Consider the following 57,671-nt stretch of genomic DNA (forward strand, 5'->3'; position numbering starts at 1 on the left):
CTCAAAAGCTATCACTTTATGTCACCGCTGCGCGGGTGATTCTAGACTAGCGTTCCTTTGCGTCTCTGCGTGAGAACACTAGTTCTGAACGGCCGCTTTTTTCTTTCCGGGTTTGACTGAGGGCGGTGCGCGGTGCTTGATCCGAGTATGCCAGAATCCGCGACCGCCTCTACGTTTGCTCTTTCGCCTCGAACCAAGGTCCTTCGTCTTGAAAATGGACTGGAGGTGCTCGTGTTACCCGACCACCGCTCGCCGGTGGTGAGTGTGCAGGGCTGGGTGAAAGTGGGCAGCATCCACGAGTCCGAGTTTCTCGGTGGTGGGATCTCGCATTTGATCGAGCACTTGGTCTTCAAGGGAACGACGAACTTCGGTGGACAAGAAATTGCCAAGTGCGTGCAGGAGAATGGCGGGCAGCTCAATGCCTACACCTCGTTCGACCGCACGGTCTACTGGGTGGACGCGCCATCTGATGGGGCTGAGCGCGCATTGGATGTGGTAACGGATCTGATCTTTCGTCCCAAGTTTCCGGAGAATGAGTTTGAGAAGGAGAAAGAAGTGATCCGGCGCGAGATCGCGATGGGCGAAGATGATCCGGACCGCGTGTTGAGTCAGGCGCTTTTCCGCGAGGCATTCACGCAACATCCGACGCGGCATCCGGTGATCGGTTATCTCGATGCCTTCAACCAACTGACACTCGATAACGTGTGGGCGTTCTATCGTCGCCACTACGTGCCGAACAATGTGTTCCTCGTGATCGTGGGCGACATCACCGCCGAGCAGGCCGAGGCGTGGGTGCGTGAGAAAGTGGGGGACGTGCCCCGTGGGATGCGTGAGCCGGTGATGGTGCCGAGCGAGCCGCGCCAGCTTTCCGCACGCAATGCGCGGATTGGTTTTGATTCGGAGGTGACCAGGGTGGATCTCGCCTGGCGGATTCCGTCGATGACACACCCGGACATGCCGGTGTTCGACGTGTTGGCGAAGATTTTGGGCCGTGGCCGCAGTTCGCGTCTGTACCGGGAGATCCGCGAAAAGCGCAAGCTGGCGCACAGCGTCGGGGCTTGGAGTTACACTCCGGCACACGAGGGGCTTTTCGTGCTGAATGCCGACACCACACCGGACAACCGCGATGCCTTGGTTTACGCGTTGCGCGATGAGGTTGAGAAGGTCGTGCGCGATGGCGTGACCTCTGATGAGTTGGAAAAGGCGCGCCGCTCGGTGCAGGCCGGGCTTTACGGTGGCTTGGTCACGACCAATGGATTGGCGTCGCAGATTGGGTCGAGCTGGATGCTGACCGGCGGCGTCGATTTGGCCAGTAGTTATCTTGAGGCAATTGAGAAAGTCGACAGCGAGGCGATTCAGCGGGTGGCGGCGAAGTGGTTGGTGCCATCGTCGGAATGTTTGGTCACCGTAGAGCCGGAGTCTGCAGTTGCCGAGTCGACCGAAGCGGCTGCGGCGATCGGTGAACGTTCGGCGTCGCTGATGCCGGCTGTGAATGATTCCTCGGTGGCCAATGGGTTGAATGTGTTGGTTGGTGCGGATCACACGGTGCCGCTGGTTTCGCTACAGGCTGCGTTCATCGCTGGGAGTCAGGCGGATCCTGCGGGCAAGTCCGGGCTTTGCCGATTGGTGGCCTCGTCGCTGCTCAAGGGGACAGCGACCCGCACCGGTGAGCAACTCGTGGCCGAGATCGAAGGACTCGGAGGCTCGATCACCAGTGGTGCGGGGAACAACACGATCAGTGTGGGAGCGATGGTTATGCGCGACGACCTGCCATTGGCTCTCGAGCTGCTTGGCGATGTGCTTACGCATTCGACCTTCCCTGAGGAGATGGTCGCAAACGAGCGCACGGCTCAGTTACAAATGATCAAGGAAGCTGCGGACCATCCGGTCCGTGTCGCGATGCGTGAGGCGCGTGCCGCGCTCTATGGCGGGTCGTCGTTGGCGCACTCGGCGCTCGGAACAGAGGCGGAGGTGGCAACGCTGGGCCGCGACGATGTGGCCGGCTTTGCCTCCAATGTGCTGACCGCATCCAATGGCGTGCTCGCTGTGTTTGGCGATGCCGACGCAAGCGAGGTGCAACGCCATGCCGATGGCTTCATCGGTGGACTGGTAGCGGGGAATGGTCGGGCGAGCGACGTGCTTGCCGCGACAGTTGCTCCGGCGACCACCGCTCAGAGGATCGAGCTCCAGGAGAGCACGCAGCAAGGCGTGGTGGTGATTGCATTCCCCGGGCCGGGAGTGGGCCATCCGGATTATCTGCCGATGCAGCTGCTCAACCAGGCGACCAGTGACATGGCGTCGAGACTTTTCCTGCGGATTCGCGAAGAACAAGGGCTGGCGTACTACGTGAGCAGCACAACATTCCTCGGTATTGGCGGGGGCATGTTCAGTTTCTATCTGGGCACCGATCCGGCAAAGCTGGCGCATGCGGAATCGGAGCTGCGCGAGGAAATCAAGCGCTTGGTAGAGGTTGGGCTCGATGAGGATGAGTTTGACCGCGCTCGCGCGAGCTTCCGTGGGGACCTGATCATGGGTGCCCAAAGCCCGGCATCACTCGGAACCAAGGCATGTGTCGATCAGTTGCTCGGCCTCGGCTGGAATGCGGTCGATCACGAACTCGAGCGCCTGAAAACGATTACCCTTGGCGATGTCCGCGCCGCCGCCGCCCGCTGGCTCCACGGCGAGGGCGTGACGGTGACCGTGCAGCCGTGATTTGAGGATTCTCTCAGACGATGAGCATTCGATATTTGATAACCTGCGTATTCTGCCTGCTGTGCGGACGTGTTTTTGGATGGCCGGTCATTGAGCCTGTCGATCATGCTGGGCAGCTAGAGTCGGCTGATTTTGTGGGAGTCGTGGAGGTCGCTGAGATCAACGAGACGGGCAAGAAGATTCTGCTGTGCCAAGATTCGGTGGCGTTTCGTGAGCTTCGCCTTTCGCTCAGAGTCCTCTCCTGCTTCAAGGGGCAGGGGGCGGAGATGCTTACTTGTAGTATTCTCCGAGAGCCTACCAGGGAGGAACTAATCGCCGACGGGGTGTCTGAAGAGAACTTGAGACTCGTGCTGTTGAATATGGCAGTTGACGAGGAGCTGCATTTACTGCCCGCTCGAGCACAGCGGAGGGATCAGCTTTTGGTCTATCTCGCATCTACTGAGGATGGGTTTGTGCCTCTCACTGGATACCTGGAGTCGAGTCGCTCCCTGTTCGTCATTGAGCCTTCCAGCCGGGCGGTCAAGGGGCGGGCTGCGTTAGGTAACGCAGAGCAGCCCAGCGGCATCCTTGATCCCAAGGTGTATGAAAAGCCCAAAGCTGAGTTAAATGGCACCACGGGTAGTGATTGACATAGCCCTGGAACAATGGAAATAGCGCTCAATCGAGGGTGCTAGGATAGCCCTAACTATTGAAGAGTGCCGATAATCCATATTTCAGCACCCCTTAAGGAGGCGCTGTGGTGTGATTACGGGGCGGTGATTAGATCGAGGTTTTATGGATCGTTGTGGCGATAATGTGGGGCTTTGATGAGGGGCAACGTGTTTGCGACGAGGTAAGGATTCGATTGGCTTGGTAGTCAGACGGCGCTACTCGTTCATTGGAAACTGCCCGCAGGGGTTAATGCAAGGGCATCCCCAGGTGAAGGAAATCTCGGGCAATCTCACACTGGGGAACGGTCACGTCTATGAATGACAGGCAGGCAAGGTGCGGGCGGTGTTGTGGGCGTGCTCGATCCTCCGGATCTTGCGTCGGATGGCTGAGGCGTAGGCTCGGACACCCATCCCTGACGCTCGGAAACAGCGGCTGTGGAAAAGCCATACGACGGAGGAAATGCCGATGAACAAGGAGCGGCAGAACCATTCGGTTAGCTTGCGGTTGATCGGACTCAGTCGGCTGTGGTGGATCTGTAAGCGCTCGAGTTGGAAGTCGATATGGTGCGCCTCGTCGCGCAGGATGTGGTGGCAGATGTTAGTGAGCACCGGACAATGCCCGGCATCGGCGAGCGCCTTGTAGTAAATTTGAGCGATGCTCTCGACCATCAGCACCGAGGTGGTCCAGAGCTCCATGTTGCCGAGGGCGTAGCGCACGCGCCGGAAGAGAAAGTCGCCGAAATCAAAACGGCGACGAGCAACGCCTGCCAAGTCCAGATAGCGACCTAGCATTTCGCCGTGACTTTGTTCCTCCTCGATAAAGAGCGCCACAGCTTCTTGATAGGAGAGGTCGGGGCCGTGTTGTTTGAGGAATCGCTCTGTGGCGCGGGTGAGGTGTGCACCATCAGAGGTTTCGCCGAGCTGCCATGCTTGTAACGAGCGCAGGACCAGGGCGTCGTTGGGGCGTGTTGGGTGCAGGGCGGCACCTAGATGCCACGGGATGAGTCTGGCTTTGGCTCGGCTCTTGGAGAAGTGATCCAGCCAACGATAGCCGTTGGTGACGATGGGGTGTGATTGACCGTTCATGAGCGCAGCATCGATGGTCAATGTGAACGGAGTGTGATGGCTGCGTGAAATGGGTGTGGGATTTGCAGCGAGAATGGTTCACGCAGAGACGCGAAGACGCGAAGACGCGGAGGGAGGTGCGCGGAGGGTGTTGAAGAACGTTCGCTTTGTGCCTGTTTTGGGATGGCGTGATTTGGGAACCACAGAGGACTCAGAGAGCACAGAGGGGGGGCACGAAGGGCGCGAAGATCACGAAGGTTTTTGAGGGAACATTGCGTCGTGGAGTGACGGTGTCCTCACCGTCGGGTGGTTGCATGTTGAGCTTAGTCGCTGCGCTCCGATCAGGCAGGATGTCGACAGGAATGTCGACCCACCTGCGTGTGTGCGGTGGCCGGATGGGAAACCGGCGGTCCGATACGGGGCTCAGCTACCGAATCAAAACAATCCTCTGCGTCTTCGCGTCTCTGCGTGAGATCCAACGCGGCTCTCGCTACGCGTCCAGTCGCAGCGCGACCTTGTCGGCGTAGCGGGCTTAGCTTAGTCGCTGCGCTCCGATCAGGCAGGATGTCGACAGGAATGTCGCCCCATCAGCGTGTGTACGGTGGCCGGATGGGAAACCGGCGATCCAATACGAGGCTCAGCTACCGAATCAAAACAACCCTCTGCGTCTCTGCGTGAGATTCAACGCGCGCTCTCGCTAGGCGTCCAGTCGCAGTGCGGCTTTTTCGGCGGCGGTGAGTTCGGACTCGTCCTTGGTCTCGTCGATTGGCTTTTTCTCCTCATGGGTGAGGCGCATGCCGACCGGTTTCGAGACACCGAATTCTTCCATCGTCACGCCGTACATCACATCGGCGCGGCCCATGGTGCGCTTCGAGTGGGTGACGATGATGAACTGCGACTGGTCAATGAAGCGGTCGAGCACTTTCAAGAAGCGGCCGATGTTCGATTCGTCGAGCGGCGCGTCGAGTTCGTCGAGCACACAGAACGGGCTCGGCTTGACCATGTAGATCGAGAACAGCAACGCCACGGCGGTCATCGAGCGCTCACCACCGGAGAGCAAGGTGATGCTTTGGAGCTTTTTGCCTGGCGGCTTGGCGATCACTTCGATGCCCGACTCCAGCGGGTCTTCATCGTCCATCATGATCAGGTTGGCCTGACCACGCTCGCCGAAGAGCTCCTTGAACATCGACTGGAAGTTGTTGCGCACGATCTCGAAAGTCTCGGAGAAGCGTTTGCGGGTTTCCTGGTTGATGTGCTCGATGATGTCTTGCAGCTCCGACTTCGCTCTGACCAAGTCGTTTTGCTGTTGGTCGAGGAAATTGTAGCGCTCTTCGGCCTCCTCGAACTCATGGATGGCGTCGAGATTGACCGGCCCCATCGACTCGAGCCTCCGGCGCATTTCACCGACCGTGGTCTCGACAAACTGCCAATCGATATCGGTGTCGGCAAAGCTCGGCGCAGAGCTTGCTTCGGTCGTCTCGGTATCGGCTTCGGTTGAGAACGCGTCGTCCTCCGGCTGCGACGCCCCGCCGCGCTTGAGGCGTTTCTTTGACTGGTCGATCGATGCCTTGAGGGCAGGGAGGTCTTGTTCGAACTCAGCCAAGTCGACGCCGTGGCGTTCCTGGCAGGTGTTGATGATGTTTTCCAAGCGCAGTTCGACCTGGGTGGACTTGACCTCCTCGCGGCCGCGTTGGTCGCTGATGGCTGACAACCGCTTACGGGCTTGCTGCAGCGTGGCTTCGTGTTCGCGCACGAGGTTCTGCTGCCGCTGGCGTTCTTCGTTGTCGGCTTCGAGCTCGGACTCGAGTAGTTCGATTCCGGCGGTAGCGTCCTCGATGATTTGCTCCAGGTTTCGATTTTGCTGTTCCGCCTCGCTGATCTTGGCGCGGTAACCATCCGACTCCTGATTGCGGCGGGTGGTGATCTCGTTCAACTCGGCGAGCCGTGCGGCCATCGGCGTGCGTTGTTCTTCGAGCGCTTGGAGCGAGCGTTCCTCCACGGCCAGGGCGGTACGGCGTTCGCTCAACTCATCAGCCGCCTGGTTTTCGCGTTCGCTGAAGTCACCGAGTTGTTGTTCCAACCCATCAATCAGCCCCATAGCGTCGTCCATGGTGATGCGGGCGGCTGCGAGTTCTTCCTCCATCGCTTCGATGTCGTTCAGCGATTGCGTGTCACGCTGGCTGATGGCATCGGCGTCGCGCTCGAGGTTTTCGATCCGGTTGGCGATCTGCTCGACCTCGCGGGAGACGAGGGAACGTTGACCCTCCAGCGTCGAGCGCTCGACGCGCGTGGTCTGAACCGCTTCGCGCAGCTGGGCCAACTGATCGTTCAATTGCTCGATCTCCGCGGTAAGTTCCTCCTCGCTGGCAACCGCTTCGTCATGGGCTTTGCTGAGGCTGGCGGTTTGGGCTTCGAGCTCGCGGATCTCATTCTGGCGCGCAAGCACCGAGGAGCCACCGTCATCGCTATCGACACCTCCGTGGACAATCCCTTCCGGGGTGAGCAACTCGCCCTCGATGGTGGTGAATGTAAGCTGTGGGTGGTTCGGGCGCAGCTTCCACGCGGTGTCGAGGTCCGGCACGATGAGCACGTCGCGCAACAACGCAGCGAACACAGGCAGCACCTTGGCGTTGGCCTGGATGCGCTCGTGCGCCCAGGCAACCGCTCCGGCCGGCAGCTCGGGAGATGCATTCTCGCCCGCGGGCTGGACAACGTCTTCGGCTAGAATGGCGGCCTGGCCGAGCTTCTTCTCGCGCAGCACCTCGACGATGCGGTGGGCGAGTGTGGAGTCGGCGACCAAGATGGTTTGCAGGCGCGGCCCGAGCACGGCCTCAATTGCGCGCACATCTTCGTTGCCGACCTGCAGGAACGATCCGAGTACGCCGCGCACGCCATTTTTGAAAAAGTCTGGATCATCGAGCCCGGTGATCACGGCCTGGGTCCCCCGTTCCAGTCCTTCGCCGTTTTGCGCGAGTTTGCGCAGGACATTGAGCCGGCTGTCGGCGGCGGTCAGTTCTCGGTGGAGTTGTTGCGATTGGTTGCGGCTGGCGGTGAGGTCGCTCTGGGCAGTGCGCTGGCGTTGTTCCGCTTCGGCGAGTTCGGCGTTCTGCTGGGTGGCGGTTTCCGTGAGTTCGGCCAAGCGAACATCGAGCTGCTCAGCTTCGCCTCGGCGTTCGGATTCGCTCTCGCGCAGCGTGCGGAGTTCCGTCTGCATCGCCTCCGCACGGGCGCGGTCGCTTTCTGCCTGGCTGCGGATGTTTTCAATCTGCGCCTGCAGCGTAACCGTGCGCGACTCCGCTTGGTTGCAGGCTGCACGGTGGGTGGCGAGTTGGCTGGCCAGTTCGCCGCGCTGGTCGCGGAACTCAGCCACATGGCGCTCTGCTTCGGCGACGAGTTCGCGTTGTTCTTCAATCCGCGATTGGATTGAGAGCACGGCTTCTTCCGCCTGCGCGAGATCTTCCTTTTGTTGGTCGATCTTCGAAGCCGTGGCGGCGACGTCGGCCTCGTTGCGGGCAATGTGGTCGGCGAGCTCGCGGCAGCGCTCCAGGTTGTAGGAAATGCGGGAGCGCGCTGAGTCGATGCGGTTGTGGCGCTCGTTGAGTTGGGCGCGGTTCTCGCTGACGCGTGCTTCCACTTCGACCATTTGCTCGCGCAGAACCTCGAGCTCGAGTTCACGACTGGTGAGCGTGGTCTCCAGCTCGGCGAACTCATCCTGCAACGAGTCGATCGACCGGGTCAGATCGTGCTTCTGTACGCTCAGTTCGGTGAACTGCTTGAACGAAAGGTGGGTGTCCAGCACGCGCACGTCCTCGAGCAGCGCCCGGTAACGCCGTGCCTTGGCGGCTTGACGTTGCAGCGAGTTCATCTGGCGCTTCACCTCGGCGATGATGTCGGTGATGCGCAGCAGGTTGGCTTCGGTGTACTCAAGCTTGCGCAGGGTCTCGCGCTTCTGCTTTTTGAACTTGGTGATGCCTGCAGCCTCTTCGAACACAGCACGCCGGTCTTCCGGCTTCGACGAGAGCAACATGTCGATCTTGCCCTGTTCCATGATCGAGTAGGCCGTGCGGCCGATCCCCGTGTCCATGAACAACTCATTGATGTCACGCAGTCGGCATTGGGTGCCGTTGAGGCGGTACTCTGATCGTCCGTCGCGGAAGACGCGGCGGGTAATTGCCACTTCGTTGAAATCCACACCAAGCGACTCCTCGCAGTCGGCCATGGTCAGCGTGACCTCTGCCATGCCGAGCGGTTTGCGCTTTTCGGTGCCAGAGAAAATGACATCGGCCATCTCGCCGCCGCGTAGGGCTTTGGCGGATGTTTCCCCGAGCACCCAGCGGATGGCGTCCACCACATTGGACTTACCGCAGCCGTTCGGGCCGACAATCCCCGTGACGCCCTCATGGAACTCCAAACGCGTCTTGTCCGCGAAGGATTTGAAGCCGTGGATGTCGAGGGACTTAAGGTACATGGAGGGGCTGCGGGGCGGTGCTTGCGCGTGCCGGATGGAAAGGCGAGGGAATGTGCGCGTCCGTCACCTCTACCAATCCGGCTCATTGCTTGGCAATGTAGGTTGATGTAGGGGGAGGGGCAAGTCTAAAGCACTATATGTTGTGGTGTAAGTGTCTCAGCTTTTGGTGTTTATATGGTGTGATGAAATATTAACGAAAGCTAAAGATCCTTATCGTTATCGTTACCCAAATCCCAATCGGAGCGCAGCGATCCAGCATCCGGCGTGGGTCTCCTAATCGATATCGCTATCGCTATCCTAATCGAACCGCGGTGTCGGCGTGCAGGCGGCGGCCGTCGGGTGAATCTTGCGCTCCGTCGGAATCGCCCGCTCGGCCGCTATATTGGGCGGGCGCCAACCCCAGGGTGTGGTCGCCGGAGGCTCCCTTCACCCTGGGCTGGTTTGCGCTTCCCTTTGCAGGGAAGGAGGGTTTTCGAGCGATGGTCTAGTGAGGCAGCGTCGAAGCCGTTGTCATTATCGTTATCCAAATCCCAATCGGAGCGCAGCGATCCAGCATCCGGCGTGGGTTTCCTAATCGGTTTCTGGCGCTGGTGTTATCTTTAGGCGTGCGGCTGCGCCGGATGGGGGCGGTTTGCCAAGGCGAGGCTTGGCGTTCCATGCTTGGCGTTCCGGTAGTGGGGGGGCGTTACCTGAGAGGCTTCTTGGACCAGCCCGACGGTGAGAGAGTTCTCGGGCGACGTCACCTTGGGGTCAGGCGCTACACAAAAAAAGCGGCACCCTGATTGGGTGCCGCGGGAGATGGGAAAGTTCAGGGTGATCCGGCTACGCCTTTTTGCGGTAGTAGATCAGATCAAAGGTGTCGTGTTTTTCGACGATGCGGTCTTTGACGAACCATTGGCTGATCTCAGGGAAGTAGGCGTCGCCTTCATACTCCTCGTGGACGTGGGAAATGTAGACACCGTCGCAGAGTGGGAGCATGGCGGCGTAGAGAGCGGACCCGCCGATGACGAATGCGGAGAGTTCCGGGTCGACGAGTTTCAGGGCCTCCTCAGGCGAGGCGGCGAGTGCCGTCCCGGCGGGTGCTTCGTTCAGCGTCGTGCTGACGACGATGTTGCGGCGGTTGGGGAGTGGGCGGCCGATGGATTCATAGGTCGTGCGGCCCATGATGATTGGGTTGCCGGTGGTGAGTTTTTTGAAGGTCTTGAGGTCTTCAGGAAGGTGCCATGGGAGTTGGCCGTCGCGTCCGATGACGCGGTTGGGATCCATGGCGACGATAGCGGTGAGCGACATGATAATGGCGAAAAAATGGGAAAATATTAACCTACGCGCATTGCGTAAGAATGAGTGAAAAGTCGTTACTACACGCTGACTTCGCCCTTGATGTGTGGGTGTGGGTCGTAGTCCGAGATGGTGATGTCGGCGATGGTGAATCCGTCGATCTCTTTGACGTCCGGATTGAGGGTCAGCTTCGGCAATGGGCGTGGGTCACGGGTCATCTGGAGCTTGGCCTGCTCGATGTGGTTCGAGTACAGGTGGAGGTCACCGAAGGTGTGGACGAAGTCGCCAGGCTGGAGACCGCACACCTGCGCCATCATTTGGGTCAGCAGCGCGTAGGATGCGATGTTGAATGGGACACCGAGGAAGAGATCGGCGCTGCGCTGGTAGAGCTGGCAGGAGAGCTTGCCGTCGGCTACGTAGAATTGGAACAACAAATGGCACGGTGGGAGGGCCATGTTGGGTACGTCAGCCACGTTCCAGGCGCTGACGATATGGCGGCGCGAGTGCGGGTTGTTTTTGATGCTTTCGACGACTTCGGCGATCTGGTCGACGACGGTGCCATTGGCGCCTTCCCACGAGCGCCATTGTTTGCCGTAGACGGGGCCGAGGTTGCCGTCTTCGTCCGCCCATTCGTCCCAGATCCGGACATTGTGTTCCTTGAGGTAGGCGATGTTGGTGTCGCCTTTGAGGAACCAGAGGAGTTCGTGGAAGATCGAACGGGTGTGCAGCTTTTTGGTGGTGAGGAGCGGGAACCCTTCACTGAGGTCATAGCGGCATTGGGCGCCGAAGACTGAATAGGTGCCGGTGCCGGTGCGGTCGTCGCGATACGAGCCGTTTTCGAGAACGTGGCGAAGGAGGTCGAGGTATTGCTGCATGGGATGGATGGTAGTACCCGATCGGGGAGGTTTTGGACAGGAATTCACATGATGATCATGATTGAATCGCTGTCGAGAAAGGGAAGGGCGCAGGATGAACCTGCGTGGGGAGCTTTATTGGGCGGTTTCTCCGCGTTGCTTGAGGATCTCGCGCGCGGCGGACGAGTCGATGTCGTCGTCATCTCCTGCGATTCCGTTTTTGCCGGACGAGACAACCCGTGCCGGGAGCTCGGCGGATGGATCGATGGTGATGGTGAGTGGATTGCCCCAGGTGTCGACGAGGTGGTTGCCGTCGATGAGGAACCCTTGGTCGCCTTTGATGATGTGCGCGTTTTTCGGGTTGTTGCCACGGAGCTGGTGGAGGATTTCCACCTCATCGCCGGTCGGGTAGGATCCGATGGCCTTGTGGTATTCGTCGATCTTGTACTCGATGGCGTAGGCGATGTTCGAGTTGGTGACGCGGTCGAGTTCCGGTTTGAACTTGAAGAACCAGAAGCAGCCGAGTGTCAGCATGGCGATGCTGATGATGACCATTGCGGTGAGAAGATTGCGGGACATAGGGATGGAGAAAAGTCTGGCCTATCATCGGCAGCGGAGGTCGTGGGTCAACTCCTGAAAGGGTGCTGGAATCGTTGTTCAAGGTGCAAGCGAGATTCGGACGGCTTCCACCACCCTTACAGGGTGAATGGTTGCGACGGAACGAAACCCAAGGCTGAAGCCATTGGGCTTTGTTCCGTGTTCCTTCCAGGAACAGGTCGCTGGCAGGAGTGCGGACCCTCCTGCCGTTTCGGTGGTTCGAACCTGATACAAATCAGCCCCCGCACTCCAGAGAATGCGGGGGCTGATGATCAATTTCACGCAAGTGAGAGCGCCGTTACTTTTGCAGTGCGGCGATTGCGGTGAAGTCTTCGAGCGTTGTGGTGTCGCCGGAGATCTTGCCGGTGGCGCAGATTTCCTTCAACAGGCGGCGCATGATCTTACCCGAGCGGGTTTTTGGCAGAGTCGAAGCGAACTTGATGTCGTCCGGCTTAGCGATGGCGCCGATGCTCTTGCCGACGTGGTTGCGCAGTTCCTTGGCGAGGTCGTCGCTGGTTTCGATTCCGGTTTTCACGGTGACGAAGGCGACCACGGCCTGGCCCTTGAGGTCGTCCGGGCGGCCGACTACGGCGGCTTCGGCAACGGCAGGGTGGGCGACCAGTGCGCTTTCCACTTCCGCGGTGCCGAGACGGTGACCCGAGACGTTGAGCACGTCGTCGAGGCGCCCGACGATCCAGAAGTTGCCGTCGCTGTCGGTGCGTGCACCGTCGCCGGCGAGGTAGACGCCCTCGTACTCGCTCCAGTACGTGTCTTTGAAGCGCTGGTCATCGTTGTAGATGGTGCGCAGCATCGATGGCCATGGCTTGCGGATGACGAGCTTGCCACCTTCGTTCGGGCCGACTGGCTGGCCGGTTTCGTCGAAGATTGCAGCATCCACGCCAAAGAATGGGCGGGTAGCGGTTCCTGGCTTGATTGGCACGGCACCTGGGATTGGGGAAATCATGATCGCGCCGGTTTCGGTCTGCCACCACGTGTCGACGATCGGGCACTTGCCGCCGCCGATCTTGTTGTAATACCACATCCAGGCTTCCGGGTTGATCGGCTCACCGACGGTGCCGAGAAGGCGCAGCGACGAGAGGTCGTATCCGTCGACAAACTGATCGCCGGCCTTGATGAAGGCACGGATCGCGGTTGGGGCGGTGTAGAAAATGGAGACCTTGTACTCCTCGACCATCTGCCAGAAGCGCGAGAAGTCCGGGTGGTTCGGCGCACCTTCGTAGATGACCTGGGTGCAGCCGTTGAGCAGCGGGCCGTAGGCAATGTACGAGTGGCCGGTGATCCAGCCCACATCCGCGGTGCACCAGTAGACGTCGTCCGGCTGCATATCGAAGATGTACTTGCAGGTGGCGTAGGTGCCGACCATGTAGCCGCCGGTGGTGTGGAGGATGCCCTTTGGCTTACCGGTCGAGCCCGAGGTGTAGAGGATGAAGAGCGGGTGCTCCGCGTCGAGTGCGACTGGTGGGCAGTTGGCGTCGACTTTTGCGGTCTCGTCTTCCCACCACATGTCGCGGCCGTCGGTCATGGTGACGTCGTTTTCGCAACGCTTAAGCACGAACACGTTCTTCACGCCATCGTAGCTGGCGAGTGCTTCGTCCACATTTGCCTTGAGTGGGACGATCTTACCACGGCGCCATCCGCCATCAGCGGTGATGACAGCCACGGCCTGCGAGTCTTCGAGGCGGTCTTTGATAGAGTCGGCGGAGAATCCACCGAAGACGACCGAGTGCACCGCGCCGATGCGGGCGCAGGCGAGCATGGCGATCACGGCCTCTGCGACCATTGGCATGTAAATGAGCACGCGGTCACCGGAGGTGATTCCGTTGTTCTTCAAAGCGTTGGCGAAAAGGCAGACTTCATGGTGAAGTTCGCGGTAGCTGATCGAGCGTTTGTCGCCAGGTTCGCCTTCCCACAGGAGGGCGGTTTTGTCGCCATTGCCATTTTCAAGGTGTCTGTCGAGGCAGTTCTCGGTGATATTTACCTTGGCTCCGGTGAACCATTCGGCGTGTGGTGGGTTCCAAATGCAGACCGAGTCCCACGGTTGTTGCCATTTCAGTTCATTGGCTTCACGGGCCCAGAAGGTGTCCGGATCGTCGATCGACTCGCGGTACATTTCTTCGTACTGCTCGATGCTCTTGATGCGTGCCTTTTCCGAGAAGGCTGCAGGTGGGGCGAACGTTCGGTTTTCCTGAAGGTGTGATTCGATATTATCGCTCATGAGGTTGGGGGTCTCTTGGGTAGTTGATGACCGCGGGTCAAACGCGGTTCGATATGCCCGATTTTGGGCGTGCGGCTAGGAAAATGCGCAACTCTGCTACCTGGTGGCAAGCTTAATCCGTCAAATTCCCTGTAACCAATTGACGGCGAAACCAAAGTATTCTGCGAATTCCTGCATCATCGGGTGGAATCTCGGACAAGTGAAGGCCGCTCCGGCAGGGTGGTGAGGAATCGAATTGCGTCGGCGGCATGTAGGGGTAGAGTGGCCGTCCTATGCCTCGCAAAACGATTGACCCAGCTCTCCACCAGGACACCAAGCCATCATGGATCAAGGTTCGTCTGCCGAATGATCCGGTCTTTTGGTCGACCAAGTCCATGGTGTCCGATCTCAATTTGGTGACCGTGTGTGAAGAGGCCCAGTGTCCGAACCGCTGGGAATGTTGGAGCCACGGAACTGCGACGTTCATGATCGCTGGTGAGAATTGCACCCGCGCCTGTGGATTCTGCGCGGTCAAAACAGCCAAGCCACTGCCGCTCGAAGAGGACGAGCCAATGCGTGTGGCCGAAGCAACGAAGCGCATGAAGCTCAAGCACGTCGTGATCACAGCAGTGGCTCGTGACGACCTTAAGGACGGCGGTGCGGAGCACTTCAAGCGCACCATTGAGACCGTGCGTGAAGTGAACCCAGGAATCGTGGTCGAGGTGCTGGTGCCTGACTTCAACGATAAAGACTGGGCATTGGAAATGGTGATGGATGCCAAGCCGGAGATCTTCAACCACAACCTCGAGACCATCGAGCGTCTCACTCCGCTGGTGCGTTCGCGAGCCAAGTACTGGCGCTCGCTGACTGTGTTGCGCAAGGCGAAGATGATGGCTGGCGGCCGCGTTGCGACCAAGAGCGGTATCATGCTCGGTCTCGGCGAAACCGAAGAGGAAGTTTTCAAGGCCATGGATGACCTGCGCGACCACCACGTGACCGTGCTTACGCTTGGGCAGTACCTGCGCCCGTCGGAGAAGCACCTTCCTGTGGTCGAGTACATCCACCCGGATCAGTTTGCCCGCTACAAGGAAGTGGCATTGGAGAAAGGCTTCCGCCACGTCGCGTCCGGGCCGCTCGTGCGTAGCTCGTACCACGCGGATGACTTCCGCCCTGAGCTCGACCTCGAGCGCAGCGATGTCGAGGACATCCTCAAAGAGGATCCTTCGCTTGAGCAGACCAACGACGACGTGAAGTCGTTGATCAAAGCCTAAGGCGCCGATCAGAAGATTCCTGCGGGCCGCGTCTCCATCGGAGGCGCGGTCCGCTTTCGTTTTTGGATCTGTTGTCGGCCCGGGCGCTGCTAGCCGCCAGCCCCGGTTGGGTGCTATTCGACCTCGATCTCATGCTCGTCGTGCTTGGTGGGCACGGACTTCGGCATGGTGATGGTGAGCACACCGTCTTTGAACACGGCCTTGATGGCGTCAGGGTCGACGCTTTCCGGAATGTGGAACGAGCGTTGGTAGGTGCCGTAGCTGCGTTCGATCCGGTGGAATTTGACGTCGGCCTGCTGCAGTTCGCGTTTACGTTCGCCGGAAATGGTCAACACACCGTCCTTGACGCTGACTTTCGCGTCCTGGCGGCTGACTTCAGGCAGGTCCGCTGTGATGGTGTAGCACTTGTCATCTTCCGCGACGTCTACTGCGGGACGCCACTCAGACAGGTCGTTGGCCGAGAGCAGTTCGCCACTTTCATTGCCGAAAATGGAGCTCAGGCGGTTGCTGAGCCCGGTCATCTCACGGAAGGGATCCCAGGTTTCAATCTTGTTTTTCATGACTTTCTCCTTTGCAGGTTTTGCGGGCGGAAAGCCGTGATGGATTGCGGGCTGCTCCGCCTAATTCACAGTGTACCATGGTCTCCATGCCTGACGAGGACATGGGTGCTGGGAAACTCGCAGGCAGGCTGTGCTCGATCTTGACTCGCGTGAGTGTGGTTCGCATGCTGCAGAACCTTGAGCCTAGCAGATGGCGGCGGTTATTGTGTTTTTATGCCTCGTCCGTGTAGCTGAGGAGATTCATTATGAAACGTTTCGTGCTCCCTCTTCTGATTGCCTTCGCTGCGCCCTCGTTCGCGGCAGATGCCCCTCATTCATCGCCGCCTGCTCCCGTGGAAGCTGCGGAAGAGGGGGATGCGCCAATGGTGATGTTGGATGTGAAGTCGGATCAGATCCTGTTGGACGGTGAGCCGATTGCGCAGCCGCAGTTGGAGCAGGTGCTCAAGCAGGCTGGACCTGATGTGAAGGTGGTCTTACGGGTTGATCGCGAGTTGTCCCATAAGCGGGTGGTTGAGATGTTCGACCACCTAAAGGTGCTCGGGGTAGGCAAAGTGTATCTATGTACGGTCGGGGATCCGCAATGATGGATGTGGGTGAAACGGCGGAGGTGAAAGGGCTTTGATATGGACAAGCTTCAGAACTTCATAAATGTAGTGTTAGTCGGGGTCGTCACGTTCTTGTTGGTCGATCGGTTTACCGACCAGCGAGAGGATTACCCACTGCAGAACGAAGTGGCGGCAGTGGAGCGCGAGTTCTATCTCCATTACTTGGCGCGTGGTGAGTACCCGCAAAGTCGTGCGTTTTTGAGCCCGGTTGCAGCGAAGCTTGTGGCGGCCTATCCCGAGAACTTTCGATGGGATGAGGATGGTGTTTTCTTGCATTTTACCCCTCGAGTTGAGGCTGAATTTGTGCCATCAACCATAGGGAAACCAGGGGAGACCTTTGAGCACAACTGCCAAGTCTTCAAAGCTCATGCAGCTTGGTGTGATGGGTTCAGGAGTGATTATGAAGCAACTCCCGATGAGTTGTCGGCTGAGGGTGTGATGTTTTAGCTTTCGTGTTGGGGGAGTCGATGAAGGTGTCTCGTCAGTGGATCCGGGGATTGGGTGTGTTGGTGCGCCTGGTGTATTTGTCGGTAGCGTTGGGTTTTTTGGCACTGCCGGTACGGTTAATGGGTGACCGGTGCGACGAGCTGGGCTGGTTGTTGGCTGTCGCCGGACTGCTGTACGTGCTGATTGTCTTTCCTCTTGTGTTGCCGCGCGTGCTGCGTGGGGTGGGGCTGAAGGTGACTCGCACGGGAGCTGTCCGAGTAAACCGTCCCATCGGGACGAGCTTTCTGCGGGCGTGGGACCTGCGGTTGAAACCGCAGGCTAGCCGGTAATTCGTCGCTTCGCGACCGCGCGTACGGGATGCTGGGGCATCAATGCATCGCGGAGAATATCCGGCGGGGAGTGATGCCAAGGAGAGTGACGGGGCGTTATGATACGATTGCGCCACGATCTTCGACCGTTGAAGCTCATGTTTCTGTGAGGCGGGTGTGGCGGTGATCGATGATCGGTGTGTGCGTAGCTGTGCAACTTGCCCCCAAATGAATGCCTGCAACACGCTGCGGTGGAGGAGCATCGCGGAGCGATGGCTTACAGGTTAGCCAGAGGTTTTAACCTCTGGTGGCGGCGAGGAGAAAGGGGCCGCGCCGGAGGTGCGGTTTACACACGGGGTGCTGCGCTCAAGCCTTGAGAAAGGTCTCCACCATCGGGAGCATGGTCTCGAACTCGAAGTCGAGGTCGGGGTCTTTGCGCTCGCAGGGGGAGCTGTGGGCGGCGTAGCGCACGCCAGCAACCGCGGCGATGCGGAAATACTGCGGGTAGATGTAGTCGGACGGGAACAACTCGAGCGCTTTGGTGCCCGGTTTGCTGAAGACCAAATTCACCAAGGCGGCGCCGTGTGGAGCAATCACTTCCGCCGATGATGCAAACAGCCGGGCCTGGTCGAGTGACGGCATACCTGACAGGGTCACCGACTCGTAGCCGCGGTCGGCGAGGTAGTCGATGAACTCGTTCTCGTTGCGTGGGCGGCGGCGCCATGCGTCGCCGCGACCGATGTAGATTTTGCGCGTTGGCTCGATATCACTCCAGCCTGGGATCTGCTCACGCAACCACGCCACTGCCGACGGGTGGGGCTTCGCGGGTTCCGCCGGGGACGGAACGACGAGCGACTTGGCACGGAGGTGGGTGTCGGGTTTCGCCTCGATGATCTTGGCGGGATCGATCCCCAAGCGGTCGAGCCATTCCTGATGGTAGGGACGGCCCAGCGGGGTGAAGATATAATCCGCGCGCTCGATCCAGTCGCGGATCGCACGCAAGCGGGGGAGCGAATCTGCGATCCAGTGGCAGTAGTTTTTCCAGGCCGAGATAGACGGCAGGACGAGCACCGACCCGTCGATTTCCCGCACCTCGGGCAGTCCTTCGTAGTGGCAGACCCGGTTACCGAGTGGGTAGGAATTAAACTCCCAAACCAAGTCGGAAACGATGTGGTTCGACTGGTCGATGATGACCCCGTGGTGGGAAAAGACACGGCCACCTGGAAGCTCCGCGAGCACGTACGGCTCGAGTGTGCAAGGGCGCCCTACAGGTAGGATCGACGCGGTGTGTGGGTCGATGCCGATGACCTCCGGCGGCGCGATGGTGGCCGCCGGTTCGAGGTCAGTGACCAGCGCGTGTGGCGAGTCGGCGAGCGGGTGGCAGCCGACGGGGGCGGGATCGGTCCAATGCTTGTAGGTTTTGAGCCGGAGCATGGAGGCCACGGGGGATGTGGTGCCGCAGCGGGCCGCCTAGATTGGATCGGCGCTGAACGAGGTCTTGATGATGCGGTTGTTTTCGTCGCAGAGCAGCTTGATCGGCTCGATCGGCTTTTCCGAGAGGCCCCAGGCGAGGATGGTGATGCGCTCACCGGTTTTGATGCGGTGGGCGGCGCCGCCGTTGATGGTGATGCGGCCGCAACCTTCTTCGCCGAGCTGGGCGTAGGTTTCCAAGCGGTTGCCGCTGGTGATCGAGGCGACGAGCACCTTTTCACCTGGCCAGATATCGGCTTCACGCATCAGATCCGCAGGGATCGAGATGGACCCTTCGTAGGCGATGTCGGCACCGGTGACCATTGCACGGTGGAGTTTGGACTTGAGCTGAACGCGAAGCATGGGCTTGGAATGATTGAGCTGTGCGGCCAGTTTTCGCCGCGGCGTAAATTCCCTCATTTGCGGCTAAAAGCAAGTATTGGCTCCTTGATTTCGCCTGAGTGGTCGCTGGAAAATCCGCCGAACTCAAACGTTGATGGATAGCGGAATCGGGGCTTCATTCCCACCGACATGACTGCCGATTCCGATCATCCATCCGCATCCGACCGCTCCGCCCATCCGGAAACCGCCGCCATCCATACAGGACTTGGCTTCAAGGGCGACACCGGAGCCGTGATCCCGCCGGTCTATATGACCTCCACCTTTGCCCATGGGAATCCGGAAGGCTTTGACTACACGCGCTCGGGGAACCCGAACTTCCGCAACCTCGGTGAGCAGTTGGCGATTCTGGAAAAGGCGGCCCACGCGCAGGTTTTCGCCAGTGGCGTGTCGGCGATCACTGCGGTGATTTCCACCCTCAAGAGCGGCGACCTCGTGTTGGCGGAGGAGAATGTGTACGGCTGCACGTACCGCATGCTGGCGCAGGTCTTCGAGAAGTTCGGTGTGCGCACGCGCTACGTCGATTTCACGGATCGCGCCAACTGGGAGTTGATCGAAGAACTCGACCCAGCACTGGTTTGGATCGAATCGCCGACCAACCCATTGCTCAAGATTATCGATATCCAGGGGATTGCCGAGGTGGCCAAAGGAACGAATGCCTCGCTCGTGGTGGACAACACCTTTGCTTCCAGCATCCTCCAGCACCCGCTCGAACTCGGTGCGGATCTCACATTGATCAGTACCACCAAGTACACCAATGGTCACTCCGACTGTCTCGGCGGCGCGGTCTGCACCAACAGCGACGAGTGGAACGAGAAGATGATCTTCGCGCAGAAAGCGCTCGGGTTGCAGCCGTCGCCGTTCGACTCGTGGCTGGTGGCTCGTGGCGCGCGCACGGAGGCGTTGCGTGTCCAGCGTCATTCCGAGAACGCATTGGCGCTTGCCACGTTTCTGGAGAACGAAGCCGGTCTGCCGCTGGTGCGCTATCCATTCCTCGAAAGCCATCCGCAACACGCATTGGCAAAACAACAAATGAGCGCAGGTGGGGGCATCATCGTGGCCGACCTCGGGCGCAGCGTCGAGGGCACTGTCGCATTCCTCAAAAAGCTCGAATACTTCACCATGGCCGAGAGCCTCGGTGGGATTGAGTCGCTGGTTTGCCATCCGGCCTCGATGACCCATGCGTCGGTGCCACGAGAGGTGCGTGAGCAAGTGGGCATCACCGACTCGCTGGTGCGTTTCTCGGTTGGTATCGAGCACATCGACGACCTGATTGCCGACGTGCGCGAGGCGCTTGCGGCGACTGCTGATGCGTAGATAGTTCTGCAGCACGCACATCCCAGTGCCTCATTTCGCGACCCCATGACCCGTAACGTCTTCCTCGACCCCTGCTGGCGTGAAGCCGACTTAGGGAAACCTTTGCCGGACTCAACGCACGCCTGCTCGGTGTGCCTGCCGACATGGCAGTCGAACATCGACTATGAGGAAGGCGTGGAAGCCGTGGTGGCGAAGCTGGAGGCCGGGTACCCGCGCTTTGTGATCAACCCGATCGTGCGCGAACTGCACCAGCAGATGCTCGACATGCACGGCCATCCCGGCGAGGTGCGAGCGCTTGCGTTCTGCGACCCGTCTGCTGCGGCGCGTTGTGCTGCGTTTGTCGAGCAGGAAACCGGCCGCGATGACTTGGTGCGCATCGACGGGTGCTCTGTGTTCCTGGCGGCGGATGCCGTGGGAGCTGCAGTCTATTATTGGCGTTACGCGGGCGACGGGATCAGCAGCCGCTCCGCTAAGGTGCTGATGGACGGGGGCGTGCTGTCGGACTACGCCGCGGACGGTGAGTCCGCGCGTGCGGAGATCCGCGAGCGGATTGCGGCGGAGTACGATGGTGTGGCGCCTGATGATGTGTATTTGTTTCCATCCGGGATGGCGGCGATTGCCGGTGCGCACCGCGTGCTGCAGTCGCTGATGCCGGGCGGGCGCTTTGTGCAGGTGGACTTTCCGTATGTTGATGCCTTGCGGGTGCAGCGTCATTTCGGAGCGCGGCTTTCCGAGTTTTTGCATATCGACCGTGACGGCGCGCCGTCGGTGGCGTTCGGTGAATGTTTCGGAAATGGCGATATTGCCGGTGTGTTTGTGGAGTGTCCTAGCAACCCGTTGCTGCGATGTGTGGATTTGGCGGAGTTGGCCCAGGAGGCCGGACGTCGCGATATCCCGGTGGTAGTGGATGATACGGTTTCGAGTTCACGCAATGTGGATGTGATCGGTCACGCGGACATGGTGAGCACTAGTTTGACCAAATGGTGGTCGGGCAGTGGCGACGTCATGGCTGGATCGATCGTGCTCAACCCACGCGGCAAACATTATGAGCGCCTCAAGCGAGCGATGGATGCGGCTCGCTTGCCGGAGCTGTGTGCTCCCGATGCGTTGCATCTCGCGCCGCTCACCGAGGGCTATGCCAAACGGGTGGCCGCCGCCAGCGACAACGCGAAGGCATTGGTCGAGTGGTTGCGCGACCAGCCTGAGGTGGCGCGGGTGTGGCATCCGCTCACCGAAACGGCGAACCACTACGAAGCGATCCGTCGCGCCGATGGTGGATGGGGGGCATTGTTCTCGCTGACATTCCACGGTGGCGAGGAAAGCTCGGCGCGCTTCTTTGATGCGCTGGAGCTAAACAAGGGACCGAGTCTGGGGACGAATTTCACGCTTGTATGCCCGTATGTGCTGCTCGCGCATTATGACGAACTGGATTGGGCCGCCGAACTCGGTGCGCCACGCGATCTGGTACGGGTATCGGTGGGCTGCGAGCCGATTGATGAGTTGATCGCGAAGTTCGAGCGCGCGTTGGCAGCGATCCATCGGGCGGCGTAGGGACTGGTTTTAAGTTGTTACGTGGTTAGGTTTTAGGGGGCGGAGTGGTCGCTGCGCTCCTTTGGTTTGGTGGCCGGACGGGAGACCGGCGGTCCGGGGGGGCGATGAGAGCTGCGGAGATACGAAGTCGTTTTGTGACTCTGTGTTTCTCGTGGCTATCAACCCCGAGCGGATCCCGGTCTGATCTGTATTGGTGACCACTCGAGCCCTTTGCGTCTTAGCGACAGCGTGGTCTTTGCGTGAGTATCTCAATGGAGCGGAGGACGGGAGACCGGCGGTCCGTCGGCATCGATGGCTAGCCGTAGTTAGTAATCTGCGGATGGAGATCAAAGCCACCGCGGGTGATGTAGACCACCCCGTGTTAGGCGCCGCAGGCGGTGGCGAAGGCGTCTAGCAGTGGGGTGCGGTATTTGTCGCGGTGAAGGATGCTGAAGAGCGTGCGGTGTAGGTTGAGGCCGCGCACGCTGATTGCGGTCAATTGTCCGGTGGTGAGTTGGTCTGCGACGACGTGTTGTGACAGGCAACCAAGTCCCAGGTTTTGCTGAACGGCTCGCTTCACGGCTTCGCTCGATCCTAGTTCCATTCGGATGCGGACATTGGCGGCGCGCTCAGCCAATGCGCTCTCGAATACAGACCGGGTTCCCGATCCGGCTTCGCGTAAGACCCAGTCATACTCGAGTAGGTGGTCTATGGTGGGCGACCTGAACTTTGCCAGCGGGTGTTCTGGGTGGGCGATGATCACCAAGTCGTCGTCACGCCATGGTTTCAGCTCGGTGTGCGGCGTGAGAGACGTGCCTTCGACGAATCCGATATCGGCGTTGCAGGCCGCAATAGCCTGGGCGACGTCGGATGTGTTGCCGACAACTGTCTTGATTTCGACGTTCGGGTGATCGCTGCAGAAGCGGGCTAGAATCTCGGGTAGGAGGTAATTGCCGATGGTAGAGCTTGCCGCGACGACCAGCTCTCCGTGCAGTTCCTCATTCGAGTGGTCGAACATGTGCTCGATGTCGTAAACACGCTGCAGTAGTTCATGAGCACGGGGATAGAGAAGGCGCCCACGGTCGTTGAGTTGCAGTCCTCTGCCTGTGCGGTCGAACAATGGGCCGCCGAGTTGATCCTCAAGCTCCTTCAGCGCCATACTCAGCGCGGACTGACTCAAGGCGATGGACTTTGCGGCGTGGGTCATGTTGCCCGCTTTGACGATGGCAAGGAAGAGCTCCACTTGGCGCAAGGTGATCTGCATCGTTCAAGGTATCAGTTAAACTGATTGAATCAATATGAACGATTGATTGGAGTGAATTGTGGGCTGGGCGTATGGCTTCACTGTGAAAATTGTCTCCTCGCTGAAATCCGTGGGGCCCGGGCTGGCGCTGGTTGTTGCGATTGCTTCTGCAGCGTGGCTGATGGCCCCTGTGGTACCGGTCTTTGACCGCGTGACGCTGGCCTTGGTGATTGGCGCAGCGGTTCGCGGTGTGTGGGGGGCGTCGGGTCGATGTGAGCTGGGGATCCGCATTGGTGAGCGGCAAATGTTGTCGGCTGCGATTGTGCTGATGGGGTGTCAGTTCGGTGCCGGTGCTATCTCTGAGATCGGGCAGGTTTTGCCTACCGTCATCGCTACGATTGGAGTGACACTGTTGGCGGCATTGCTGATCGGCAGATGGTTTGGGTTGTCGCTGCGCTTTAGTTTGTTGCTCGGTGCTGGCAATGCGATCTGCGGTGCCTCGGCGATAGCGGGCGTCGCCCCAGGATTGCATGCGGATGAACGCGAGATCGGTGTCGCGGTAGGTGTGGTGAACTTGTTGGGAACCGTGGGGATGTTGGCTGTGCCTGTGTTGGCGCTGAAATGTGGTTTCGGAGCGGAGGAGAGTGCGTGTTTGATCGGTGGTTCGCTGCAGGCCATTGGTCAGGCGGTTGCTGCTGGGTATTCATTGGGCGAGTCGGTCGGTGAGCTCTCCACGGTGGTGAAGATGTTGAGGGTTTCGTTGCTGTTGCCGGTGGCATTGTTGTTGCCGTTGGTGTTGCGGATTGGGGATAGTGGGAGTTCGGTTGGCGGGAGGAGAGTGCGGGGTTGGAGGTCGGTGCCGTGGTACTTGGTTGGGTTTGTTCTGTGTGCGGTGATGGCCTCAAGCGGCGCGGTGGATAGTGTGACTGATGTCCTCGGGAAATTTGCAAAACCGGCGCTGGTCATAGCGATGGCGGCGATCGGTCTGCGGATCGATCCTCGCGTGCTTCTTCGCCAGGCTCCACGCGCCCTGGTAGTGGGAGCGTTGGTTAATGGCGTACAGATAGCATTCTTGATTTCGATGCTGAGTTACTAGAAGCGATATGATTCTATAAATGTACTTGTGGGGGTGTGTGGATATTCGTTAGATCCAACCCGCTATGCGCCCCCATTTGTTTTCAGCTCTTTGTATCGGACTATGCACCGCCCCCATGATCGCTCCGGCTTTTGCGGAAGTTGCGGTTTCCGAGGTGGCAGATGATCAGGCCGGCGCGGTTCATTTCAATGGAGCATTCGACCGGTTGCTGGAGCTGGGCGTGGTGGATACCAAAGGTGCGCAGTACGTGCGGCTGAGCTTTGAGGGGATGCCATCCGGGGTGCCGGAGCTGGTTCGTGTGCGGCAGGTGATGAGCAATGCCCGCGGCGCGACTCGCAACGGCAATGGCTGGATTGTAAAAGACAAGGAGGGGCGAAGCTGGTTTACGCCTGATGGGGTCAACCGGGTGGAGGTGCGCGAGAAGAAGAGAGCGAACGCGCTGATGCGTGCGTTGGGCGGAGGAAGCGATGACGACAAGGAGGCCTCCGGTGTGCCTGCCAGTTGGCGCCGCGCTGCGGTGAAAAAGGATGCGCGGGCAATGGTCAAAGACATCACCAAAGCGACCGAAGAAAACGGTATCCTGGATCCCGACCGCTTCAGCTATGACGACAGAGGTCAGAAGTTTTTAAGTCAGGTCGTGCTCGATGCCTGCTTGATGTACCGCGCGGGTTATGCGGATGAGGCGAATGAATTGGTGCACGTGGCGTTGAGTGTTTACCCTACGCCGGAGCGGGTGATCGATGGGGTGATCGATGATCTTGCTGAGGCTCGTTACGCCGAGGTTTACGAAGCTTTCCAGAAGTCCCGAGACTGGCAGGCTTATCGTGATGGTGTGCGGTCCCTGGTTGAACGGTTTCCGCGCGGCTGGCTCTGCCGTGAGGGGGCGATGGTGTTGTCCGAAAAGTTGGATGCCCGGATTTCGGGCAAACAGCGGGTGGCGCAGGATGCCTTCAATGGTCATCCATTGAGCGCTCAAACGAAGGCATTGCTGGATGGATTGCGTCAACGTGAGACGGTGATTTATCCGTCTCAGCTTTCGGGATGGTTGCTGTATCCCACCGATCGCGACGAGTTGAAGAGCTTGGGGCGGTATGGTCAGGCGATTGCAGATGAATGGATGATCGAGCTGATCGCCTCGGGGATGGACGGCTTTCTTGGCTTGTTGGCAGCGGCTGAGAGTGATGAGTTTCTGATGGTGTCTCGCGAAGATTCGGCGCGGTCTTACTATTCTCGAAGCGACATTCTGCGGGCCGCACTCAGTCGTAGTGATGGCGAACTGGGCGATGCTTTGTTTAGCGCCATGGAGCGGCCGACGTTGATGAGCGATGTGGCGCTGGAGTTGCTCAAGGCTGCCTATCCTGACGGCAGCGATTCGGGGATGTCCATCAGCTTCGGTGGGAGTGAAGAAATCGGAGCTGCGGAGTATTATCAGTGGTGGAAAGAGCACCGTGACCTGTCGAAGCTTGAGTTGGCTCGGGTCTATTTCTCCGACGGAGGAGGGACGCACAAGTTGGTCGCGATGAAATGGCTGGCGGAGTCCCAGAATTCCAGTGATGCCAAGTTGGTAGAGGATGCTGTGTTTGCTATGGAACTGCGCGCCGGGCTGGAGCTGGCGGCGAAGTGGGTGGATCTGCGTCGGAGCAATGCGGCGGAGTTTCTCGCGAGGTGGGAGGCGCATGTGCGTGAGCAGGTGGCAGCGGCGGATGAGGACGACTACATGATCCCATGGCAACTGCGGCAGGAGAAGGGCTTGGACGAGCACTTCAAGTCGCTGCAGTTGTTGGTCAACGACACCACCGCCGACGAGTTGTTCGCGAAGATGCGGGCCGGTGAACTGGATGTGGAATCCGGGATCAAGCAGTTGGCCGTTCTTTTGGAGGAAAAGGAGATCGAGCAGTTGCCGGCGATCATGGACTTGGTGGCGGCGTTGGAGGATGTCGACGACCAAATGCGGGTGTTGGACTGGATCACCGATACGGCGGTCGCGCGATCCGGAAGCTGGGGCGAGGGGCCGGAGGCTGAAGCGCTGAAGATTGGTTACCGTGCGAGGATTGCCGGTAAGCTGGATGCTTCCCGCGCGCATTGGGGGATGCTTCCCGCGCGCATTGGGAAGAACTGCTTGCCAGTGATGCGACCTCAGAGTGGGCAGAAGGTCAGTGGGGCTATGGCGATGTGCGCTCGCTCGCCGCTGCGTGTCTCGTTGCAATTTATGCGCCTGAGGTCAATCAGAAGATGTATGGGATTGCGTTCTGGCGGTCCGAGGAGGCGCTGCAGCATGAGCACATCAAGGTGGCCAGGCGGTTGCTGGCGGGTGAGTCTGTTCATGCGAACTACCAACCGGGGGCAGCTTTCGAAGGAGATGTGGCGAAAATGCGTGCCGATGTGGCCGAGCTGACAACGCCTCAGGTGTTGGAGTATATCGATGCGTTGGCGGTCGAGCAGTTGCCGGTGTGGCAGGCCTGCTTTGAAGGTTACGAGGGAGGAGCTCCGGCTGGAGTGACGGGGTTGCAGAATGTGGTGTTTGAAACTTTGGTGTTTGAAACTTATCACAGCGGTGAATTGCCTGATGGCTTCAGTGATTCAGTGGATGATATGGTACTGCGCAAGACGGTGGATCGAGAGTTGGTTGAGCAGACCGCTCGGTTCCTTCTTGAGCAACGCTCGGAAATGAAGGGCGGCGGGGCGTGGTTTTACCCCGATCGAACCAACCTGCTGCGAATATATGACCTCAACACCTTGACGTTGATAGGCAGCTCTTACCTTCGTCGACCCCAGGTCGATGCGGCGTCAGACCGTCTGCGTAAGGGGCAGGCGGAGGCGATGGTTCTGATGGTGGATCCGAGTGACGCGCAGAAAGGCTTCCGTGTGCTGTACCATCCGGCGGCGGGCGATCTTAAGCTTGATGGGATGGCCGATTCCCTTGATGCGGTGTTGGAGAACGAAGACGGTGGCGCCTCTGTAAGTCTGATTTTCCTGACCGCCGATGGGCTGAAGCAGATGGAGGCGGGAGAGGAGGAATAAGTTTCGAATCTTATTGCCTGCGATTGTTATAATAATTATCAAGCTCGTGCGGTGAGACCCTGCACAGAGAATTTGCAACCAAGAGTATCAACTCGATAACCCCAGATAGTATAAAGTGAGTGCTGTGATAGATCCTGCCAAAGAGTGGGAAGAGATTCAAAAGACGGTGGCGGAGATTCGCCAGCAGACGGGGCGTGTGATTGTGGGGCAGGAGCGGATTGTCGAGGAGATGCTGGTGTCGCTTTTGTGTGGCGGGCATTGTTTGATCACGGGTGTGCCTGGCTTGGCGAAGACGTTGTTGGTTTCGACTCTGGGCAAGATCCTGGGCTTGAAGTTCAACCGGATTCAGTTCACGCCGGACTTGATGCCGACGGACATTGTGGGGTCTGAGATCCTGCAAACGCAGGCGGGATCCGCTCGTGAGTTTGAGTTCGTGCCTGGTCCTGTGTTTGCCAACTTGTTGTTGGCCGATGAAATCAACCGTACACCGCCCAAGACGCAGGCCGCGCTGCTTGAGGCGATGCAGGAGAAGCAAGTGACGGTGGCGGGAACGACGCGTCGATTGGGCGAGCCGTTTATTGTGTTTGCGACGCAGAACCCGATCGAGCACGAGGGAACCTATCCCTTGCCAGAAGCCCAGCTCGACCGCTTCTTCTTCAACCTCAAGATCGATTACCCGAGCATTTACGAAGAGGAAGAGATTATCAAACGCACGACCGGCCGCGAGGTGCCGTCGGCGGAAGCGATTCTCGACAGCGAGGGCGTGCTGGCATTGCAGAAAGCGACCTTGGACGTGCCACTACCCGATCAGGTAGTGAAGTACATCCTGAGTGTGGTGCATCGTTCCCGTCCGGGCGGCGAGATGGCCACGGAGTTTATCGATCGTTATGTCGAGTACGGTGCGGGGCCGCGTGCTTCGCAGTGTCTGGCTCGTGCGGCTCGTGCGCTCGCATTGTTGCGCGGGCGCGATGCGGCGTCGGTGGAAGAAGTGCGCGACATCGCCCTGCCTGTGCTGCGTCACCGCGTGATCCCGAACTACAACGCGACCGGTGAGGGCGTGAAGGTCGAGGATATCATTGCCAAGTTGCTTGAGGAGTAGATGCGTTAGACGATGCAGGACTCCCGTTACAAATTCCTTCGTCCCGAGGACGTCAAACGACTGGCTCACTACGAGTTCGGCGTGAAGGCGATGGTCGAGGGGTATCTCTCCGGCCGCCACCGCTCGAAAGAACGGGGCGCGTCGATTGAGTTCCACGAGTACCGCCAGTACGTGCCGGGCGACGACCCCGCGCTGGTGGACTGGCGGGTTTTCGCGCGCACCGACCGCCATTATCTCAAGACCTTCGAGCAGGAAACCAACATGGAGTGCCATGTGTTTGTCGACAGCTCGGCGTCGATGGGCTTTCAGCACGACGGGCCGCTGACCAAGTTGGAGTATGCGTCGTTTTTTGCTGCTTGCCTGAGTTGGCTGGTGGCGTCGAAGAACGACCGCGTTTCCTTGCAGTTGTTTGACGATCAGATCCGCACGTTCATCGAACCAGGATCTACCCGGCGTCATCTGCACCAATTGCTGACCGCTCTGGAGCACAACCAACCGGGTAACAAGACCTCGGTGGCAGAGGCATTGCGCAAGGCGCAGCCATTGCTCAAGCGCAAGGGGACCCTGGTGGTGGTATCCGACTTTTTCGACGAGCCGCAGGAGATTTTCGAGGCGCTCAGCCCCTATCTCCACCGTGGGTTTCGCGTGCATTTGTTCCACGTGCTCGACCCAGCCGAGCGGACGCTGCCCGATCGTGGGTTGGCGCGTTTCGTTGATTTGGAAACACGGGAGAACCTGGTCGTTCATACCGGCAGCTTGAGCGAAGCCTGGCGCGATGGGATCAACGACCACGTGGCGACGATGCGGCGGTTGGCGGTATCCCGTGCGGTGGACTACACGCTGGCAGAAACCACGGACAGCTGGTTCTCGCTGCTCGACCGATTGCGCTAACCCGGAAGCGCTCATTGAATCAACCTCCGACACCCCATTCTGATGCAACTTCTCCTGGCAAACTTTTCCTGGCTCTGGCTCGCGCTTTTGGTCGCGTTGCCTGTGCTCGTGCATTTGTTTGCCCGCAGTAATCCGAAGCGCTTTGAGTTTTCCGACACGGCGTTTTTGCGTCGGATTGTCAAGAAGTCGGCGCGGGTGCGAAAGCCGCAGGACTGGTTGGTTTTGTTATTGCGCACCTTGGCGGTTGCGGCGCTGGTGGCGGCATTCCTGCGTCCGTTGTTAACTTATGGCGACGCTGATACGGCGGCCGAGCGTCATTGTGTGGTGGTGATCGACCGATCGGCGTCGATGGCCGGGCGGGACGGGGTTTCAAGCCGGTTTGCCAGTGCGTGTGCCCAAGCCGCCGAATGGTTGGCGAGCGATGACTTTGACCGCGTGAATGTCGTCTGGCTCGACGCCACGCCGGATGCTGTGTTCCCTCAGCCCGGGGTGAATGTGGAGTTCTTGGTCGACAGCATCCACCGGCAGGCCGTGAGCGCCGAGGCTGGAGCGATCAAACAAGCCGTGGATCTTGCGGCTGCGCAACTGAGCCAGCTTGCGGGAGATCGCCAGTTGGTGGTGGTGTCGGACTTCCAGAAATCCGCGTGGCAAAATGTGAGCCTGGAGGTGCCGGCGGGCGTGAAGTTGACCAAGGTCGCGGTGGGTGACAGCGACCTGCCTAACGTGGCGATTGACCGGATTTTTTGCGCTCCCGCCGAGCCTGTAGTGGGCGAGGACGTGAAGGTGGTGTGTAAAGTGCACAACTATTCGGACACGCCGCAACGCGTGACACTTTTCCTCGAGGTCAATGGCGGGCGTCAGTCGCAGGTGATGGAGCTTGCAGCCTGGGGCGAGGGCGAGGCGCTGTTTGCCACCCGCTTCAGCGAACCGGCGGTGGTGCCCGTGCGGGCGGAGATCAGTGAAGACGCTTTCTCAGGTGACGACGTGGCGCATGCCTTGATCGAAGTCGGGGCGCCGGTGGCGCTGCGCTCGGTGGCTCACAGTTTCAACGAAGACGCTGTCCAGGTATTGGCGCGGCTTGGGTCCGCGTTGGAATGGATGGAGCATCAAGTGGACGGGCCGGGGAGTTTTGACGGGGCCTCGGATGCGCTGTGGTTTGTCCATGGTTGGGATGGTCGTGATGCGGCGTCGCTGAGAGAGGCTGCGGAGCAAGGGGCTACCGTAGTGGTGGAGCCGGGTGTTGGTTGTTCGCTCGGTGCCATTGATGCCGTGTTAGGGCTGACTGGCGGATCGCGGAGTGCGCAGGCAATGGAACTGGAGACCTTGGAGGGGAACTCCGGACGTGCGGCGGATCGGCGCGGTTGGCAAGCGGGCATCGCCGCTGCCGGTGAAGGCCTTCCCGTGTTTCAGTTGTTCCGTTCCGGGGAGTTCGGAAACCCATTTGGTGGGAACTTTTTTGAGCGTTGGCGCTTGCCGCAGGAGTGGCCGGCGGATCTCGAGCGCTTGGCAGATTATGACGACGGAGTGCCGGCGTTGGCCGCGCGCCGGGTTGGTAGCGGTTATGTGATTTTATGGAACCTGGCGTTAGGATCGGGCAAGGGGACGTGGAGTGACCAGTCGGTTTTCGTGCCGCTGATGGGCGAGCTGCTGGCGGGCTATCGTAATCGGGGCGTGGTCACGAGCCATGAGGTTCCGGTCGGGGGCGAGTTGGGCTGGGTTTTGCCGGACGGGATAGCTGCGGAGTCCGTGCGATTGGTAGACGACCGAGGCAACGAGTTGGAGTTGCGGTCCGAGCAGACTCAGAGTGGTGTGCGGATGGTGGCGGAGCGCGCCGCTTACCCCGCGCGCTTCCAATGGATGACCGGCGGAGCGTCGCTGGCGCAGAATGCCTCGTCCTTCCCGTCGTCGGAATCGGACCTGCGGTTGGTCGATCCTGCAGGTATTGGAAGCGGTGAGGTGGTAGACCGCGACGGGCTGTTGCAGCGGGCTGCTTTGGGCGACGGAGTGGACCTGTGGCCTTGGCTGGTTGCTGCGGTGTTATTGTTGTTGGTTGCGGAGGCTTTGGTTTGTTTGTGGTCCCCTGGCAGTCGTTCGAACGGTTGAATTTTTCCTGTATGAATCCGGTTTTCTCATTGGTCTATCTGGTTCCGCTGACGCTGCTGCTGGTCATCGGGGGCGGGTGGTTGTGTTCGCGGTCGGCCGCCAAAGCACCGCGTGGTGTGCGTCGGACGCTGGTGGTGATGCGCGTGGTGGCGTTGATGGCGTTGTGTGGGTTGTTGTTCAACTTTGGAGACTGGCGCAAGGTCAGTGCCGACCAGCCATCGGTTTGGGCGGTGATGATGGACGTTTCCGCGTCGATGGACGTGGAGAACGGCGAGGGGAAGCGGATTGAGAGCGCTCAGCGGGATTTGCAACAACTGCAAGCCCGTGCGGACGAGGCCGGGGTCACACTGCGGGTGGTCGAGTTCGACCAAGATAGCCGCGCCGCTGCTGATGACGTGGATGAGGTCGTGGCAGCTGGAGACGGCACCGACCTGATGACCAGCGCCGAGAGCTTGCTGGTAACCTGTGCCGCTGCCGGTGAGCCGCTCGACGGAGTGGTCGTGCTGAGCGATGGCCGCCAAACAAAGACTCCTGAGCGCTCTGATTTCGCGCTGCGTGCGCGCTCGATGAAGGTGCCATTTTTCGGGAGAGTGATCGGCGGCGCGCATGTGGTTGACGACTTGGAGCTGCTGGTCGTTCGCAAGACGGTGACCGCATTTCCCGGGCAGACCTTGCAGATCCCGGTGGCGGTGCGCTCGTACGGGTTTGCCTCTGCCGTCGAGGCTGGGATTGAGTTGGTCAATGAAGCGGGTGAGGTGATGCAGGAGGGGAAAGTGGTCATCGAGCCGAACGACACCGCAGTTCACTCATTTGCTATTCAGGCGCCGGACGAGTCGAAGCTGTGGTCGGTTCGGTTGAATGCGCTTGCTGGAGATCAGCGTACGAATAACAACAGCTCGGCTGTGCGGGTGCGGGTCTTGAAGGACTCTGCGAAAGTGTTTTTGGCGGAAGGCGCTCCTTACTGGGACAGCAAGTTCCTGGCGCAGTTGTTGCGGCGTCAGCCCCACATGGACGTGCAATCGGTGCACCGACTCAGCGACAGCCGATGGTTCACGGTTGGGAGCGGCGAGTCCGAGGCGCATGAAAACGCCAGCAGCAGCTTTCCGTCTACCGCTGAGCAATTGGAAGCTTATGATTTGATTGTGTTCGGCAAGAACTCGGAGCATTTCATCACTCCGGAGGTGGCTTCGTTGTTACGGAGTTTTGTGCGTGACCAGGGGGGCGCGGTTTTGTTTGCGCGGTCCAAGCCGTATTCAGGATCCCTGCCTGAGATCGAAGCGCTCGAGCCGGTGGTATGGGCGGCGGGCAGCACGAATGAGTTTGCTTTGAAACCATCAATCGATGGTGAAGCTTCCGGGTTGTTTGGCGAGGCGTTGCCTGCGGCGGATTCGCGGGTGTGGGTAAGTTTGCCCGATCTGAAAGATGCGCACCGCATCGACAGGGTGAAGCCATTCACCCGTGTGTTGGCGCATGGCGAGGTTTCCGGTTCGCGGTTCCCGCTGTTGATGGTGCGTCGCTACGGGCAAGGGGTAAGCGGGCTGGTCAATGCCGACGGGTTGTGGAAGTGGGACTTCTATCCGGAAGCCCGTGACATGGGCAACATGTACCAGGAGTTCTGGACGCAGCTGATCCACTGGATGCTCTCGTACTCCGAATTCCTGCCGGGCCAGCAGTTGTCGTTGCGGGTTTCTTCCGACTCTGTGATGCCGGGGGATCCGGTGGCGGTGCGTATCGGCTACCGTGGTGGAGATGCGTCGATTGAGCCCAAGCTGGTGGTGGAATCGGATCAATTGAGTCAGCCATTGATCGTCCAGCCCGCCGCGGAAAAGAGCGAATCGGGACGCCGTGCGTGGAGCGCGAGCTTCACTCCGGACGTGCCGGGTAACTACTACCTTAAGCTTGATGCCGGCGATCTGGCATCGCCCGAGGTGTTGGTCAGCGTTGCGCCACCGGTGGGCGAGCTCGACGAGTTGAGTGCCGACCCAGAGTTCCTGCGCACCTTGTGCGAATCCACGGGTGGAGCGCTGATCGATCACGATGGCTACGATCAATTCCTTGCTGATTCCGTGGTGGCTGGCGACGTGGTGGCCGGCGACCGCGGGGTGGTTTGGCACCCTCATTGGATGCTCTGGTGGTTACCCGTTCTGCTTACCTTGTTGCTAGGATCGGAGTGGTTCCTGCGCCGCCGCAACGGCTTGCTCTGATTTTCCCGATCACCGCGTAAGATCCTGCTATTGCGCTCTCACTTTCAAATCCCTGCGTTCTTATTCCTATGTCACGATTCACCCACAGACTTAACCAACTGCACCGCCGCCGTCGCATCGGTCGATTGTGCCTTGGTGGGATTCTGTTGTTGTTATCGGTGTTGTTGATGGCCGCGGGGCACGGGGCGGTTGATTATGTGTATGCTTTGTCTTCCGGTGCCCGGGTGGCGATCAACTGGAGCATTGCATTGGCTTTGTTCATTGCGCTGATTGGCGTTTGCTGGTGGGGCTTGGCAACACGTCGGCGTGATGTGGCGGCGCTGGCGGATGAAATGAGTGGGGACTCTCGGATGCGCGCAAGTGCTGCGGTGGATCTGGAGGGAAAGGAAGCCGAGAGCCCGATGAACCGCTATCTTCTGGAGCGTAGTTTGGAGTCGGCTGCTGATGCGCTGGAAGCATTGCCTCGGCGTGCGATGTGGTCGTTGCGCGGGATGACCGTTGCCGCGTTGGTGACGGCGGTCGTCGTGGGGGCGGGTTTTGCGTTCCACCATCTGCGGCCGGACGTGTGGTCGGTGTTGGCGGCCCGCGTGCTGACACCCAATGCTGACGTGCCTCCATACAGCCCGTTGCGCTTTGCTGTGACTCCTGACAAACCGGCCGCAGTGTATGGTGGTGAGGCGGTGGTGGGTGTGACCATCAGCGGCGGAGAGATTGATGGTGATGTCGTGTGTTTGGTGCGTCGTGGGGCTGGTGAACGGGTGGATCGTTTGCCGGTTTATCGTGAGGCGGGTGGAAGTTACGCGCGGAAGTTTGAGAACACGGTCGAGCCATTTGAGTTTTCGTTCGCCTGTGGCAAGGCGCGTAGTGCTTGGTATGGCTTCGACGTGCTGATGCAGCCAAAGCTTTCCGGTGTTCGGGTTAGGGTCACTCCGCCGGCCTACACCGGAAAGGAAAGCCGGGAGTACCCACTGGATGAAGCGGTGGTGATGGTGGAAGAGGGTGGATCGTTGCGGTTGGAAGTCGCGAGCAACCGACCACTGGCAGGTGGCAGGATGGTTTTTGAATCCGCCGAAGGATCCGAGCGAGGGGCGACTCCCGGGCTTGTCGATGGCGTGTCGATTGGGGATCAGATGATCGCTTTCGAATGGGACGTTCATCGTTCCGGCAATGCGGTGGTGGATGTGGAGGACATCCGCGGCACGGGCATGGCCTCGCCGTTGAATGTGGAAGTACGGATGATTCCCGACCTGGCACCGGTGGCCTCGATTTCCTCACCGCAGCGTATGGCGTTGGCGACTCCTCGCAGTGTGTTGCCATTGAAGGGAGAGGTGGAGGACGACCACGGCTTGGCGAAAGTGAACCTGATCCGTTCCTTGGTTGGATTCCGTGACCGCGCGCATGCGGTGGATGGTGTGGGTGAGACCAATGTGTTTGATCTGAGTCAGCCGATTGATCTTGGGAAGGTCGGTGTGGAACCCGGGCAGGAACTTGAGTTCTATCTTGAAGCGGCTGATCGCAATCCGTCGTTACTTGGTGTTGGGGTTTCCGAAGTGGTACGGGTGCGCATCATCAGCGAGGACGAGTATGCCGAGCGTTTGCGGGCGAAGATGAAGCTTGAGCAGTTCACCGCGCGCTATCGTGTGTTGGCTCAAGCCTTGCGCGACGCGAAGGAGTCGTTGTCTGCGTTGCAGGACGCGATGAACCAAGGTGCTAGTGAGGCGGAGTTGAAGAAGTTGGCGCAGCAAGCTCAGGCGATGCAAGCGCGGGCACGCGAGGTGGCGTCCGACTTGGGCAATGACTTTGAAGCGTTCGCGATGGAAGAACGGCTGCGTGAAATTGCCAACCAACTTGCTGCCAAGTTGGATCAGAACCTCGACGATTTCGTAAACGCAGGCGCCGACGGAATGCCGGATGCGTCCGCTGTGTCGGCAATGCTGCAGCGGCTCGGGGTGATGGACCAGGCGGTCGAGCGGGTGGTGCAGGATGCGGAAGAACTACGCGCCGCCGGCCGCGTGATGGAAATGGCGGCAAAGTTCAAACAAATCCACCACAACCAGAAGTCGCTCGTCGAGCGGATCGGGCGGATTGCCAAGGAGCTGGCTCAGGGTAATACCGACAATGCCGCGCAGTTGGATAACCTGGCGCGCCTGCAAGAGAACAACCGCCAGGCCTTGATGCAGCTGGCCATTGACCTGAAGGCACGCTCGGACGAGCTGCCGGCAACCTATGCGTCGATGCAGGCAGAGGTCGGTCAGTTTCTTCAGGCACTTGAGGCGTTGGAGATTCCCGACGCCATGGACGCGGCGGCACGTCACGCCGCGGGTGGGAGATCGGGCGACTCGTTGGTCAACGCTACGCTGGCGTTGTCGTTGTTGGACCGATTGGTGAACCAGCCTGAGAATGGTTTCTGTCAGATGTGCCAGGGGAACAAACCTAGCTTCAATGTGAAGCCGGACGTGCAGTCGACCATGGAGCAGATGCTTGATGCGTTGATGGCGAAGGCGGGGAATGGCAGCGGTCAGGGAACCAAGCCCGGGCAGTCGGGCGGTGGTCCTGGCGGGGCTGGTGGCGATGGGTTTTCCGTGCAGGGCAATGGCGCGGACATTCCGGTTTACGGGCCGGAGCGGATGAACTTGAGCAACCCGTCGGGCGGCGCCGCGGGGCACAGGTCGCGAGGCGGGGCCCGTCTGAAGCCGGAGGTGGGGGATGAAGAACCCGACAGCCAGGTGGTGGTGGATGAGTTCCGCTCGCCTGGAACCGGTGGACTGCGCGACGAGCCGGTGCCCGACAAGTACCGCGACGCAGTGAAACGTTATTTTTCTCCGGATGAGAGCCGGAACAAGGGAGCGAAGGCTCCACAGAATCAAAACCAAAAGGACTAGAGTATGAGAATCAAACCATTGATATCCAGCATGCTGTTACTGGCTGTTGGTCTGGTGCCGGCAGCCGCCAAAGAGGGCGCGGTGCAGTGCGGTAACCTGATCTACGCCGGGACCAAGACCTCGCGTTGTTTCAGCGACGAGTTCCTGACGGTAGTTCAGCAGAAGACGAGCATTTCCACCGAGCGGCGGTTCAAGCCGGTAAAGTTGTCGTCGGATGAGTTGTTCAAGTTTCCGTTTGTGATCATGACGGGCGAGGAAGATTTCAACCTAACAGCCAAGGAACGCGAGAACTTGAAGAAGTATCTGGAAAACGGTGGCTTCATGCTGGCATCTCCGGGGTGCTCCAATGGTGCGTGGGCCGATGCCTTCCGCCGCGAGGTGAAGCGGATCTTCGGTGCGGATGCGCTGGAGGACATTGCGATGGACCATCCGGTTTTTAACACGGTGTTCAAGGTGAAGACCCTGAAACTCAGTCACGGCGGAACCGGCAAGATGCAAGGCGTGACCCTCAACGGAAAGATGGTCGTGGCATTTGCATCCGATGGCTTGAACGACACCTCCAATACAGAGGGGTGTTGTTGTTGAGGAGGGAATGAAATTGTTAACTCGGTCCGAGTTAATGCAAACATTCTCGCTTACGCGATCCTCCACTAATTGGAACCAACCCCTGACCACAATCCGCTTCGGTGATTTCGTCTTCGTTTTCCATTTTTCCCGCTGCGCGTGCCGCATTGGTCGGCGCGTGGCTGGGTGTTTCTTCTCTTGGCGCCTTTGCGGTGGATGGCTCCGCATCGCCCGTCGCCCGGATTGCCGCTGGTGAGGGCGAGTTCGCCGACTGGCAGCATGCGGTGAGTCGTCTCGGTGATACGGCATCGCGCGCCGAGCTCAAGCGGGCGATGGCGCGGCTTGAGAGGTTTCCCAAGTCCGAGTTGGTGGCGTTGTTGCAAGACGAACGGCTGGTGGTTCGTCTCGGCGCACTGGAGCTGCTGGAAGAGGCTGCAGGCGCCGACTTTGGATACAACCCATGGATGGCAGCGGGGGAAACGGAAACAACGCCCGCCAACCGCGAAGCACTGACAAGATGGCAGGCGTGGGCGGAGGACGATTCCCTGGTGCGTATCGGAGGTGCGTCGCTTTCCGACGAGCTGATGCAGGGCTACCTGCGGGACATCGTTTCCGGTGACGGCGAGCGGGCGCGGCGTGCGGTGCGCATGCTTGAGCCGCACGCGATGGCCGGGGTTTCGGCGATCCAACGGTTTCTAACCGATCACCCGGAGCTTTCATCGGGTGCCGTGCTTGATTTGAAGCAGGCTCAGTATCAACTCGTTTTGTTACGTGTTTCGGCGGGCAATGCAGCGGTCGTGGCCCGGCAATTGTCCAAGGGCAACCGCGACCAGAAGCTCGAGGGGCTTGGAGCGTTGCAAGAGTGCGGTGTGATGGCGATCCCGATCGCACGGGACTTCGTGAATGCGGAGGACGCGTTGATCCGAGAAACCGCGGTCGACGTGATTCTCGCCATTGGTGGCAAGTCGGTGATCCCTCTGGTGGCTCCGATCCTCGATCAGGAGACGGATGTGAATGTGATCCACGCGGTGATGCGGCGGTTGCAGAAGATCAAAGGACCGGAGGCGGTGCCGTTGTTGTGCCGTTATCTCACTCACGAGGACGAGGATGTGATCGTCTCGGCGATGGAGAGTTTGGTGAGTGTTGTGGGTGGTGGAAGTGATCCTTTCAGTAGCTCGAGCTCGCGGCGCGCAGAGCTTCCTGAGGATGCCTCGACGTCGGTGGTGGCGTTGTTACAAGATCCACGCTGGAGGGTACGCTCGGCGGCGCTCGAGTTGGTCGCTGCAGCTCGCATCGGAGAGGCTCAGGATGCGGTGATCGGTTTGCTCGTGGACGAGGATGAGTTTGTGCGTTCGTATGCGATCCAGGCGGTGGTCTCGATGCGGATGAGAGATGCGGCGCCAAAGCTTGAGCAGATGTTACTTAACGACGACGCGCTGGTGGGAACCGTGCTCAAGGCGATGTTGCGGATGCGTTTGCCGATCTCTCAGGAGATGATGGATCATGTGAAGAGCCGCGACGCTGATGTGATCGTGAGTGCTTTGCGGATGGTGGGGAGTAGTGAGGATGTGGTGGTGCTCAAGATGCTGGCGGAGTTTACCCGCCATGAAAATCTGGACGTGGCCTGTGCCGCGCTGCGGGTGATCGGGGACGACAAAGACAAGCTGCAGCACGATTTTGTAGTGCAGGCGGTACAGGATGCGCTCGACTCGGGAGTGAAGGAGAAGTTGCTCGCTGTGATCGGTGACTTGGATCTTGAAAAGCGCAGCCGCTCGTACTCGTCGTCGTTTCAGATGCCGGTGTACGATCCGAGTGTGAAGACGTCGCTCGACCCGCTTTACGATGCGTTTTTGAAACCGCTGGGTCGCGCCCAAGTTGCACCGGCGGTGGCGCGCAGTCGTCCGGCATCGTCGGCGGCACTGCAGGCGCTGCGCGACCGGGTGGCTGAGATCGCGACGCACTCCGAGGACGATGAGATCGCGTTCCGCTCGGCGTTGTTGTTAGCGCGCCATGAAGATGACCGCGGTTATGAGCTTTTGGCGGAGGGCTTCGAGGACTATCCGGTGAGCCGTCGGATTTTGGTGGCCGAGCGGTTGTACTCGCCGGATTCTGAGGCGGCGCTGCCGTTGTTCCGTAAGATGTTTGCCGACACCGTTGCGGACGTGCGATCGAAGGCGGTGAGCCGTGCCATCGCTGCGGATGAGAATCCGCTGCTGGTGAGCGAGGTTCTGGACCAGGTGACGGCGGACGACAAGTTGAGCGCGGAGGATCTCTACGGCTATGACTTTGAGCGGCTCGGGCGGCTCGGGCGGCAGCAAGGTGGAAAGCTGCGTATGAAGTCGTGGACGCGCGGTGTGTTGCGCTCGGAGTCGAGCCGGCGTGAGCTCACGATTCTCGCCCTAATTGGGATCCGCCATAGCATGGGAATCGATGGAGTTGAACTGTTGGAGGGCTTCACCCGCGACCCCGATCAATGGGTGCGGCGCGCGGCTTGGTTCTCACTGGCATCGGCGGACACCCGCTGGACTGCGGCCAATGTAGATCGCTTGCTAAAGGATGAGTCGCCACGGGTGCGGGCCGCGTTGCCGGGAGCCTTGATGGAAGGGAAAGGCTGGGTGCATTATTTTTCGGACAATTCCTACCAAACTCATTCTAATTCTTACTCATCGAGGCGCAATCGGCGGGCGCTTGAACCTGAGCTGGTGTCCGCCCTGAGGAACCTGGCCGCGAACGATCCGGATGAACAGGTGCGCTTTGAGTCGTGGTTCGCGCTGCTCAGCCTGCGGCAATCGGTCGATCTTGATGCCATGTTGCGTCTCATTGCCAAGCAACCCAAGGTCGCCGACGTGCCGGACCGATTGGGGGATTTGTTGGAGGATAATTACCGGTCGATGGGCAAAGGCATGCGCCCGTTGCTGGTATATGCCAACTTGGATCGGATCAGCTCATCGACCTTGCCCAAGGTGATGGCTCATTTTGCTTCTGACGAAGGGACGTCATTCAATGACTTTGAGTCGTTGGTGAAAGCGAACGAAGCCGGTGACGAACCGCAGCACATCGAGGTGGCGGATGAGGAGGTAGCGGAGCGTCAGCAGTTGCGGGTCGTTGTCTTCTACAAGCCGGGTTGCCGTGAGTGTGAGAAAGCGGAAGCATTGCTCGAGTCGATGAAGGCGGACTTCCCGCTGATGGAGATCGACCGCCGCAACATCCTCCAGCAGGAGAACACATTGCTCAATCAGGCGCTGTGCAACTCGTTTGAGGTCAGCGGCGCCGGCAAGGCTCCATCGGTCTTTACCCAGGGCGGTGCGGCAATCGCTCCCGCGGTGAAACCTCAGGATCTGGGGCAACTGTTAGCCCGTACCATGGAGATGCCGGATGACGCGCATTGGTATCAGATTGGCGACCAAGCCATGGCTGAGGCCAAGGTGGCGATGGACGAGTCGTTCTCCAACCTGACGCTGCCCTTGGTGCTGGGTGCCGGCTTGGTCGATGGCGTGAACCCATGCGCCTTCGCCACCATCATCTTTTTCCTGTCGTACCTGCAGGTGGCGCGCCGTTCGCCGCGGGAGATCTTGTTGGTTGGAGGCGCGTTCATCATTGCGATCTTCCTCACCTACTTTGCAGTGGGCTTGGTCTTCCACTCGCTGGTGGACTACCTCAACAACCTGGAAAGCTTCCGCTGGATCAAGAGCACGATGACGTATGTCTTCGCCGGGTTTGCCTTGCTGGTGGCTGTCATGAGTATGCGCGATGCGATCAAGGCCCGCCGTGGCGCGCTCGATGACATGAGCTTGCAACTGCCAGGCTTCCTCAAAAAGCGGATCCGCTCGGTCATCCGAGACCGCGCCCGCGCCCGCAACTACGTGGTGGCTGCATTTGTTTCCGGGATTCTGATTTCCTTCCTCGAACTGGCCTGTACCGGCCAGGTCTACGCGCCGATCATCTTCCAAATCCAACAGGGACAAGCCGATGCCGTGGCTTATCTGTTGCTCTACAACCTGGCCTTTGTGCTGCCGCTGCTGGTGATCTTCGTGCTCGCCTATCGCGGCATGACCAGTGCTTCTCTGATCTCCTTCCAGAAGAACCATACGGCCAAGGTGAAGTTCGCCATGGCGCTGCTTTTCATGGCGCTAGCGGTTGTGATTCTGTTCGGAGAGAAGCTGTTGACGCATGGGTAGAAAATAGAGAGCCCTCTGGTGATCTGGGGGCTCTTGCGTGTCTGGCATCTCGGCGGAGTGGGCGGTTTTACGTTGTTACGTGGTTAGGTTTTAGGGGGAGAGTGGTCGCTGCGCTCCGGTGGTTTTGTTGGCCGGACCGGAGACCGGCGGTCCGGGGGGGGGATCAGTGGAAGTCGTGGGATCTGGGGGCGGTGGTGGTTGGGGCGTCGAGGGGGTGGAGTTGTTTGGTGAGGATGGTGCGGACATTGCCTTCGCTGATTTGGACGAGGCCACGGGCGAGGAGGAAGCGCTCGCCGGTGATGGTGAGGCGCAGTTGTTGGAAGGTTTTGGCGGGGATGAAGAGATTGATGATACCGAACTCATCTTCCATCGAGACAAAGCAGTGACCGTTGGCGGTGCCGGGGCGCTGGCGACAGATAACCATGCCTGCGGTGGTAACGGGTTGGCCGTGGGGCATGTGTTGGAGCGTGGCGGATGTGGCGACTGGTGGTTGTGAGGTGTTGCGTCGCCAGATGGCCATGGGGTGCGGGCCGACGCTGTGGCCCTGGGTTTCGAGGTCGGCGTTGAGGCGGTCGCTGGCGTCCATGGCGGGGAGTGGTGGCGGGCTGGGGGTAGGTTCGGCGAAGGCGAGCATGCCCTGGGCGAGTGGAAGTTCGACCTGCCATTGGGCGGCGCGGCGGTGGCCGGCGTTGGGTAGTGGGTTGAGTGCGCCGGCTTTGGCGAGTTGGCGGCGGTCGTTTTTGTGGAGTCCTGTGCGGTTGGCGAAATCCTGCACCGACGTGAATGGGGCTGCGGCGCGGCAGTGGAGGATGCGTTCAATGGCATCGCGGCCGAGACTGCGGATGCGGTTGAGGCCGAGGCGGATGGATTGGTGGTCGATGACAGTGGTGAGGGCTTCGCTATCGACGACCGAGGGGGGGAGCACGCGGAGTCCGTGGTGTTTGGCGTCTTGGATCAGAGTGTTGACGTTGTAAAAGCCCATCGGTTGGTTGTTGATGATCCCGGTGTAGAACTCGGCGGTGCGGTGGGCTTTGAGCCAGCACGATGCGTAGGCGATGAGGGCGAAGGAAATGGCGTGCGATTCGGGGAATCCGTAGTGGGCGAACGAGCCGATGGAGTCAATGACTTGCTTTTGCGTGGGCTCGTCGATACCGCGTTCGGTCATGCGGTCGCGCAGCTTTTGCGTGATGGCGATCATGCGGTCATCCGAGTGCTTGAAGCCCATGGCACGGCGCAAGTGGTCGGCTTCCGAGCCATCGAATCCGGCGACGATCATCGCCATCTTGAGGACTTGTTCCTGGAACAACGGCACCCCGAGCGTGCGGCGTAGAATGGGTTCGAATTCCGGGTGGACGACGCTGACCGGTTCGTAGCCATTGCGTCGGTTGAGGTAAGGATGGACGAGGTCGCCGACAATCGGTCCGGGACGGATGATGGCGATCTGGATGGCGAGGTCGTAAAAGCAGGCGGGGCGCAGGACTGGCAGCGTGGCCATCTGCGCGCGGGATTCGACTTGGAAGGTGCCAACGGTGTCGGCAGCGCAGAGGAGTTGGTAGGTTTTTGGGTCGTCCTTGGGGATGGTGGCGAGGTTGACCGGGCGGCCGCGTTGTTGGCACAGGGTGAGTGTGTCCTGCATGGCTGCGAGCATGCCGAGGCCGAGCAGGTCGACTTTTACGATGCCTAGGTCTTCGCAGTCGTCTTTGTCCCATTGGACGACCGTGCGGCCGGGCATGGTGGCGGGCTGGAGCGGGACGATGGAGTCGAGTCCCTGGTCGCAGATGATCATGCCGCCGGAGTGCTGGCCGAGGTGGCGTGGGAGGCCGTGGATTTGGTCGAGCAGGCGCAGTAGTGCGGGGTGGCGTGGGTGTTCTGGCGGGATGCCGGCGGTGGCGATGGTAGCGACCAAGTGTTCGTGGCGTGCAGCGGCGAGATCCTCGGCGGTGGGCGGAACGTTGCCGGGCCCCAGATCTTCGGCGCGCGGGGACGATGCCATTTCCGCGAAGCGGTTGGCGATGGATTCCGGGAACCCGAGCACCTTGCTCATTTCGCGGAATGCGGAGCGGGCGCGGTAAGTGATGACATTGGCGGTCATGGCCGCACCGCGTGGGGCGAAGCGGTTGAAGACGTGTTGGATGACCGATTCGCGGCGGGCACCCGATGGGAAGTCGATGTCGATATCCGGCCAGGACTGGCGGTTCTCTGATAAGAAGCGCTCAAAAAGGAGGCCGTTGTTGACGGGGTCGACGCTGGTGATGCCGAGTGCATAACAGACAGCGGAGTTTGCGGCCGAGCCGCGTCCCTGGCACAGAATGCCCTCGCCGCGGGCAAACTGCACGATCTCGTGGACGATGAGAAAGTAGCCGGAGAACCCGAGCTGGCGGATGAGTTTGAGCTCGTGCTCGATCTGGGATTTGACGCGTCGCGTCAGCGGCTGGAAGCGCGAGCGCAGGTGGGCGTAGACGCGGCGTCGTAGTTCGGTGGCTTCTTCATTTGGGCTCAGAGGGTTGCCGCGGGCATCGGGCAGTGAGGGGAAGCGGTAGCCGAGCGATTCGAACCCGAACTCGACGCTGTCGATGATGCGGCGTTGGTTGTCGATGGCGTGCGGGTGGTCGGCAAAGAGCGCGGCCATTTGTTGCGGAGACTTGATGTGCCGTTGTGAATTGGCGGCAAGCAGACGGCCCGCTTGGTCGAGTGTGGTGTGGTGGCGCAGGCAGGTGAAGGCATCGCCGAGCAGGCGCTCGGCCGGGCTGGCGAAAAGCGGTGCGTTGCAGGCGACGGTGCGCACGCCCAAGTGGTCTGCCAAATCGGTTAGCAGACGGATGGTGCGGTCTTCTCCGCGGATGTGGTGGCGGACGAGTTCGATGAAGAAGTGTTCGCGGCCGAAGTGGTCGCGCAGCTGAGTTGCGAGTTGGAGGGCGCGCTCCTTGTTGTTAGCTGCGAGGGCGCGTTGGATTGGTCCGTCGGCATCGCCGCTGAGACAAGTGATGCCTTCTGGAGTAAGCGTGGCGAGGTCGTGGTGCGGGCGGTCCAGAGGGTCGCTCAGATGGTGGCGGCTGAGAAACTGACAAAGCGATTGGTAGCCGGTGCGGGTGCGGGCGATGAGCGGCAGATGGGTGCCGTCTGGCAGGGTTACCGAGGTGGCGACGATGGCGCGGATGCCGTGTGCCTTTGCCGCGCGGTGGGCACGGGGCGACCCGAAAAAGCCATCGTGGTCGGCGATGGCGATGGCGGGGTGACCGAGCTCCGCGGCGCGGGCGACGAGAGCTTCGGGCTGGCTGGCTCCGCGGAGAAAGGAAAAGGCACTGCGGGTGTGGAGCATTTGGGGTTAAGTTTGCTAGTTTTCAGATTTCAGTTTTCAGTGGGTGGTGGACGGGTGGTTTTAGGTGGTTAGGTTTTATGTTTTAGGTGGGGTAGGCGGGGATTTCCGATTTTCTGTAACCGACCCCAGATCCCCAGTAACCAGTAACCAACCTCCAGTCCGTTAGTAGGTGCCGGCGAGGTGCCATTGGTGGTTGTGGTGTGTGATGCGGACGAGGGATTGGCGTGGGAGTTCGACGTCCCATTCGGTGTGGTGCCAGCGGGAGGTTGGGTCCCACCAGTGGCCGGAGATGAGAGTGGGGCCGCGGCGGGCGCGGATGGCGCCTGTGACGGGGCCGGATAGGACGGCGGTGGGAACCGGGTGTGGTGAATTGGGCGTGGATTCGGTGGCGACGGTGATAGGGATGGGCGGACGGAAGCGGCGCAGGGGGATGCCGCAGGTCATTTCGGGGGTGAGCTCGGGTTGTTTCATAGCCGGCTGATGGAGGAACCAGGGGCACGCGGACGCGGTGTCGGGGCGGTGGCTGTTGTCGGTGACGGGAGCGCCGATGCGGCCTTTACCGAGGAGTGCTTCGAGTTTGGTCAGGGTGATGGCGAAGCGCGCTGGATCCTTGAGGGCTCGCTCAAAGAGTTGTTGTTGCTTTGCAGAGCGGACAACGGGTGTGGCGTCGAGTGTGACGCCGCTGATCGGAGCAGAGGCGGTGAAGGATTCGAGGTGGTAATGGAGCGCGTCGAGTAGGTGGCTGCGGTTGGCGGTGGGTTCGGGGAGGTTGATGGTGTGTTCGTATGGCGGGCGTTGGGCGGACTCGTAGTGCAGTGCCAGGTGGAGTTGGGCAACGTGCTGGTGGGAGGATTCGAGGCGGGCGCAGACGGTGCCGAGCATGCGCCCGAGCAGGAAGAGTAGAGGTTCTGTGTCGTGGATGGGGAACTCGAGGTCGGTGTGACGGGCTAGGGAGTCCGCCGGATGGAAAAGCTTCAGCAAGCGGCAGTGACGTGCGGTCAGTGTGTCGTGAAGCCAGGCGGCGGCGCTGCCCAGACGGTCGGCGAGACCGGTGCGTGGGAGGGCGGTGAAGTCACCGATCGTGCGCAGCCCCCATGAGAGAAAGAGCGAGGTGAGTTCGGCAGCGGTATCGGATGGAATGCCACAGTATTCCAGGAGACCTGGTAGGTGGCTGATGGGAATGGGAGAGAATTCCGAGGGATTGGTAACGGCTGCTGCTTGGGGGGTGCGTTGTTGGTATGGATTGTAGGTCGTGGCCAATGGCGGGCCCGCGGTGGCGGCGAGCAGTGCCAGATCCGGTGTGGTGGCGATGGCCAGGTGGATGGGTAGTCCGAGGCGGGCGAGGACGGAGTCGATGGCGTGGGTGGTCCAATCGCGCGGGGAGCGCAGGGCGTCGGGCAGGGTGGAGAGGTCGGCAATGACGGAGCCGGTGGTGGTGGATTCCAGGTCGGGAGAAAGATCGTTGGCGGCGGCCAGCAGGGCGAGATGGGTTTCTTTTTCGAGGTCGGGGCGACGGGTGAAGAGAATGAGTTCGTCGGGACAGCGGGCGAGCGCGCGGGTGGTGGTCATACCGGGCTCGATGCCAAATTGAGTGTGGGCGAAGTCATTGGCGTGGAGGACGTGGGCGCGGTCGCGTTGGCGCTCGGTGGTGGATTCGGGGTCGTCCAGGTTGAGCAGGACGACTGGTTGGTCGAGGAGCACGGGGCGGTGGTGATCGTCCCAATCGGATTCGGTGTGGATCCGGACAACAAGGGGGAGTTGCGGGATATGAATCGCGGCAAACATGGGGAGCGGGAGAAATGGGAGATTTGAAATGGGGAATCTGAAATGGTGGCTAGGTCGCGGCGATCCTGGGCTGGGATGTCGATTCTGCGTTTGCGGGACCGACCCACCAGCGGTGGCGGATTTCCGCGTGTCCCATCAGGCGCGGAGAGCGGGTTGGGTGGTGGCGGCTTGGGATTCCAGCCACGGGGTGGTGAGAAGCTCGCTGCGGTGGTGGAGATCGTGGTCGATCCCGTGAGGCGGGCTGATGGTCAGGCGTTGGGTGGCAGCGGGGATGAGAGGCTGTGGCGTGAGGGCCACGACGGAGCAGCCTGAGTCATCGATGAGTCGGCGCAGGCGGTACCAGAGGGTGATGGGGATCTTGCGCAGTTCGGCAGGCTGGGTGAGGCTGAAGTCGGCGATGACTAGTGGAAGGTTGGGGTCGCGCAGGACGATGTCGCAGGCGTTGATGGCTTCCGTGGCGGAGTGGCAACGAAGCCACAGAGTGCGTTCAAGTTGAGCCGGTGGATAAGAAGCCGGGTTGAAATGGTCTGCCGCATCGACAAGAACGGTGTGAGGCAAAGGCGCGGGGACTTGGGTATGTGTGGCGAGCAGCGCGGCGATGGCGAGTCCGTGGCCTGAAGGGACGGGCGATGTGGCTTTTTGCGCTGCCGTGCTGCATTCGATCAGGCAGCTGGCGGGCAGTTGCTGCGCATTGAGTTCAGCGGTTTTGGTTGGAGGGGCTGGTGTGTGGTCGACTTGATGGCGTGCCATTGGGAAGCGCTCACCGAGGGTGGAGCGGAGTTGGTCTAAGATGGCGCGCTTTTGCTGCATGATTTAAATATGTTCAAATGAACAGTAAATCAAAAGCAGCCAGATGGAAATCAGAAAATGGGGGCGAGTCGTTGGGTTGGCTGGTGCCGGTGGCTGACGGGGAGTGATTTATGAAGGCACTCCTTAAGATAAGTTGACTAGTCTCAGCGGATTCCCTAGATTTCAGCACATGGCGAGCAGCAACAGGAGACGAGACAGATCAGGAGCGATTGGCGGAGTGCGCCGACGTTCCGGAGGTGCTGTATGGGGTTATTTGTGGGGGATTGCCAAGTTTGCGCTGGTGGTGGGATGTATTGCCCTTGGGGTGGCTCGTTTTTTACCGAAGCGCGAGGCGGACGAGCGCAGCAAGCAGGCGTTGGCCGAAGTGGAGAAGGAATGTGCGGAGTTGCGAGCACAGGCGGCGAAAGAGAAGCGTGTCACCGAGCGCCTGCGCTATGATGACGGGTATCTCGAAGTGGTGGCTCGTGATCGCTTGAATTTGCAGAAGCCGGGTGAGCAGGTGATTCGATTCAACGAAGTGCCTCAAGGGGAGTGAGATTTAGGAGTGGGGAGACTTTCCACGCTCTTGCAGGTATGATCCGTTCGTTGTCACGGGGTTGCCTGTGATGTGGCGATCTGTGCTGTATTGCTGATTGATTTTCGGCTGCATTTGGGCGGTGAAAATCTTTCAAAAGATTTTGTTCACAAGGGTTGACATCTTGCCCTGAGCTAAGCAGTCTCGGGGCTCCCGCGTCGGGTGCTGAGCGATGGAGATCCCCGTGGAGGGCGTATTTCCAAGGCACTCGATCCACGTTCTTGTATACCCTGAAACAAAAACATTCCCCGTGTATTCCAACGACGACTTTTTGATCGACTTGCTCCGTGATTCTGGACGAGTCAGCCAGTTAGATATTGATGAGGCGACGGCTGCCGCCAAGGGGCGGAACACAGCACTCGACGGATTGATCGAGAAAGGGTTGGTCTCCGAGAAAGAGGTGGCGCAGTTGTGCGCCGAGGAAGCTTCGATGCCGTTTGTGGATCTGGCGGAGACGACGATTGACCCGAACGTGGTGCACCTGATGGATACCGAGGTGGCCGAGCGTTACAAAGTGATGCCTCTGGGAGTGGATTCCGATCGACTGGTAGTTGCGATTCCTGATCCGTTTGATTTCGAGGTGCTTGATTCATTGCCGCACGTGTTGTCCAAGGAGGTGGACTTCTGGTGTGCCGCGCCGTCTGCGATCAATCAGATGCTGACGGATTTGTTTAATGTAGGTGGTGGCGGTGAGAGCCAGAGCCTTGATCAGTTGATCAGCGGTGAGAGCGACGACAGCGACAACGCTCCGGTGATCAAGATGGTCTCCGAGATTTTGGTAGATGCCTTCAAGGTGCGTGCGTCCGATATTCACATCGAGCCACTCGAGCGCAGCGTGCGTGTGCGTTATCGTATTGATGGTGTGTTGCACGAAGTGGCGAGCCACCCGCGCAAGTTGCTTTCGGCGATGATCAGCCGGATCAAGATCATGACCGGCTCCATGAGTATCGCCGAGAAGCGCTTGCCTCAGGACGGCCGGATTCAGCTCAAGATGAGCGAGACCGACCTCGACTTGCGTGTGTCTACCATTCCGACCAACCACGGTGAGAGTGTGGTGATGCGTATTCTCGACAAGAGCAACCTTTCGATTGGTTTGCCTCAGCTTGGCTTCTTTAGTGATGACCAGGAGGCCTGGGAGAACTTCATCGGCCTTCCGGACGGGATCTTGCTGGTGACTGGTCCGACCGGTTCCGGTAAGACCACCACGCTTTACGCTTGCTTGAACCACATCAACCAGCCGGACCGTAAGATCATCACCGTGGAAGATCCGGTGGAATACCAGCTCTCCGGGATCAACCAGGTGCAGGTGAAGGATGAGGTCGGTATGGACTTCTCCGCTGCACTACGTTCGATTCTGCGTCAGGCACCGAACATCATCATGATTGGTGAGATTCGTGATGCGGAAACAGCTAACATCGCGATCAACGCCTCGTTGACCGGTCACTTGGTATTCTCGACTTTGCACACTAACGATGCACCGAGTGCGATTGCCCGATTGGATGACATTGGGGTGAAGCCGTTCCTTATTGCGAGTTCGTTGCGTGCGGTGCTGGCCCAGCGTCTGGTGCGTAAGCTTTGTGAGCACTGCAAGCAGCCGGCTGTGCTGACGGAGGCTGAGATCCGCGGTCTGGGCGTGGATGCCGCCCAACTTGCCAGCGCCGACGTGATGGGTGCCTGCGGTTGTGACCGCTGCCGCAATTCAGGTTACAAGGGCCGGATGGGTGCATTTGAGATCTTCAAGGTGGACGACCAGGTGCGCCACATGATCAACGAAAACTTGAGCACGCCGCAGTTGCGTCGTCGTGCACGGGAGTTGGGAATGCGCACCATGCGTGAGGACGGCATCCGTAAGGTGCTTAGTGGAAGAACCACCGCCTCGGAAGTGCTGCACGCCACAATGTCGGACGACCGTTAAGCTACTCGCATTACGTAAAAATAAGAACCAAGTAGCTGACAAATAACTTTATAGGAAGTTCGTCGGTCGGCGGACGAGGGCTTCCAAGAATTCATCACAGGGTGCAGCGGCACTCATAGATCACCGCCGAGGATATACCCCATCATCATGAATATCGACTACCTCATCGACCTGGTTTCGGCACGAGGCATGCTGGACGATCAAGTCGCCTCCGAAATCCGCGAAGAGTACAACAGCGGCGGCGGAACGGCCGATCCTGCCGAGATTTTGATCAACTATGGAGTGATCGAAGAACGCGATACGCTCTTTGCATTGATTGCCAACGAACTCGGCGTCGAATATGTCGACTTGGAAGGTTTCCAGGTGCCGGAAGCGTTGATTAACCTGATCCCTGCGGGGATGGCCCGTTTGCACGGTGCGCTGCCGATTGGTGCGTCCGGCGAGGGGTTGAAAGTGGTTTTGACCGACCCGCTCAACCCGCAGGTGGTTGAGGATTTGCGCTTTGCTCTGGGGCAGGAGATTCAGATTGCCGTGGCCGACCCTGAGTTGGTGGAGAAGCAGCTCGATAGCTGCTACGCCGTGGATGGCGAGAGCATGGACGACGTGCTCAAGGAGATCAGCGCCGGTGGCGAAGGCTTGAGTGATGCGGAGTTGGAAGCAGAGGCAAACTCGGCACCAATCATCCGTTACGTGGACCTGGTGTTGTTCAACGCTATCAAAGAACGTGCATCGGATATTCACTTCGAGCCATTCGAGGATGACTTCAAGATTCGTTACCGCGTGGACGGTGCGTTGTATGAAATGGCGCCACCTCCGTTGCACTTGGCGTTGCCGATTATTTCCCGCATCAAGGTGATGTCGAACATGAACATCGCCGAGCGCCGTGTACCGCAGGATGGTCGCATCATGAAGACCATTGGCGATAAAGAGGTCGACATGCGTGTGTCGAGCTTGCCGACCGTTCACGGTGAGAGTGTGGTGCTTCGTGTGTTGGACCGCTCGTCGGTGAATCTGAATCTGGAGAACCTCGGGTTGCCTGATGAGTTGTTCAACTACATTACAGACACGGTGCAGAAGCCGAACGGCATCTTCATTGTGACGGGGCCTACCGGTGCCGGTAAGACCACTACGCTTTACGCTGCGTTGCGTCGGATCAACACGATCGATAGCAAGCTTCTGACTGCCGAGGATCCGGTGGAATATGACATTGATGGAATTGTGCAAGTGCCGGTGAACGAGGGCATTGGTTTGACCTTCCCTCGTGTGTTGCGTGCCTTCCTGCGTCAGGACCCCGACCGAATCATGGTGGGGGAGATGCGTGACGTGGCCACTGCGCAGATTGCGATCCAGGCATCGCTCACCGGTCACTTGGTGGTGAGTACCCTTCACACCAACGACTCCGCTGGTGCTGTGACGCGATTGGTGGACATGGGTTGTGAACCATTCCTGGTGGCGGCCACCCTTGAAGGGGTGTTGGCTCAGCGACTGGTGCGAACCATTTGTAAGAAGTGCCGCACGCCGTACGAGCCGAATGAGGCAGTGTTGAGTCAGCTCGGCCTGTCACACCACGAGTTGGGTGACAAGCATTTCTACACTGGTAGCGGATGTGATGCTTGTGGTCAGACCGGCTACAAGGGCCGGAAAGGTCTCTATGAATTGCTCGACATCACCGACCCGCTTCGCGAACTGATCACCGAGCGCGCTCCTACCGTGGTGCTGCGACAGAAAGCGATCGAGTTGGGAATGCATACGCTGCGTGAGGATGGCCTGCGTAACATTTACGACGGACAGGTCACCATCGATGAGGTGCTGAAGTACACCTAGAAGACCCGGTAAATCGATTTGCTCAATGTGCCGGCCAGTCGGGTGATTTGCGCCTGATTGGCCAGGTTCTGAGATTTCTTAATTTGCAGTTGGCAAGCATCTTGATATTTACAACACTCCGATCCCATCACCGGGTCACCGGCGTGTAATTTTTTCCCTCTCCCAAAACAACTAGACACCCCCTTATGGCACAATTCGAATACACTGCTCTCGACGCGAAGGGCGCCGAGACCACCGGCGTGATTGAAGCCGCGACCGAAGCCGACGCGCTGAATCAGTTGCGTGGCAATGGATATTACCCAACCAAGATCGCTGCCGCTGGAGCGGGAGGCGGATCGAAGGGGGCAAAGAAGAAAAAGGGCGGAGCAAAAGCCAAGGGGGCTAAGGCAGGTAAGACCGGTGGCCGCATCAAGTCGAAGACCTTGATGATTTTCACCCGCCAGCTTGCAACGCTGATTGATTCCGGTTTGCCGTTGATGCGTGGTCTGACCGTGCTTGGCAACCAGGAGCCGAACCCAGTGCTGCGTGCTACGATTAACAATCTGGCAGACTCGGTGCAGACCGGTGCGACATTCTCCGAGAGTCTGGGTGGCCATCCCAAGATTTTCAACAAGCTCTATGTGAACATGGTCAAGGCTGGTGAGCTGGGCGGTGTGCTCGAGCTCGTGTTGACCCGTCTGGCCGACTACCAGGAGAAGGCGGAAAAGCTGAAGAACAAGATTGTTTCCGCGATGATCTATCCGGTGATTGTGATGTTCATTGCGATTGCCATCGTGTTCTTCCTGATGTTGTTCATCGTGCCGAAGTTCGAGCAGATTTTCGAAGAGATGCTTCCTGGCAAGGAATTGCCAGCACTGACTCAGTGGGTGATGAACTTGAGTCAGGCTACAGTTGATTACAAGTGGCTGATTCTCGGGGGCGGTGCGCTTGCAGTGGTTGGCTGGAAGGCCTGGTCTGCAAGCAAGGGTGGCCGCGCCACTATCGATGCCGTAAAGTTGAAGTTGCCGGTCTTTGGTGACGTGCAGCGCAAGAGTGCGATCGCTCGTTTCACCCGTACGCTCGGCACCTTGGTTACCTCCGGTGTGCCGATTCTCCAGGCGTTGAATATTACCCGCGAGACTGCAGGCAACGTGGTGCTTTCCAATGCAATTTCGAAAGTGCACGACGCGGTGAAGGAGGGTGACTCCATCGTCCAGCCGCTTGAGGCTTCCAAGGTGTTCCCGCCGATGGTGATCTCGATGGTGGACGTGGGTGAGGAGACTGGTCAGTTGCCTGACATGTTGCTCAAGGTTGCTGATGTGTATGACGACGAGGTCGACAACGCGGTGGGTGCGATGACCTCCTTGATCGAGCCGATCATGATTGTGGTTCTTGCTTTGATTGTGGGAACGATCGTTCTCGCTCTCTTCCTGCCACTGATTGCCATCATCGAAGGTATGGGGCAGGCAGCCTAAGGGCTTATGTTTTCCAAAATCAGCCGACGCGCCCAACCCTGGGTTCCGTCGGCTGATTGCTTTTCAGCGCCAGGGGCTGGCTCGGCCAGGGGATCATTGGTAGAATCCCCCAGTCAGAGTCTCTCTAGGGCCTCCAAATAATTCACTACGAATACCCTCCAAAAGTTTATGAAGTCTTATCCATTTGTCTCTTCGCGCCGCCGTCGTGCGGGGTTCTCCATGGCTGAGTTGTTGGTCGTGATGGCGATTCTCGCCATTTTGATGACTCTCACATTCTCCGGGATCTCTATTGCGAACAAGAAGCAGCGCTCCACAAAAACAGAAGCTCAGATGGCGGTGTTCAAGGCCGGGCTCGAGAAGTTTAAATCGGATCACGGCGGATACCCGCAGATCACTGATGCGGAGGAGGGCTCCAAGTTGCTCTACGCAGCACTTTCCGGTGATACGAACTACGATGGTGAGTACGATAAGTCGGACAAGAACCTCGATTGGCTCAATAATGGAAAGAAGAGCAATCGCCGCGCCAAGAGTTATGTTCCAGAGCTCCTCGCTGGTGGAACGAGCAATCAGGGTTGGGTGGATGAAGATTACTACATCATCGATGCCTTTGGTGAGCGCATTCGTTATGAAGCCGATGTGAACTCGCGTCAGATGTGGAATGCTCCAACCCACTACGACCTCTGGTCGCTGGGAACCAACAATCTTGAGGAAGAGGAAGAAAACCAGGATAAGTGGATTAAGAACTGGTAAGAGCTTTTTGTATTATCGGCGCGTGTTGCAGGATATCTGTAACACGCGCCGATTTTTTTTGTTCGTTGCGAGGGTGCTACTAGATCAGCGGAGCCCGCGCAGAATGCTGAGCCTTGAACAGGTGGGGCTGGTATAGATCCGGGGGCGTTTCGTGAGGGGGCGTATGTCTTGAGGTGCGGTTATTTGGAGTGACGGTGTCCCCACCGTCTTGTGGAGAGGGGGGTAGAGCAAAAGAAAAGCGACGCTTCGATGCGTCGCTTTGGTGTATTGTGTGGGCTCGTTTTAGTCAGCAAGCAGGCTTTGAAGCGTCTCGCTCAACATACTTGCGTGTTGGCGGTCGACTGGCTTCGAGGTGATGCCGGCTACGATGAAGATGCCTGCATCGGTTCGCACAGGGACGACAGCGAGTTGTTTTTCCTGCCATGCAGTGTGCGCCGCGCGATGAGGATACTGCTCAGGTCGTGGCTGCTGATCGGTTGCGATTCCCTCAGTGGCCCGGAGGAATGCGGTACCCAGGGTGGCGGCGGCTGTGCTCATGGCGAGGTTATTGGCGCGGCCTGTTTGTTGGTTGCCTTGATCGTCAACAAGCACAGCGTTTTCCCAGCCAATGTACTCTTCAGTCCACTCAGTGAACCTGCGTAGGCTGCCAACTCTCTGTTCATCAGAGGTGGTCGGTGAGCTTTCTGGCTGTGGTGGTTCCGGTGTGGTGGCTGTGCCTGGAGTCTCCTTGTCAGCTGGCGCTGGCTTGGAGTCCTGACGATTAGCTGTCGGCTCGCTTTTCGCGGGCATCTGAGGCTCAGGCTTCTTTGGCTCGGCAGCTTCAGGCTTCGGTGTCGCAGGTTTTACGGGTGGCTGAACCACCTTGGAGACTGGGAGGGGCTGTGGAGCTTTTGGAGCCTCCTCGGTTTTCTTTGTGAGTTTCGGCTGGGGTGTAGTGGGGGCTGTTGGTTTGGGCTTCGGCTTGCCAATGAGTTGGATCTTGGGGCCCTCGGTGGTGGGCTTTGGTCGATCCGAGTTCGAGGTGCTGGCTGCTGGTGCGGGCTTTGGAAGTTTAATTCCGGCGAGCGACTTCTTGCGCGGATCTGAATCTGGAAGTGATCCTTTGGTTGGCTGTTCCCGCGGTGGCGCAGTTTTTGGCTCAGGCTGCTTGTTCGCTTTTGGTACAGGCGTCGATGCGGGCGCCGACGCGGGTGTCTGCGCTGATTGCTTCGCGGCTGGTGTCGCAGGGGAGCTCTCGTCTGGCTTGACCTGTGTGGGCTTGTCCGCATCCGGCTTGATCAGTGGTGCGGTCGGCTTGGTGGTGGTAGCTGTTGGAGTGGCGGCTTGTGGCGCAGTCTCAGACGGGGACTTGAACTTATCGAGTGTGCCGCGCAGGTTGTCGATCACTTCCTTGGCCAGAGTGTCTCGCTTGAGCGCGATGGGCCGCGCCGGGGCACCAGGGAAGCCCAGGGCAGGCTGCGGGGCCGGTGCCCGCTCAGGTGCGCTTTCTGCTTGTGGTTTGGAAGCAGCCGCTGCCGGTTTTCCCGCCTCTGACTTCTTCTGTTCTTGGGCTTCCGGGAGAGGTGCGTCGGTGGACGCTGCGGTTTTGCGGAAGCGCGCCCACCACTCTTCCGAGCTCAGGTCGTCTTCGTGGGGCTTGGATTCACCGATCAGGGATTGCATGCGCTCCCGAGTCTTCGGGTCAATCCATGAGCTGAGTGAGTTGTTGTGCTGCGTCATCTGCTTCGGTGAGGTTGAGTGAGGGTTCGAGTTCGGCTGCGAGTTGGTCAAAGACGAGTGCGGCCTGTGGTGGGTTTTTGCCGATCATTCCGACAGGAATCCCTTTGGCGCTGGCTTCGAGGAATGCTTTGTCGCGTGGGACGATGGTTTGAGTGACGGTGCCTTTAGGGGTCAGTTCGCGCAGGTCGCGCACAGCGCTGAGGCTTTCTTCGCGATCGTGGCTGACCATGTTGAGTGCGATGCCGCTAAGCTGGAAGCGCGCTCCGCGTTGACGCAGGCGGTCGAGCGTCTCGATAATGAGCGGGAGGCTGCGCAGTCCGAGTGGTTCGGCCTGTTCGACGACGAGGATGCGGTCGCTGTTGGCAAGCACCGAGCGGGTCACGGGACCGACGCCAGCGGGGGTGTCGATGACGATGACGTCGCAGTCGATGGATGAGAGGTTGCGGATGAGCTTGCCGAGCTTTTGCTTAGTGGCATCGGTGTCGAGGCTTTCTTCAAGATCGAAGTCGCACTGGCCGGTGGTGAGAACGCGTAGTCCGGCGAGGCGTGTGGAGAGGACGAGCTTCTCTGGCGACTCGTCCTTGCGCAGAGCGTCATAGAGGCCCTTGCATTCCTTGGCTCGGCGTGACAAGGAGAGGCCGATGGACCCTTGGGTGTCGGTGTCGGCGATGAGTACTCGCCATCCGCGCTTGGCGAGTGAGTAGGCCAGGTTGATGGCGACGGTGGTTTTTCCCACGCCACCTTTTTGGCTGGTGATGGCTAAGATCAAAGGCGAGGTCGAGTTCTGGCTCATGAATGGATGAGTGGCTGGTCGGTGCGTGTCACTTTTGGGTGAGGGTGGGGGATTTACGGGTGATGTAGTAACGCGATCCGCTCACCTTGGCAATGCACGATAGCGTCGGATTGATGGGGTGTGCGGTATTGCATGAGCAGGAGTGGAGGCTGCGACCTAAGCGAGGGTGATTTTTACCATTTCTTGAGTTGCCAGAGTGAAGACCCGTTGGCTAGGTTTTCTGATATTTGGAGGCCAAGCGACTCCGTGGTAGAACCTTTTCTCCATCCCATTAGCACTCATGACCAGAAACATCTTCAAGAAGCAAATTCCGTTGGCAGCATCGGCCGTGATCCTCATGCTGGGTTCCGCTTGGGCGGACACCGTGATCCTTAACGATGGTACGAAGTACGAAGGTAACGTGCTTTCTGAGACGGATGAGAAGGTGGTGATCCAGGTGCGTGTCGGGGGGATTCTTGATGAGAAGCACATCCCTGCCAGTGAGGTTCAAGGGGTGGTGATGCAAACACCTGAGCAGAAAATGTGGGAGAAGAGCAAAGTTACTTTGCCGACTCCCGACCTGAGGGGTGTGGCTTATTACGATGAGTTGATCGACGAGAAGCTGAAGCCGTTCATTGCTGAGTTCCCGACCGGCGTCCACATCCGTGAGGCCAAGTTGCAGCTTGAGACGCTCGAAGGAGAAAAAGAGAAGGTCCAGCAGGGTGGTGTGAAGATTGATGGTCTCTGGCTTTCTCCTGAGGAGTACGAACAGCGCAAGTACTGGATCGACGCCGAAAAAGAGCTCCTTGAGATGCGCAATCACGCCGATGAGGGCAATATCGTGAGCGCGCTGCGGACGTTTGATGCATTGGAGAACGAGTACCCGGAAAGTGGTGCGTTCGCGCAAGCATTGACCGAAGTGCGTCCGGTGCTCGAGCGTTACGATCGCGAGTTGCGTGCGGAGATCGACCGTGGCCTGACTCTTGACGACCGTGTGCGAGCCGCTACCGGGTCGCTCAGCGGCGCGGAAAAGCGTGTGACCGAGGCGACCATTCGCCGGAAAGCCGAGCTTGCTGAGAAGCGCACCGAGCGCGAGAAGAAGCAGGATGTGAAGTGGTTGACTCCTAACGAGTATGACAACCGGATGCTCGGAGATATCCGTAAGACGGTGAAGAGTGAGTTGGAGCGCGTGATCGAGCTGAATCCTGCAGTGATCGAAGAACGTGCCGAGCTGCTTCAGCGTATTGAGAAGACTCTTTATGAGGGACGTCTCGATACCGCAGCCAGCTTGATGGAGCGCCATGAGGCGAAGTTGGATGATTCGGAGTATCTCGAAGAGCTCGCTAAATTGGAGGAGCGCCTCCGCAATGAGCAGGCGAGCCGTGAGGAGGCCGAGGTCGTGATGGAGGTGGACAAGGAGAGTATTGCCAAGGCTGCTTCTGAAGCTGTGGAAGCCGAGAAAGATGCCGAAGAGGCTGCTGCCGCTGAGGCAGAGGAAGAGGTGCAGGAGGTGAGCGGCTGGGGTGACGCTGACGCGCCTAAAGAGGGAGAAGAGGGTGGATTCAGCATGGTGACTGTTGGAATCGTCGTTTTGTTGCTGGTGCTTGCCGGAGCGGTGTTCGCGAACATCAAAAAGAAGAATGAGGACTAACGCGGGGCGTTGATAGATTTGAGCCGCTGGTGGATTCGGGATAACTTCCGGACAAACCGCCAGCGGCTTGT

At 59.3% G+C, this 57,671-nt stretch carries 38 protein-coding genes; 23 read left to right on the forward strand and 15 right to left on the reverse strand.

Features of this window, described 5'->3' with window-relative positions; genetic code table 11:
- Positions 1-147 precede the first annotated feature (147 nt).
- Both G3M56_RS08590 and G3M56_RS08595 read left to right on the forward strand, forming a co-directional pair.
- On the forward strand, positions 148-2,712 hold the full coding sequence (locus tag G3M56_RS08590; RefSeq protein ID WP_164363517.1) for a M16 family metallopeptidase: 2,565 nt from the start codon (positions 148-150) through the stop codon (positions 2,710-2,712).
- 20 nt (positions 2,713-2,732) lie between these two features.
- Positions 2,733-3,341 (forward strand): hypothetical protein, encoded by a 609-nt coding sequence (locus G3M56_RS08595; protein ID WP_164363515.1) that lies wholly within the window; start codon positions 2,733-2,735, stop codon positions 3,339-3,341.
- A gap of 333 nt (positions 3,342-3,674) precedes the next feature.
- Here G3M56_RS08595 and G3M56_RS08600 read toward each other — a convergent pair whose 3' ends face one another.
- From G3M56_RS08600 to acs, 6 genes are all read right to left on the reverse strand, one after another.
- Positions 3,675-4,448 carry a ferritin-like domain-containing protein gene (locus G3M56_RS08600; protein ID WP_164363513.1) on the reverse strand — a complete coding sequence of 258 codons (774 nt, stop codon included), beginning with the start codon at positions 4,446-4,448 and terminating at the stop codon, positions 3,675-3,677.
- Between the two features lie 676 nt (positions 4,449-5,124).
- Positions 5,125-8,895: a chromosome segregation protein SMC gene (smc, locus tag G3M56_RS08605; protein ID WP_164363510.1), complete on the reverse strand. Its 3,771-nt coding sequence runs from the start codon at positions 8,893-8,895 to the stop codon at positions 5,125-5,127.
- Positions 8,896-9,717: 822 nt separating this feature from the next.
- Complete coding sequence (locus G3M56_RS08610; protein ID WP_164363507.1) at positions 9,718-10,185, reverse strand: dihydrofolate reductase; 468 nt, start codon at positions 10,183-10,185, stop codon at positions 9,718-9,720.
- A 68-nt stretch (positions 10,186-10,253) separates the two neighbouring features.
- Positions 10,254-11,048 (reverse strand): thymidylate synthase, encoded by a 795-nt coding sequence (locus G3M56_RS08615; RefSeq protein ID WP_164363505.1) that lies wholly within the window; start codon positions 11,046-11,048, stop codon positions 10,254-10,256.
- A gap of 114 nt (positions 11,049-11,162) precedes the next feature.
- Positions 11,163-11,606: a type II secretion system protein GspG gene (locus G3M56_RS08620; protein WP_164363503.1), complete on the reverse strand. Its 444-nt coding sequence runs from the start codon at positions 11,604-11,606 to the stop codon at positions 11,163-11,165.
- Positions 11,607-11,922: 316 nt separating this feature from the next.
- The gene (acs, locus tag G3M56_RS08625) at positions 11,923-13,860 is read right to left on the reverse strand and encodes an acetate--CoA ligase (protein WP_164363501.1); all 1,938 of its coding nucleotides are present in this window, start codon (positions 13,858-13,860) and stop codon (positions 11,923-11,925) included.
- Between the two features lie 272 nt (positions 13,861-14,132).
- Here acs and lipA point away from each other — a divergent pair, with 272 nt between their 5' ends.
- On the forward strand, positions 14,133-15,110 hold the full coding sequence (gene lipA / locus G3M56_RS08630; RefSeq protein ID WP_164363498.1) for a lipoyl synthase: 978 nt from the start codon (positions 14,133-14,135) through the stop codon (positions 15,108-15,110).
- 113 nt (positions 15,111-15,223) lie between these two features.
- Here the strand turns inward: lipA and G3M56_RS08635 are convergent, their stop codons facing one another.
- Positions 15,224-15,670 carry an Hsp20/alpha crystallin family protein gene (locus G3M56_RS08635; protein ID WP_164363496.1) on the reverse strand — a complete coding sequence of 149 codons (447 nt, stop codon included), beginning with the start codon at positions 15,668-15,670 and terminating at the stop codon, positions 15,224-15,226.
- A gap of 245 nt (positions 15,671-15,915) precedes the next feature.
- Between G3M56_RS08635 and G3M56_RS08640 the strand changes: the two genes are divergently transcribed.
- A complete protein-coding gene (locus G3M56_RS08640) occupies positions 15,916-16,254 on the forward strand; it encodes an ExbD/TolR family protein (protein WP_164363494.1) in 339 nt (112 codons plus the stop codon).
- A 39-nt stretch (positions 16,255-16,293) separates the two neighbouring features.
- A complete protein-coding gene (locus G3M56_RS08645) occupies positions 16,294-16,722 on the forward strand; it encodes a hypothetical protein (RefSeq protein WP_164363491.1) in 429 nt (142 codons plus the stop codon).
- 674 nt (positions 16,723-17,396) lie between these two features.
- Here G3M56_RS08645 and G3M56_RS08650 read toward each other — a convergent pair.
- The gene (locus G3M56_RS08650) at positions 17,397-18,464 is read right to left on the reverse strand and encodes a glycosyltransferase family 61 protein (protein ID WP_164363489.1); all 1,068 of its coding nucleotides are present in this window, start codon (positions 18,462-18,464) and stop codon (positions 17,397-17,399) included.
- Between the two features lie 36 nt (positions 18,465-18,500).
- Positions 18,501-18,863, reverse strand: coding sequence for an aspartate 1-decarboxylase (locus tag G3M56_RS08655; protein ID WP_164363487.1), 363 nt, complete (start codon positions 18,861-18,863; stop codon positions 18,501-18,503).
- A gap of 168 nt (positions 18,864-19,031) precedes the next feature.
- Between G3M56_RS08655 and G3M56_RS08660 the strand changes: the two genes are divergently transcribed.
- On the forward strand, positions 19,032-20,216 hold the full coding sequence (locus tag G3M56_RS08660) for a trans-sulfuration enzyme family protein (protein WP_164363485.1): 1,185 nt from the start codon (positions 19,032-19,034) through the stop codon (positions 20,214-20,216).
- A 45-nt stretch (positions 20,217-20,261) separates the two neighbouring features.
- Complete coding sequence (locus G3M56_RS08665) at positions 20,262-21,767, forward strand: PLP-dependent transferase (RefSeq protein WP_164363483.1); 1,506 nt, start codon at positions 20,262-20,264, stop codon at positions 21,765-21,767.
- 361 nt (positions 21,768-22,128) lie between these two features.
- On the opposite strand, the gene G3M56_RS08670 is transcribed toward G3M56_RS08665, so the two are convergent.
- Positions 22,129-23,010: a LysR family transcriptional regulator gene (locus G3M56_RS08670; RefSeq protein ID WP_164363481.1), complete on the reverse strand. Its 882-nt coding sequence runs from the start codon at positions 23,008-23,010 to the stop codon at positions 22,129-22,131.
- Positions 23,011-23,092: 82 nt separating this feature from the next.
- On the opposite strand from G3M56_RS08670, the gene G3M56_RS08675 reads away from it, so the two are divergent.
- The 10 genes from G3M56_RS08675 to G3M56_RS08720 all read left to right on the forward strand — a co-directional run bounded on the left by G3M56_RS08675 (position 23,093) and on the right by G3M56_RS08720 (position 41,027).
- Positions 23,093-24,085, forward strand: coding sequence for a YeiH family protein (locus tag G3M56_RS08675; RefSeq protein ID WP_164363479.1), 993 nt, complete (start codon positions 23,093-23,095; stop codon positions 24,083-24,085).
- 115 nt (positions 24,086-24,200) lie between these two features.
- The gene (locus G3M56_RS08680; RefSeq protein WP_164363477.1) at positions 24,201-26,480 is read left to right on the forward strand and encodes a hypothetical protein; all 2,280 of its coding nucleotides are present in this window, start codon (positions 24,201-24,203) and stop codon (positions 26,478-26,480) included.
- Positions 26,456-27,106, forward strand: a complete 651-nt coding sequence (locus tag G3M56_RS08685) for a hypothetical protein (protein WP_164363475.1) — start codon at positions 26,456-26,458, stop codon at positions 27,104-27,106. The genes G3M56_RS08680 and G3M56_RS08685 overlap by 25 nt, the downstream gene beginning before the upstream one ends.
- A 115-nt stretch (positions 27,107-27,221) precedes the next feature.
- Positions 27,222-28,205, forward strand: a complete 984-nt coding sequence (locus tag G3M56_RS08690; protein ID WP_235203333.1) for an AAA family ATPase — start codon at positions 27,222-27,224, stop codon at positions 28,203-28,205.
- A 12-nt stretch (positions 28,206-28,217) separates the two neighbouring features.
- On the forward strand, positions 28,218-29,096 hold the full coding sequence (locus G3M56_RS08695) for a DUF58 domain-containing protein (RefSeq protein ID WP_164363473.1): 879 nt from the start codon (positions 28,218-28,220) through the stop codon (positions 29,094-29,096).
- Positions 29,097-29,138: 42 nt separating this feature from the next.
- Positions 29,139-31,199 (forward strand): BatA domain-containing protein, encoded by a 2,061-nt coding sequence (locus G3M56_RS08700; RefSeq protein WP_164363471.1) that lies wholly within the window; start codon positions 29,139-29,141, stop codon positions 31,197-31,199.
- An 11-nt stretch (positions 31,200-31,210) separates the two neighbouring features.
- Complete coding sequence (locus G3M56_RS08705) at positions 31,211-33,403, forward strand: hypothetical protein (RefSeq protein WP_164363469.1); 2,193 nt, start codon at positions 31,211-31,213, stop codon at positions 33,401-33,403.
- Between the two features lie 68 nt (positions 33,404-33,471).
- Entirely contained in the window at positions 33,472-36,285 is a 2,814-nt protein-coding gene (locus G3M56_RS08710; RefSeq protein WP_164363466.1) for a DUF4175 domain-containing protein, read from the forward strand.
- 3 nt (positions 36,286-36,288) lie between these two features.
- Positions 36,289-36,870: a DUF4159 domain-containing protein gene (locus tag G3M56_RS08715; protein ID WP_164363464.1), complete on the forward strand. Its 582-nt coding sequence runs from the start codon at positions 36,289-36,291 to the stop codon at positions 36,868-36,870.
- Between the two features lie 101 nt (positions 36,871-36,971).
- Positions 36,972-41,027: a HEAT repeat domain-containing protein gene (locus tag G3M56_RS08720; protein WP_164363462.1), complete on the forward strand. Its 4,056-nt coding sequence runs from the start codon at positions 36,972-36,974 to the stop codon at positions 41,025-41,027.
- Between the two features lie 163 nt (positions 41,028-41,190).
- On the opposite strand, the gene G3M56_RS08725 is transcribed toward G3M56_RS08720, so the two are convergent.
- The 3 genes from G3M56_RS08725 to G3M56_RS08735 form a co-directional block, all read right to left on the reverse strand.
- On the reverse strand, positions 41,191-44,346 hold the full coding sequence (locus G3M56_RS08725; RefSeq protein ID WP_164363461.1) for a DNA polymerase III subunit alpha: 3,156 nt from the start codon (positions 44,344-44,346) through the stop codon (positions 41,191-41,193).
- A 162-nt stretch (positions 44,347-44,508) separates the two neighbouring features.
- The gene (locus tag G3M56_RS08730; RefSeq protein ID WP_164363459.1) at positions 44,509-46,131 is read right to left on the reverse strand and encodes a DNA polymerase Y family protein; all 1,623 of its coding nucleotides are present in this window, start codon (positions 46,129-46,131) and stop codon (positions 44,509-44,511) included.
- 135 nt (positions 46,132-46,266) lie between these two features.
- Positions 46,267-46,941: a hypothetical protein gene (locus G3M56_RS08735; RefSeq protein WP_164363458.1), complete on the reverse strand. Its 675-nt coding sequence runs from the start codon at positions 46,939-46,941 to the stop codon at positions 46,267-46,269.
- Positions 46,942-47,158: 217 nt separating this feature from the next.
- On the opposite strand from G3M56_RS08735, the gene G3M56_RS08740 reads away from it, so the two are divergent.
- The 5 genes from G3M56_RS08740 to G3M56_RS08760 all read left to right on the forward strand — a co-directional run bounded on the left by G3M56_RS08740 (position 47,159) and on the right by G3M56_RS08760 (position 53,458).
- On the forward strand, positions 47,159-47,476 hold the full coding sequence (locus G3M56_RS08740; RefSeq protein ID WP_164363456.1) for a septum formation initiator family protein: 318 nt from the start codon (positions 47,159-47,161) through the stop codon (positions 47,474-47,476).
- A gap of 289 nt (positions 47,477-47,765) precedes the next feature.
- Positions 47,766-49,430 (forward strand): GspE/PulE family protein, encoded by a 1,665-nt coding sequence (locus tag G3M56_RS08745; protein WP_164363454.1) that lies wholly within the window; start codon positions 47,766-47,768, stop codon positions 49,428-49,430.
- Between the two features lie 147 nt (positions 49,431-49,577).
- Positions 49,578-51,254 (forward strand): GspE/PulE family protein, encoded by a 1,677-nt coding sequence (locus G3M56_RS08750; RefSeq protein ID WP_164363452.1) that lies wholly within the window; start codon positions 49,578-49,580, stop codon positions 51,252-51,254.
- Between the two features lie 185 nt (positions 51,255-51,439).
- Positions 51,440-52,708 carry a type II secretion system F family protein gene (locus G3M56_RS08755; protein WP_164363450.1) on the forward strand — a complete coding sequence of 423 codons (1,269 nt, stop codon included), beginning with the start codon at positions 51,440-51,442 and terminating at the stop codon, positions 52,706-52,708.
- A gap of 168 nt (positions 52,709-52,876) precedes the next feature.
- Positions 52,877-53,458 (forward strand): type II secretion system protein, encoded by a 582-nt coding sequence (locus G3M56_RS08760; protein ID WP_164363448.1) that lies wholly within the window; start codon positions 52,877-52,879, stop codon positions 53,456-53,458.
- Positions 53,459-53,740: 282 nt separating this feature from the next.
- Here the strand turns inward: G3M56_RS08760 and G3M56_RS08765 are convergent, their stop codons facing one another.
- Complete coding sequence (locus G3M56_RS08765; RefSeq protein ID WP_164363446.1) at positions 53,741-55,177, reverse strand: hypothetical protein; 1,437 nt, start codon at positions 55,175-55,177, stop codon at positions 53,741-53,743.
- Positions 55,140-55,970 carry a ParA family protein gene (locus G3M56_RS08770; protein WP_164363444.1) on the reverse strand — a complete coding sequence of 277 codons (831 nt, stop codon included), beginning with the start codon at positions 55,968-55,970 and terminating at the stop codon, positions 55,140-55,142. Before G3M56_RS08770 ends, G3M56_RS08765 begins: the two co-directional genes overlap by 38 nt.
- A 280-nt stretch (positions 55,971-56,250) precedes the next feature.
- On the opposite strand from G3M56_RS08770, the gene G3M56_RS08775 reads away from it, so the two are divergent.
- Positions 56,251-57,600: a PTPDL family protein gene (locus G3M56_RS08775; protein WP_164363442.1), complete on the forward strand. Its 1,350-nt coding sequence runs from the start codon at positions 56,251-56,253 to the stop codon at positions 57,598-57,600.
- The last annotated feature ends 71 nt before the right edge of the window (positions 57,601-57,671 follow it).

It is taken from the genome of Sulfuriroseicoccus oceanibius (assembly GCF_010681825.2).
Classification (GTDB): domain Bacteria; phylum Verrucomicrobiota; class Verrucomicrobiia; order Verrucomicrobiales; family SLCJ01; genus Sulfuriroseicoccus; species Sulfuriroseicoccus oceanibius.

Excerpts from the sequence above, each read along its gene's own strand:
- smc (WP_164363510.1), bottom strand. The coding sequence starts at position 8,895 with ATGTACCTTAAGTCCCTCGACATCCACGGCTTCAAATCCTTCGCGGAC.
- G3M56_RS08640 (WP_164363494.1), top strand. The coding sequence starts at position 15,916 with ATGAAACGTTTCGTGCTCCCTCTTCTGATTGCCTTCGCTGCGCCCTCG.
- G3M56_RS08595 (WP_164363515.1), top strand. The coding sequence starts at position 2,733 with ATGAGCATTCGATATTTGATAACCTGCGTATTCTGCCTGCTGTGCGGA.
- G3M56_RS08665 (WP_164363483.1), top strand. The coding sequence starts at position 20,262 with ATGACCCGTAACGTCTTCCTCGACCCCTGCTGGCGTGAAGCCGACTTA.
- G3M56_RS08695 (WP_164363473.1), top strand. The coding sequence starts at position 28,218 with ATGCAGGACTCCCGTTACAAATTCCTTCGTCCCGAGGACGTCAAACGA.
- G3M56_RS08680 (WP_164363477.1), top strand. The coding sequence starts at position 24,201 with ATGATCGCTCCGGCTTTTGCGGAAGTTGCGGTTTCCGAGGTGGCAGAT.
- G3M56_RS08755 (WP_164363450.1), top strand. The coding sequence starts at position 51,440 with ATGGCACAATTCGAATACACTGCTCTCGACGCGAAGGGCGCCGAGACC.
- G3M56_RS08715 (WP_164363464.1), top strand. The coding sequence starts at position 36,289 with ATGAGAATCAAACCATTGATATCCAGCATGCTGTTACTGGCTGTTGGT.
- G3M56_RS08650 (WP_164363489.1), bottom strand. The coding sequence starts at position 18,464 with ATGCTCCGGCTCAAAACCTACAAGCATTGGACCGATCCCGCCCCCGTC.
- lipA (WP_164363498.1), top strand. The coding sequence starts at position 14,133 with ATGCCTCGCAAAACGATTGACCCAGCTCTCCACCAGGACACCAAGCCA.
- G3M56_RS08600 (WP_164363513.1), bottom strand. The coding sequence starts at position 4,448 with ATGAACGGTCAATCACACCCCATCGTCACCAACGGCTATCGTTGGCTG.
- G3M56_RS08700 (WP_164363471.1), top strand. The coding sequence starts at position 29,139 with ATGCAACTTCTCCTGGCAAACTTTTCCTGGCTCTGGCTCGCGCTTTTG.
- G3M56_RS08660 (WP_164363485.1), top strand. The coding sequence starts at position 19,032 with ATGACTGCCGATTCCGATCATCCATCCGCATCCGACCGCTCCGCCCAT.
- G3M56_RS08705 (WP_164363469.1), top strand. The coding sequence starts at position 31,211 with ATGAATCCGGTTTTCTCATTGGTCTATCTGGTTCCGCTGACGCTGCTG.
- G3M56_RS08770 (WP_164363444.1), bottom strand. The coding sequence starts at position 55,970 with ATGAGCCAGAACTCGACCTCGCCTTTGATCTTAGCCATCACCAGCCAA.
- G3M56_RS08760 (WP_164363448.1), top strand. The coding sequence starts at position 52,877 with ATGAAGTCTTATCCATTTGTCTCTTCGCGCCGCCGTCGTGCGGGGTTC.
- G3M56_RS08620 (WP_164363503.1), bottom strand. The coding sequence starts at position 11,606 with ATGTCCCGCAATCTTCTCACCGCAATGGTCATCATCAGCATCGCCATG.
- G3M56_RS08710 (WP_164363466.1), top strand. The coding sequence starts at position 33,472 with ATGTCACGATTCACCCACAGACTTAACCAACTGCACCGCCGCCGTCGC.
- G3M56_RS08765 (WP_164363446.1), bottom strand. The coding sequence starts at position 55,177 with ATGACGCAGCACAACAACTCACTCAGCTCATGGATTGACCCGAAGACT.
- G3M56_RS08725 (WP_164363461.1), bottom strand. The coding sequence starts at position 44,346 with ATGCTCCACACCCGCAGTGCCTTTTCCTTTCTCCGCGGAGCCAGCCAG.
- G3M56_RS08685 (WP_164363475.1), top strand. The coding sequence starts at position 26,456 with ATGCGTGCCGATGTGGCCGAGCTGACAACGCCTCAGGTGTTGGAGTAT.
- G3M56_RS08775 (WP_164363442.1), top strand. The coding sequence starts at position 56,251 with ATGACCAGAAACATCTTCAAGAAGCAAATTCCGTTGGCAGCATCGGCC.
- G3M56_RS08655 (WP_164363487.1), bottom strand. The coding sequence starts at position 18,863 with ATGCTTCGCGTTCAGCTCAAGTCCAAACTCCACCGTGCAATGGTCACC.
- G3M56_RS08750 (WP_164363452.1), top strand. The coding sequence starts at position 49,578 with ATGAATATCGACTACCTCATCGACCTGGTTTCGGCACGAGGCATGCTG.
- G3M56_RS08610 (WP_164363507.1), bottom strand. The coding sequence starts at position 10,185 with ATGTCGCTCACCGCTATCGTCGCCATGGATCCCAACCGCGTCATCGGA.
- G3M56_RS08730 (WP_164363459.1), bottom strand. The coding sequence starts at position 46,131 with ATGTTTGCCGCGATTCATATCCCGCAACTCCCCCTTGTTGTCCGGATC.
- G3M56_RS08670 (WP_164363481.1), bottom strand. The coding sequence starts at position 23,010 with ATGCAGATCACCTTGCGCCAAGTGGAGCTCTTCCTTGCCATCGTCAAA.
- G3M56_RS08645 (WP_164363491.1), top strand. The coding sequence starts at position 16,294 with ATGGACAAGCTTCAGAACTTCATAAATGTAGTGTTAGTCGGGGTCGTC.
- G3M56_RS08615 (WP_164363505.1), bottom strand. The coding sequence starts at position 11,048 with ATGCAGCAATACCTCGACCTCCTTCGCCACGTTCTCGAAAACGGCTCG.
- G3M56_RS08735 (WP_164363458.1), bottom strand. The coding sequence starts at position 46,941 with ATGCAGCAAAAGCGCGCCATCTTAGACCAACTCCGCTCCACCCTCGGT.
- G3M56_RS08590 (WP_164363517.1), top strand. The coding sequence starts at position 148 with ATGCCAGAATCCGCGACCGCCTCTACGTTTGCTCTTTCGCCTCGAACC.
- acs (WP_164363501.1), bottom strand. The coding sequence starts at position 13,860 with ATGAGCGATAATATCGAATCACACCTTCAGGAAAACCGAACGTTCGCC.
- G3M56_RS08635 (WP_164363496.1), bottom strand. The coding sequence starts at position 15,670 with ATGAAAAACAAGATTGAAACCTGGGATCCCTTCCGTGAGATGACCGGG.